Origin of the sequence: Pseudanabaena sp. PCC 6802 (genome assembly GCF_000332175.1) — a bacterium.
Lineage (GTDB): Bacteria > Cyanobacteriota > Cyanobacteriia > Pseudanabaenales > Pseudanabaenaceae > PCC-6802.
On the sequence record NZ_KB235914.1, the window covers coordinates 356,829 to 412,647 of the forward strand.

At 47.1% G+C, this 55,819-nt stretch carries 59 protein-coding genes, 1 other RNA gene and 1 pseudogene (2 of these 61 only partly in view); 29 read left to right on the forward strand and 32 right to left on the reverse strand.

The window, feature by feature from the left end; translation table 11 throughout:
* Positions 1 to 466 carry the 5' portion of a Crp/Fnr family transcriptional regulator gene (locus PSE6802_RS0106980; RefSeq protein WP_019499336.1) on the reverse strand. It extends 230 nt beyond the left edge of the window, so 466 of the gene's 696 nt are visible here — the first part of the coding sequence; its start codon is at positions 464 to 466; the stop codon falls past the left edge of the window.
* 1 nt (position 467) lies between these two features.
* Complete coding sequence (locus PSE6802_RS0106985) at positions 468 to 950, reverse strand: tellurite resistance TerB family protein (RefSeq protein WP_036945853.1); 483 nt, start codon at positions 948 to 950, stop codon at positions 468 to 470.
* Between the two features lie 301 nt (positions 951 to 1,251).
* On the opposite strand from PSE6802_RS0106985, the gene tatA reads away from it, so the two are divergent.
* Positions 1,252 to 1,434 carry a twin-arginine translocase TatA/TatE family subunit gene (tatA, locus tag PSE6802_RS0106990; protein ID WP_019499338.1) on the forward strand — a complete coding sequence of 61 codons (183 nt, stop codon included), beginning with the start codon at positions 1,252 to 1,254 and terminating at the stop codon, positions 1,432 to 1,434.
* A gap of 270 nt (positions 1,435 to 1,704) precedes the next feature.
* On the opposite strand, the gene PSE6802_RS0106995 is transcribed toward tatA, so the two are convergent.
* The 4 genes from PSE6802_RS0106995 to PSE6802_RS0107010 all read right to left on the reverse strand — a co-directional run bounded on the left by PSE6802_RS0106995 (position 1,705) and on the right by PSE6802_RS0107010 (position 4,529).
* A complete protein-coding gene (locus PSE6802_RS0106995; protein WP_026103125.1) occupies positions 1,705 to 2,418 on the reverse strand; it encodes a pyridoxine 5'-phosphate synthase in 714 nt (237 codons plus the stop codon).
* Positions 2,419 to 2,491: 73 nt separating this feature from the next.
* Complete coding sequence (locus tag PSE6802_RS0107000; protein ID WP_019499340.1) at positions 2,492 to 3,721, reverse strand: cytochrome P450; 1,230 nt, start codon at positions 3,719 to 3,721, stop codon at positions 2,492 to 2,494.
* Between the two features lie 128 nt (positions 3,722 to 3,849).
* A complete protein-coding gene (locus PSE6802_RS0107005) occupies positions 3,850 to 4,269 on the reverse strand; it encodes a type II toxin-antitoxin system VapC family toxin (RefSeq protein ID WP_019499341.1) in 420 nt (139 codons plus the stop codon).
* Positions 4,266 to 4,529: a DUF2281 domain-containing protein gene (locus PSE6802_RS0107010; RefSeq protein WP_019499342.1), complete on the reverse strand. Its 264-nt coding sequence runs from the start codon at positions 4,527 to 4,529 to the stop codon at positions 4,266 to 4,268. Before PSE6802_RS0107010 ends, PSE6802_RS0107005 begins: the two co-directional genes overlap by 4 nt.
* Positions 4,530 to 4,773: 244 nt before the next feature.
* On the opposite strand from PSE6802_RS0107010, the gene galT reads away from it, so the two are divergent.
* The gene (gene galT / locus PSE6802_RS0107015) at positions 4,774 to 5,778 is read left to right on the forward strand and encodes a galactose-1-phosphate uridylyltransferase (RefSeq protein ID WP_019499343.1); all 1,005 of its coding nucleotides are present in this window, start codon (positions 4,774 to 4,776) and stop codon (positions 5,776 to 5,778) included.
* A gap of 20 nt (positions 5,779 to 5,798) precedes the next feature.
* Here the strand turns inward: galT and PSE6802_RS0107020 are convergent, their stop codons facing one another.
* Together PSE6802_RS0107020 and PSE6802_RS34680 are read right to left on the reverse strand one after the other, a co-directional pair.
* Positions 5,799 to 6,980: a pyridoxal phosphate-dependent aminotransferase gene (locus tag PSE6802_RS0107020; protein ID WP_019499344.1), complete on the reverse strand. Its 1,182-nt coding sequence runs from the start codon at positions 6,978 to 6,980 to the stop codon at positions 5,799 to 5,801.
* A gap of 79 nt (positions 6,981 to 7,059) precedes the next feature.
* Complete coding sequence (locus PSE6802_RS34680; RefSeq protein ID WP_156815450.1) at positions 7,060 to 7,203, reverse strand: hypothetical protein; 144 nt, start codon at positions 7,201 to 7,203, stop codon at positions 7,060 to 7,062.
* Positions 7,204 to 7,465: 262 nt separating this feature from the next.
* Here PSE6802_RS34680 and PSE6802_RS0107030 point away from each other — a divergent pair, with 262 nt between their 5' ends.
* Together PSE6802_RS0107030 and PSE6802_RS0107035 are read left to right on the forward strand one after the other, a co-directional pair.
* Entirely contained in the window at positions 7,466 to 8,539 is a 1,074-nt protein-coding gene (locus PSE6802_RS0107030) for a GGDEF domain-containing protein (RefSeq protein WP_202950692.1), read from the forward strand.
* 177 nt (positions 8,540 to 8,716) lie between these two features.
* Entirely contained in the window at positions 8,717 to 9,133 is a 417-nt protein-coding gene (locus PSE6802_RS0107035) for a hypothetical protein (protein ID WP_019499347.1), read from the forward strand.
* A 27-nt stretch (positions 9,134 to 9,160) separates the two neighbouring features.
* On the opposite strand, the gene PSE6802_RS0107040 is transcribed toward PSE6802_RS0107035, so the two are convergent.
* The 5 genes from PSE6802_RS0107040 to PSE6802_RS0107060 form a co-directional block, all read right to left on the reverse strand.
* On the reverse strand, positions 9,161 to 11,689 hold the full coding sequence (locus tag PSE6802_RS0107040) for a lipoxygenase family protein (RefSeq protein WP_019499348.1): 2,529 nt from the start codon (positions 11,687 to 11,689) through the stop codon (positions 9,161 to 9,163).
* A gap of 21 nt (positions 11,690 to 11,710) precedes the next feature.
* Positions 11,711 to 12,625 carry an SRPBCC family protein gene (locus PSE6802_RS0107045; protein ID WP_019499349.1) on the reverse strand — a complete coding sequence of 305 codons (915 nt, stop codon included), beginning with the start codon at positions 12,623 to 12,625 and terminating at the stop codon, positions 11,711 to 11,713.
* A gap of 41 nt (positions 12,626 to 12,666) precedes the next feature.
* Positions 12,667 to 13,584: a hypothetical protein gene (locus PSE6802_RS0107050; RefSeq protein ID WP_019499350.1), complete on the reverse strand. Its 918-nt coding sequence runs from the start codon at positions 13,582 to 13,584 to the stop codon at positions 12,667 to 12,669.
* 811 nt (positions 13,585 to 14,395) lie between these two features.
* Positions 14,396 to 15,373 (reverse strand): protein-methionine-sulfoxide reductase catalytic subunit MsrP, encoded by a 978-nt coding sequence (gene msrP, locus PSE6802_RS0107055; RefSeq protein ID WP_019499351.1) that lies wholly within the window; start codon positions 15,371 to 15,373, stop codon positions 14,396 to 14,398.
* A 171-nt stretch (positions 15,374 to 15,544) separates the two neighbouring features.
* Positions 15,545 to 16,444 carry a hypothetical protein gene (locus PSE6802_RS0107060; RefSeq protein ID WP_019499352.1) on the reverse strand — a complete coding sequence of 300 codons (900 nt, stop codon included), beginning with the start codon at positions 16,442 to 16,444 and terminating at the stop codon, positions 15,545 to 15,547.
* A gap of 55 nt (positions 16,445 to 16,499) precedes the next feature.
* On the opposite strand from PSE6802_RS0107060, the gene PSE6802_RS0107065 reads away from it, so the two are divergent.
* The 5 genes from PSE6802_RS0107065 (at position 16,500) to PSE6802_RS33225 (ending at position 21,959) form a co-directional block, all read left to right on the forward strand.
* Positions 16,500 to 16,982 carry a hypothetical protein gene (locus PSE6802_RS0107065; RefSeq protein ID WP_019499353.1) on the forward strand — a complete coding sequence of 161 codons (483 nt, stop codon included), beginning with the start codon at positions 16,500 to 16,502 and terminating at the stop codon, positions 16,980 to 16,982.
* A 156-nt stretch (positions 16,983 to 17,138) separates the two neighbouring features.
* On the forward strand, positions 17,139 to 17,855 hold the full coding sequence (locus PSE6802_RS0107070) for a Uma2 family endonuclease (RefSeq protein ID WP_019499354.1): 717 nt from the start codon (positions 17,139 to 17,141) through the stop codon (positions 17,853 to 17,855).
* A gap of 33 nt (positions 17,856 to 17,888) precedes the next feature.
* Entirely contained in the window at positions 17,889 to 20,315 is a 2,427-nt protein-coding gene (locus tag PSE6802_RS0107075) for an AAA family ATPase (RefSeq protein WP_019499355.1), read from the forward strand.
* A 66-nt stretch (positions 20,316 to 20,381) separates the two neighbouring features.
* Complete coding sequence (locus PSE6802_RS28100) at positions 20,382 to 21,362, forward strand: IS630 family transposase (RefSeq protein WP_019499356.1); 981 nt, start codon at positions 20,382 to 20,384, stop codon at positions 21,360 to 21,362.
* Between the two features lie 354 nt (positions 21,363 to 21,716).
* On the forward strand, positions 21,717 to 21,959 hold the full coding sequence (locus PSE6802_RS33225) for a hypothetical protein (protein WP_156815451.1): 243 nt from the start codon (positions 21,717 to 21,719) through the stop codon (positions 21,957 to 21,959).
* 258 nt (positions 21,960 to 22,217) lie between these two features.
* Here PSE6802_RS33225 and PSE6802_RS34230 read toward each other — a convergent pair whose 3' ends face one another.
* Entirely contained in the window at positions 22,218 to 22,544 is a 327-nt protein-coding gene (locus PSE6802_RS34230) for an adenosylcobinamide-GDP ribazoletransferase (protein WP_019499358.1), read from the reverse strand.
* Here PSE6802_RS34230 and PSE6802_RS0107095 point away from each other — a divergent pair.
* Complete coding sequence (locus PSE6802_RS0107095) at positions 22,538 to 22,921, forward strand: VanZ family protein (protein WP_019499359.1); 384 nt, start codon at positions 22,538 to 22,540, stop codon at positions 22,919 to 22,921. The genes PSE6802_RS34230 and PSE6802_RS0107095 overlap by 7 nt on opposite strands.
* Position 22,922: 1 nt before the next feature.
* On the opposite strand, the gene PSE6802_RS0107100 is transcribed toward PSE6802_RS0107095, so the two are convergent.
* Positions 22,923 to 23,795, reverse strand: coding sequence for a DUF350 domain-containing protein (locus PSE6802_RS0107100; protein ID WP_019499360.1), 873 nt, complete (start codon positions 23,793 to 23,795; stop codon positions 22,923 to 22,925).
* A gap of 365 nt (positions 23,796 to 24,160) precedes the next feature.
* On the opposite strand from PSE6802_RS0107100, the gene PSE6802_RS28105 reads away from it, so the two are divergent.
* Both PSE6802_RS28105 and lpdA read left to right on the forward strand, forming a co-directional pair.
* Positions 24,161 to 25,420, forward strand: a complete 1,260-nt coding sequence (locus PSE6802_RS28105; RefSeq protein WP_019499361.1) for a sensor domain-containing protein — start codon at positions 24,161 to 24,163, stop codon at positions 25,418 to 25,420.
* Between the two features lie 256 nt (positions 25,421 to 25,676).
* The gene (lpdA, locus tag PSE6802_RS0107110; protein ID WP_019499362.1) at positions 25,677 to 27,062 is read left to right on the forward strand and encodes a dihydrolipoyl dehydrogenase; all 1,386 of its coding nucleotides are present in this window, start codon (positions 25,677 to 25,679) and stop codon (positions 27,060 to 27,062) included.
* Positions 27,063 to 27,160: 98 nt separating this feature from the next.
* Here lpdA and PSE6802_RS28110 read toward each other — a convergent pair whose 3' ends face one another.
* On the reverse strand, positions 27,161 to 27,841 hold the full coding sequence (locus tag PSE6802_RS28110) for a tetratricopeptide repeat protein (RefSeq protein WP_019499363.1): 681 nt from the start codon (positions 27,839 to 27,841) through the stop codon (positions 27,161 to 27,163).
* Positions 27,842 to 27,874: 33 nt separating this feature from the next.
* Positions 27,875 to 29,536, reverse strand: a complete 1,662-nt coding sequence (locus PSE6802_RS0107120) for a DUF6930 domain-containing protein (RefSeq protein WP_019499364.1) — start codon at positions 29,534 to 29,536, stop codon at positions 27,875 to 27,877.
* 218 nt (positions 29,537 to 29,754) lie between these two features.
* On the opposite strand from PSE6802_RS0107120, the gene PSE6802_RS0107125 reads away from it, so the two are divergent.
* Positions 29,755 to 29,964 (forward strand): hypothetical protein, encoded by a 210-nt coding sequence (locus tag PSE6802_RS0107125; protein WP_019499365.1) that lies wholly within the window; start codon positions 29,755 to 29,757, stop codon positions 29,962 to 29,964.
* A gap of 25 nt (positions 29,965 to 29,989) precedes the next feature.
* Positions 29,990 to 30,377, forward strand: a transfer-messenger RNA (tmRNA) gene (gene ssrA / locus PSE6802_RS31750).
* An 82-nt stretch (positions 30,378 to 30,459) separates the two neighbouring features.
* Here the strand turns inward: ssrA and PSE6802_RS34685 are convergent.
* Positions 30,460 to 31,314, reverse strand: coding sequence for a fasciclin domain-containing protein (locus PSE6802_RS34685; protein ID WP_026103126.1), 855 nt, complete (start codon positions 31,312 to 31,314; stop codon positions 30,460 to 30,462).
* 604 nt (positions 31,315 to 31,918) lie between these two features.
* Here PSE6802_RS34685 and PSE6802_RS0107140 point away from each other — a divergent pair.
* Positions 31,919 to 32,518 (forward strand): GIY-YIG nuclease family protein, encoded by a 600-nt coding sequence (locus PSE6802_RS0107140; RefSeq protein ID WP_019499368.1) that lies wholly within the window; start codon positions 31,919 to 31,921, stop codon positions 32,516 to 32,518.
* A gap of 3 nt (positions 32,519 to 32,521) precedes the next feature.
* On the opposite strand, the gene PSE6802_RS0107145 is transcribed toward PSE6802_RS0107140, so the two are convergent.
* Entirely contained in the window at positions 32,522 to 32,929 is a 408-nt protein-coding gene (locus PSE6802_RS0107145; protein ID WP_019499369.1) for a type II toxin-antitoxin system death-on-curing family toxin, read from the reverse strand.
* A complete protein-coding gene (locus PSE6802_RS0107150) occupies positions 32,926 to 33,147 on the reverse strand; it encodes an AbrB/MazE/SpoVT family DNA-binding domain-containing protein (protein ID WP_019499370.1) in 222 nt (73 codons plus the stop codon). Before PSE6802_RS0107150 ends, PSE6802_RS0107145 begins: the two co-directional genes overlap by 4 nt.
* Positions 33,148 to 33,538: 391 nt before the next feature.
* On the opposite strand from PSE6802_RS0107150, the gene PSE6802_RS0107155 reads away from it, so the two are divergent.
* From PSE6802_RS0107155 to PSE6802_RS35770, 4 genes and pseudogenes are all read left to right on the forward strand, one after another.
* Positions 33,539 to 35,050: a glycoside hydrolase family 13 protein gene (locus PSE6802_RS0107155; protein WP_019499371.1), complete on the forward strand. Its 1,512-nt coding sequence runs from the start codon at positions 33,539 to 33,541 to the stop codon at positions 35,048 to 35,050.
* 168 nt (positions 35,051 to 35,218) lie between these two features.
* Positions 35,219 to 36,490 (forward strand): threonine synthase, encoded by a 1,272-nt coding sequence (gene thrC, locus PSE6802_RS28115; protein WP_225902657.1) that lies wholly within the window; start codon positions 35,219 to 35,221, stop codon positions 36,488 to 36,490.
* 137 nt (positions 36,491 to 36,627) lie between these two features.
* A pseudogene (locus PSE6802_RS35765) lies at positions 36,628 to 37,707 on the forward strand (glycosyltransferase); the annotation flags it as partial.
* 93 nt (positions 37,708 to 37,800) lie between these two features.
* Complete coding sequence (locus tag PSE6802_RS35770; RefSeq protein WP_026103127.1) at positions 37,801 to 38,790, forward strand: sugar transferase; 990 nt, start codon at positions 37,801 to 37,803, stop codon at positions 38,788 to 38,790.
* On the opposite strand, the gene PSE6802_RS0107170 is transcribed toward PSE6802_RS35770, so the two are convergent.
* Together PSE6802_RS0107170 and PSE6802_RS0107175 are read right to left on the reverse strand one after the other, a co-directional pair.
* Entirely contained in the window at positions 38,787 to 39,659 is an 873-nt protein-coding gene (locus PSE6802_RS0107170) for a tRNA (5-methylaminomethyl-2-thiouridine)(34)-methyltransferase MnmD (RefSeq protein WP_019499374.1), read from the reverse strand. The two genes, PSE6802_RS35770 and PSE6802_RS0107170, sit on opposite strands and share 4 nt — an antisense overlap.
* A 27-nt stretch (positions 39,660 to 39,686) precedes the next feature.
* On the reverse strand, positions 39,687 to 40,349 hold the full coding sequence (locus PSE6802_RS0107175) for a phosphoribosyltransferase (RefSeq protein WP_019499375.1): 663 nt from the start codon (positions 40,347 to 40,349) through the stop codon (positions 39,687 to 39,689).
* 147 nt (positions 40,350 to 40,496) lie between these two features.
* Between PSE6802_RS0107175 and PSE6802_RS28120 the strand changes: the two genes are divergently transcribed.
* On the forward strand, positions 40,497 to 40,826 hold the full coding sequence (locus PSE6802_RS28120) for an addiction module antidote protein (protein ID WP_019499376.1): 330 nt from the start codon (positions 40,497 to 40,499) through the stop codon (positions 40,824 to 40,826).
* A gap of 132 nt (positions 40,827 to 40,958) precedes the next feature.
* On the opposite strand, the gene PSE6802_RS0107185 is transcribed toward PSE6802_RS28120, so the two are convergent.
* Both PSE6802_RS0107185 and PSE6802_RS0107190 read right to left on the reverse strand, forming a co-directional pair.
* A complete protein-coding gene (locus tag PSE6802_RS0107185) occupies positions 40,959 to 41,354 on the reverse strand; it encodes a retropepsin-like aspartic protease family protein (protein WP_019499377.1) in 396 nt (131 codons plus the stop codon).
* Complete coding sequence (locus tag PSE6802_RS0107190; RefSeq protein WP_019499378.1) at positions 41,351 to 41,578, reverse strand: hypothetical protein; 228 nt, start codon at positions 41,576 to 41,578, stop codon at positions 41,351 to 41,353. Before PSE6802_RS0107190 ends, PSE6802_RS0107185 begins: the two co-directional genes overlap by 4 nt.
* Positions 41,579 to 42,227: 649 nt before the next feature.
* On the opposite strand from PSE6802_RS0107190, the gene PSE6802_RS0107200 reads away from it, so the two are divergent.
* Entirely contained in the window at positions 42,228 to 43,475 is a 1,248-nt protein-coding gene (locus PSE6802_RS0107200; protein ID WP_036945862.1) for an HhoA/HhoB/HtrA family serine endopeptidase, read from the forward strand.
* A 114-nt stretch (positions 43,476 to 43,589) separates the two neighbouring features.
* Positions 43,590 to 44,285 carry a response regulator transcription factor gene (locus PSE6802_RS0107205; protein WP_019499381.1) on the forward strand — a complete coding sequence of 232 codons (696 nt, stop codon included), beginning with the start codon at positions 43,590 to 43,592 and terminating at the stop codon, positions 44,283 to 44,285.
* Positions 44,286 to 44,297: 12 nt separating this feature from the next.
* On the opposite strand, the gene PSE6802_RS0107210 is transcribed toward PSE6802_RS0107205, so the two are convergent.
* Together PSE6802_RS0107210 and moeB are read right to left on the reverse strand one after the other, a co-directional pair.
* Entirely contained in the window at positions 44,298 to 44,852 is a 555-nt protein-coding gene (locus tag PSE6802_RS0107210) for a pentapeptide repeat-containing protein (protein WP_225902658.1), read from the reverse strand.
* Positions 44,853 to 45,043: 191 nt separating this feature from the next.
* Positions 45,044 to 46,216 carry a molybdopterin-synthase adenylyltransferase MoeB gene (gene moeB / locus PSE6802_RS0107215; protein ID WP_019499383.1) on the reverse strand — a complete coding sequence of 391 codons (1,173 nt, stop codon included), beginning with the start codon at positions 46,214 to 46,216 and terminating at the stop codon, positions 45,044 to 45,046.
* Between the two features lie 158 nt (positions 46,217 to 46,374).
* On the opposite strand from moeB, the gene PSE6802_RS0107220 reads away from it, so the two are divergent.
* Complete coding sequence (locus PSE6802_RS0107220) at positions 46,375 to 46,629, forward strand: hypothetical protein (protein WP_019499384.1); 255 nt, start codon at positions 46,375 to 46,377, stop codon at positions 46,627 to 46,629.
* Between the two features lie 13 nt (positions 46,630 to 46,642).
* Here PSE6802_RS0107220 and PSE6802_RS0107225 read toward each other — a convergent pair whose 3' ends face one another.
* The 4 genes from PSE6802_RS0107225 to queG all read right to left on the reverse strand — a co-directional run bounded on the left by PSE6802_RS0107225 (position 46,643) and on the right by queG (position 50,805).
* Positions 46,643 to 47,386 (reverse strand): isoprenyl transferase, encoded by a 744-nt coding sequence (locus tag PSE6802_RS0107225; RefSeq protein ID WP_019499385.1) that lies wholly within the window; start codon positions 47,384 to 47,386, stop codon positions 46,643 to 46,645.
* Positions 47,383 to 48,267 carry a diadenylate cyclase CdaA gene (gene cdaA / locus PSE6802_RS0107230; RefSeq protein WP_019499386.1) on the reverse strand — a complete coding sequence of 295 codons (885 nt, stop codon included), beginning with the start codon at positions 48,265 to 48,267 and terminating at the stop codon, positions 47,383 to 47,385. The genes PSE6802_RS0107225 and cdaA overlap by 4 nt, the downstream gene beginning before the upstream one ends.
* Positions 48,268 to 48,296: 29 nt before the next feature.
* On the reverse strand, positions 48,297 to 49,667 hold the full coding sequence (lysA, locus tag PSE6802_RS0107235) for a diaminopimelate decarboxylase (RefSeq protein WP_019499387.1): 1,371 nt from the start codon (positions 49,665 to 49,667) through the stop codon (positions 48,297 to 48,299).
* Between the two features lie 190 nt (positions 49,668 to 49,857).
* Positions 49,858 to 50,805: a tRNA epoxyqueuosine(34) reductase QueG gene (gene queG / locus PSE6802_RS0107240; protein ID WP_019499388.1), complete on the reverse strand. Its 948-nt coding sequence runs from the start codon at positions 50,803 to 50,805 to the stop codon at positions 49,858 to 49,860.
* A gap of 147 nt (positions 50,806 to 50,952) precedes the next feature.
* Here queG and PSE6802_RS35775 point away from each other — a divergent pair, with 147 nt between their 5' ends.
* The 5 genes from PSE6802_RS35775 to PSE6802_RS0107270 all read left to right on the forward strand — a co-directional run bounded on the left by PSE6802_RS35775 (position 50,953) and on the right by PSE6802_RS0107270 (position 54,018).
* A complete protein-coding gene (locus PSE6802_RS35775; RefSeq protein WP_412973432.1) occupies positions 50,953 to 51,111 on the forward strand; it encodes a DUF6888 family protein in 159 nt (52 codons plus the stop codon).
* An 87-nt stretch (positions 51,112 to 51,198) separates the two neighbouring features.
* Positions 51,199 to 51,999, forward strand: coding sequence for an IS5 family transposase (locus tag PSE6802_RS0107245; RefSeq protein WP_019499024.1), 801 nt, complete (start codon positions 51,199 to 51,201; stop codon positions 51,997 to 51,999).
* A gap of 550 nt (positions 52,000 to 52,549) precedes the next feature.
* A complete protein-coding gene (locus PSE6802_RS0107260; protein WP_156815452.1) occupies positions 52,550 to 53,149 on the forward strand; it encodes a hypothetical protein in 600 nt (199 codons plus the stop codon).
* Positions 53,150 to 53,347: 198 nt separating this feature from the next.
* The gene (locus tag PSE6802_RS0107265; RefSeq protein ID WP_019499392.1) at positions 53,348 to 53,590 is read left to right on the forward strand and encodes a hypothetical protein; all 243 of its coding nucleotides are present in this window, start codon (positions 53,348 to 53,350) and stop codon (positions 53,588 to 53,590) included.
* Entirely contained in the window at positions 53,590 to 54,018 is a 429-nt protein-coding gene (locus PSE6802_RS0107270) for a PIN domain-containing protein (RefSeq protein ID WP_019499393.1), read from the forward strand. Before PSE6802_RS0107265 ends, PSE6802_RS0107270 begins: the two co-directional genes overlap by 1 nt.
* A gap of 158 nt (positions 54,019 to 54,176) precedes the next feature.
* Here the strand turns inward: PSE6802_RS0107270 and PSE6802_RS31770 are convergent, their stop codons facing one another.
* Entirely contained in the window at positions 54,177 to 54,467 is a 291-nt protein-coding gene (locus tag PSE6802_RS31770) for a type II toxin-antitoxin system HicA family toxin (RefSeq protein ID WP_263970321.1), read from the reverse strand.
* 63 nt (positions 54,468 to 54,530) lie between these two features.
* On the opposite strand from PSE6802_RS31770, the gene PSE6802_RS0107275 reads away from it, so the two are divergent.
* Complete coding sequence (locus PSE6802_RS0107275) at positions 54,531 to 55,337, forward strand: sirohydrochlorin chelatase (protein ID WP_162139213.1); 807 nt, start codon at positions 54,531 to 54,533, stop codon at positions 55,335 to 55,337.
* 38 nt (positions 55,338 to 55,375) lie between these two features.
* Here the strand turns inward: PSE6802_RS0107275 and PSE6802_RS0107280 are convergent, their stop codons facing one another.
* Positions 55,376 to 55,819, reverse strand: the final stretch of a protein-coding gene (locus tag PSE6802_RS0107280; protein WP_019499395.1) for a metal ABC transporter solute-binding protein, Zn/Mn family. It continues 603 nt past the right edge of the window; 444 of the gene's 1,047 nt are visible here — the last part of the coding sequence; its start codon lies beyond the right edge, outside the window — the gene reads right to left on this strand; it ends in the stop codon at positions 55,376 to 55,378.

Below are 55,819 nucleotides of genomic sequence, written 5' to 3' on the forward strand. Positions count from 1 at the left end.
CTACGCGAGACGTGCTGTCAGACTCGCGCAAGCGCAGGCGACGGTTGACCTGACGCAAGCGCTTTGCCATCAGGCGAGCTAAGTGAATGCCTGCTTTTGGCTCAGTTTCAACCAGGTGGACAAAATCTGCGGCAGGCAAACTGGCAATAGTAGTGGGTGTCAGCGTAATTACATCGGTCGATCGCGGCACCTGATCGAGGGGAGCCATCTCTCCAAACATTTCCCCTTGGCCGAGGATATTGAGCGTTACTTCCCTGCCGTCAAGGTTATAGGTGCGAATTTTCACCCAACCCTTCAGCACGAAGTAGACCGAACTACCCCAATCGTTTTCCAGCAAGATCACCTGGTGTACGGGATGTTCTCTGGTCACTACCTTAGCGATCGCTTGTTCGATCGCCTCTTTTGGTAAGCCAGCAAAAAATGGAGATGCTGAGATTATTTGCCGATAGTCAGATCGATCTTGCATGTTAGCCCTTAATAAGTTTATGAAGACTGGCAGCTATACTTTGAATGACTCCACCATGTCGATCGTCGTATGGTATAACCTCTGCTTCAATATCCATTACGTCATCTTCGGGTAAGTCCAGTAACCGCAATAGGCGCTGATAGGCCGCTGCTTCATCGAGATTGACTTTAGGCTCGCCCGGTTTGCGCCGACTGACTGTAATTACTTGAAATGCTAGCTTGAGCACCATCTTGCGATCTTCGTAGGTTTTAAAATTAGGAACTATTTCTTCGAGAGGAAGGTTTTGGCCTAGATATTCGCGCAAACTCTGCTTGAGCGAACGTTGCTCTGCCTCCGTTTTAGCAAACATGGTGGCAAATTTGTCCAAAATCAGGCGAACTTCATCTGGTTCTAACTGACCGTCAGACCATGCCATCGCAGTGGCGACACGCAATATATCCATCTGACGCGGATTGATCGGAGGTGGTACTTGTTGTGCTGGCATAACTGCGATCGTCTCCATAAAACTAGCCAATTATGAACAAATGATACGCCAACCACAGGGCGATCGTTTAGGAAAAGACAATTAGCTTAACTTTTTCGTCATAATCTCTGTCGATGGCAGTGCTACATTTTATGCAGTGCTACATTTTATAGCTATAGCCAATAAATTAGGCTTAGGACGGGGTGCAGGGGTGGAACCCCGGCGTGGGGCGCAGCCCCCACACTCCCTGTAATAACCTATCTGTCTATGGCTATAGGTAATTGGAGCGCTAAAGTTTAAACGCGGATTAGGAATTAAGTTTATGTTTGGTCTTGGATTACCCGAGGTAGTAGTAATCTCAGTTGTAGTAGTTGCACTGTTCGGGGCGAAAAAAATCCCGGAGCTAGGCAGCAGTCTCGGCAAAACCATTAAGGGATTTCGCGAAGAAATGAAGTCTGCCCCTGACAAGCCCGATTCCACTGACACGCCAAAACCAGGAGAATAACAACCGAATCTAAAGCCAAGAGCTAAAAGCTAATTGCCACACAACCAGATACAAAAATAGGGAACAACTCCTCTAGCTGCTCCCTAGTAACCCAATAAATTACAGATCCTTTAAAGTGTCTTAAACATGAGTACCCGTATATTAGCTCTACAGGACTGGCGCGCACAGTGTGAAAAAGTGTGAAAAAGTGAGGAGTTTATTCAGGTATTTTGGGGCAAGGCTGGTAATAACCTCGAAGTTCCTTTGCCGAGCCGCCCCGCGCAATTGGCACTACCCAAGTAATGCTTTCATTTCCCTGACGGCGCGATCGAGCCCCACGAGTGCCGCACGACTAATGATGCTGTGCCCGATGTTTAGTTCTTCCATGCCTGGGATTTGCGCTACAGCGCTAGTGTTCCAGTAGGTTAAACCGTGCCCCGCATTTAGGCGCAATCCAAGTGCGATCGCGACTTTACCCCCCTTAGTCAGAATTTCCAGTTCTTGATGCTGTTGCGCTTCATCGATCGCGTTGGCATAGTTACCCGTGTGCAACTCCACAAACTTAGCGCCAGATTTAGCCGATGCTTTTAGTTGATTGGCATCGGCATCAATAAATAGACTGACGGGAATGGCAGCACTTTGGAGCTGATGCACGATCTCTACAAGGCGATCGCCCATGCCAACTACATCCAGGCCACCCTCAGTGGTAATTTCCTCGCGTTTTTCGGGTACGAGCGTAACGTAGTCGGGCTTAATATCCAGAGCAATTTTTACCATATCAGGCGTGGCAGCCATCTCTAGATTCAGGTGCGTGCGCACCGTTTGACGCAGGATGCGGACATCGCGTTCTTGAATATGCCGCCGATCTTCGCGCAGGTGTACGGTAATGCCATCCGCCCCCGCTAGCTCGGCGATCGCCGCCGCCGCGACGGGATCTGGCTCCACACCGCGTCGAGCCTGGCGAATGGTGGCAATGTGGTCTATGTTTACACCAAGAGTAGGCAAGGTAACATCTATATACTCTACAAGCGCACCCACTATATCACAAACTCTGTCCGCGATTAGGGATACGCTTGCATCAGAATTTGACGGCTAATGTCTCAAATCCCTTAAATACCAGGCTTGTATGTTTTATTACTGCAGAAAGATCGCGATCGAAGTGGAGGTTGGGCATACGTCTGAACAGGGTAGAAAAACAAATCGATAGTTCCATACGAGCCAGGACTGCGCCCAAGCAGAAGTGAACCCCTTGACCAAAACCGATATGTTCGTTGGGCGATCGCGTAATATCAAAAATTTCGGGTGACTGGAATTTTGCGGGGTCGTGATTAGCCGCTCCCAGCCCAAGGGCTACGACGCTGCCAGCCGGAATTTTTTTCCCACCTACAGTCAGGGTTTCCTTGGCAATCCGAAATAAGAATGGCGCAGGCGTATCAAAGCGAATCATTTCTTCGATCGCAGAGTTAAGTAGTGCCGGATTGTCTTTCAGTTTTTGCAACTGTTCGGGATGGCTCAACAAGGCATTAACACCATTGGGAATCAGATCGGTGGTGGTTAAATGTCCGGCATTTAAAATCAAAATGCATAGAGAAGGGATTTGTTCGAGATTCATGCCATTTTCGGTATAGGCAGAAATCAGGAGACTGATCATATCGGTGCCGAGATTGTGCTGGCGTTCGGCAATAATCTCTTGCATCAATTCTGTAAATAAAACAGCGCTGCGATCTGCTTTGCGTGCCACTGCTCCAATATTGTCGGTGGCTGGCGCTCCCCAAAAAGTACCGATATCCACAGCCCATTCGATCAGATTCCCTCTATCTTTTTCCGGTACGCCAAAGATATCGGCAATAATCAAGGCTGGCAGAGGTACGGACAAGTCTGCTACGATATCCATTTGGTGTCGATCTTGAACTCGATCCAAAAGGCGATCGGTTGTATCCTGGATAATCGAACGCCAACTTTCTAAGGCGCGCGCCGTAAACCCCTGATTGGCAATTTTGCGCATCCGCGTATGTTCGGGTGGGTCTTTCTCGATCATGAAATTCCCAGTTAATTTCAGGAAATTCTGAATTATGCCCAGATCCAGCCCCCCCAACTGGCTGGCAAACAAAGAACTGCGATCGGCACTCAGGCGATCGTCCCGCAGCGCATCCTCAACATCACTGTACCGCGTCAGTACCCAGAAGCCATTAGCCTCGGAGTAATATACCGGATCGGTCTCGCGCATCTGCTTGTACAGGGGATAGGGATTTGCCAGGGATGCGGGAGCCAAAAGGTCGAAAGCAGTGGTTTGGTGTTCTGCCAACATAGTTGCGTTTCCTCGGTGTACTTTTACGTATTCACCCTATTTACGCCAACTAATTCAAATTGGATCTGCGATCGTCATTTAATTTAATCGGGACTGATGTCAAACGCCCTGAGATATGCTGCTTGCCATCAACCAGTCGGCAAAATAACTACAATCTCCTGGTTTCGATTCTTACGATAAATTCTAAAATCACTATCTAAAGTAAATAGATTGCTATTCGGATATAACTCTGTCATCCTTACCAAACAGGCATCAGCTAAAGCCATTGGTACAGAATGATATTGTTTCATTAGTTCCCTAACAGCTACAACCTCATCTTCCAGTCGAAAAGGAACTTGAATAATCCCATCACTAATCATAGAAGTAACTGTTTCCTGCCCAGCATAAGTATCTCTCAAAAGGAAACAAGTCTCTACAATCACCGCTTCACATGTTAACAATGGCAATTTCAGTTTTTTCCACTCTGCTACTGCCCAGTCATGAAAACTATCTTGTCGTTTCAGAAAAGCTACCAAAGGCCCCGTATCAATTAAAGTACATCGGCTCATTTCTTCCCTAGTTCTTCTAAGTATTTCTTGTTAGAAGAAAGATCGCTAGGACCACCATCTAAACACCCAGCATACTTTTCAATCAATGCTTGAGACATTGACAAGGAACTTTCCATTTGAGTAGTTACCTGATTTTGTTGTCGCTTAGCTTGCAAAAACTCCACAAAATCAAGAACCTCCTGCTGAGTTTCAACAGACAGGGTTCTAACCTGCTTCATAATTAACTGTTCAACATTAACAGCTTCTGGTAAGTTGCTCATAGCTCAATCCCCTCGTTCCTTGATACGATTTAGCAATTCATGTAGGTATATTACGAATTGTAATTGTTGCCATAGTATTTCTTTCCCTGAGGATAACCATTTTATACTCATGCTAGCAGATTGCGGTAACCTTGCTTGTTAGGATGCTTATGGTTTACGCTATGAGTCATTTCTGCTCAATCCACATCGATCGTGTTTAAATTTAAGTATGCTGAGTATGTAATCGCTTTGCCGAGAGTGCGATATGCCTGAACTCAGACAAAATGTTATTACAAAAGATTGGGCGATCTTCGCGACGGAAAGAGCGAAACGACCGCATGAGTTTATCCGACCCGATCGCCAGAACGATCGCCTGCCCGCCCATAAACCCGACTGTCCTTTTTGTCCCGGCAATGAGGATTTTCTGGGGGCGGAGCCATTCTGCATTCGCGATGGAGATCGCTGGCGCGTGCGCGTTGTGCCAAATAAATATCCGGCTCTGTCCGCCACGGGAGAACGCATTCGCAAGGTAGAGGGCATCCACAGAATTATCTCAGGGGTTGGTATTCATGAAGTGATTGTCGAGCATCCCCGCCACGATCTCACACCTGCTTTAATGTCAATTGAGGACGTGCGCAATATTCTGATTGCCTATCGGCAGCGTTATATCGATATCCGTAAAGATCCGCGCATTGAAGCGATCGTCATCTTTAAAAATCACGGGGAATCGGCTGGTACATCTATCGAACATCCCCACTCGCAGATTGCCGCAATTCCAGTTGTCCCCCATCAGTTCCGCGTACGCATTGATGAAGCAATTCGCTACTTTGACGATACGGGTGAATGCATATTCTGTCGCAATTTGCGCGATGAATTGGAATCTCAAGAGCGCATCGTGCTAGAGAGCGAGCATTTCGTCGCTTTTATTCCCTACGCGGCACTCTCCCCGTTTCACCTCTGGATTTATCCTCGCCGCCACGTTTCCTCTTTTGACCAGAGCACCGATGCCGAGCTAGCCGATCTCGCCTATACGCTCAAAACCGTATTAGCAAAACTCTATTATGGCTTAAACAATCCCGACTTCAACTATACAATTCGCTCCATTCCTACCGATGAAACCTATACTGATTATTTTCACTGGTACCTGGCGATCGTGCCGCGCGTATCCAAATCCGCCGGTTTTGAAATTGGCAGCGGCATGTATATCAATACCTCTATGCCGGAGGACAGCGCTCAATTCCTGCGCGATGTCGATATTCCCGTTCTGTAGGGGCGAACGGCCATTCGCCCCTACAGTCGGAATTTTTGCATTTGGGCGATCGCTGCTGCCAACGTACTATCCTTTTTCGCAAAGCAGAAGCGCAGCCCATTTACGTGCTGTCGCTTGGGATTGCTAAAGCAATTTCCCGGTACTGCTGCCACCTTTGCCTCCTGCGCGAGGCGAAATGCTGCTCGATCGGCATCTTCTGCAAGGGCCGAGCTATCAGTCCAGATGTAGTAAGCACCCCTCGGCAAAACAGGTGAGAGTCCCATTGCCTCCAGGGCTGAATAAAGCAAATCTCGCTTGCGCTTGTAGTCCGCTGCCATTTGAATGTAATAATCGCGACCAAAACTCAAGGCAACTAGAGCAGCTTGCTGTAGAGGGGCAGGCGCGCAAATCGTGAGAAAATCATGGATGCGCCGCATGGCTGCGGTCAGAGCCTCGGAGGCAACTGTATAACCCAGTCTCCACCCCGTGACGCAGAAAGTTTTAGAGAATCCATTCACGACGATCGTTCGTTCTGCCATCCCCGGCAAGCTAAACATACTGACGTGTTCGCCTTCGTACAGGATGTATTCGTAGATTTCATCCGTAATGACGTAAACTCCATAGCGATCGCAAAACGTTGCCAGCAATTCCAGTTCCGCGCGCGTCCATACTTTCCCAGTAGGATTTGCTGGTGTATTGACAATGACTGCCTTCAGCCCCTTTTGAAAGTACGGCTCTAACATCTCTGCCGTAATTTCCCACTGCGGCGGCTGTAACACCAACATCTCTGGGATGCCGCCCACTGTCGCCAAATTCGGGATGTAGTTCTCATAGAACGGCTCGAAAATCAGCACCCGATCGCCCGGATCGATAATACTCATCAAGGCAATATTCAAACCCTCAGTCGCACCGCAACAGACCGTCACCTGCGTGTCAGGATCGACCGCGATGCCATTATCCCGTTGTAGTTTGGCCGCGATCGCTACGCGCAGCGCCTCTAAACCCCAGGTGTCGGCATATTGATTGATGTCAGCGGCGATCGCGTCCTGGGCTGCTTGTTTCAGAGCTTCTGGTGCCGCAAAGTCTGGTAAACCCTGCGCCAGATTGATCGCGCCAAACTGAGCGCAGTAGCGAGATGCCTCCCGAATTTGCGATTCTTTGGTTTGAGTTGCTCTCTGCGAGAGGGATAAAGTTGTTGAAGAATTTATAGCGGTTGCGGACATAATCTTGCAGCGATCGTACCCGATCAACTTATCATTTTTTTTGACAACTCCTCTGTCTGAAGGCGAGGGGATTTTTGGCTCATCGGGACTGCTCAGGTAGCTTGCCCTTCCCAAAATTTACGGCGACGCGCTCCACCACTGTACGGCCATGTTGCGGGACGGCTTGTGCCACCGCTACATAGCAATTGGTTTCACAGCCGCATTCAGGGCATTCTATGGACATGTTCAAATAATAGTTTTTTGCATTTTTGTGTACTGCAAGTAGGTACACAAAAATGCTATACACGCAAATTATGAATATAGCTGTACGAAAGAAGAACTATGTCCCGGATGTACGCCCCTATCTAGGGCAAGCCCTAGATTTGATTGCCAATAAGTGGCTCGTTGCCGATCTTTACGTTCTTTTAGTCTAACTGAAAATTTATTGAAATTAAATAAGTTTTCCCTCAGTTTGGTAGTCTGAATACAGCCTTCTGCCTAATAGTATGACCTTAACACCTGACCCGATGGAAACCCTCAAACGAAATGCCATGAACCTCATACTATGGGTTATGGCTTTAGGTGGAGCGATCGCTACGCTGCTTCATCTACTTGAGGGCAAAGCTCATATTATTTCATTAATACTTCCCCCCATGACAGTTGTCGTTTGCCTGAGTCTCTTGCTATATCTCAATAGATATCCTCAGGCTATCTATCTGACTATAAAGATCGCTTTGGGGTGGGTTGGTTTTATTATCTTATTCCCAGAATATTTTTTTGTAATTGAAGCCTTAGTAAATCCTGAGAAGAAGTTAGTTGATATTTTGCCACCGATTACTTCAGGAATTTTTCTCCTCACGACAGGCATGGTTGTTTTCTTGCGATCGCGCAGTTTAGCTAGACAAGCGTTTTGGCTTTGGATAGTTACTGCAGCCCCTGTTGTGAGCTACCTAATATTTCACCCCCAAGAATTACAAACACCTAGAGGCATGGATCTAATGCTCGCGCTCGCACCTGCGATGGCAATTAATCTATCCTTAATTCTATTTTACGTGCGGCTACAGGATGCTATTGATAAACTGCACATTGAGCGATTGCATCTTACAGAAGTTTCAGAGAAAGATGCGCTCACTAAAGCTTTTAATCGAGGAGCTGGAGAGCGCATATTGCAAACCCTTATAGATAAACCAGCCCAGAAGATTGGTATTATTCTATGCGATATCGATCGCTTTAAACGAATTAACGATACATACGGTCATTTATTGGGCGATCGCGTGCTTCAGCTATTTGCTCAATCTTGTCAAGCTAACTTGCGCAAGCAGGATACTCTGATTCGGTGGGGTGGGGAGGAATTCCTGATCGTGGTGTCGGGAGATGATGAGCTAGAGCTAGAACAATTGGCAGAACGTTTGCGGCAGGTCATCGCCGAGTTGCAAATACCCGAAGTGGGGAAAATCACCGCTTCATTTGGGATTGCCTCCCTAAGATCGCAGGAAAATATTATCGATCTATTCGCGCGGGCAGATCGGGCACTCTATCAAGCTAAAGGGCTAGGCAGAGATCGAGTAGTTCGATCGTAAACATAGCCGTAGACAGATCTGTTAGGACAGGGGGTGTGGGGGCTGCGCCCCCACGCAGGGGTTCCACCCCTGCACCCCGTCCTAAGCCTATTGGCTATAGCTATACTAAATTTATGTTAAAAGTGGGCAATATTTAGTTAGGAATCCTACCACATAATTTTGCAGGGAGAATAACGTATGTTGAATATGAGCGATCCTGGTCTTCAGACCGAGATGCAAACTGGGCTTCAGGAATTGATCGAATTGCAAGGGGCGCTAGTCGTAGCACTGGGGAATTGGCGAACTGGACAATGCTTTGCGCAGAAAGGGATAGACAGTCCCTTATTCCCAAACTCCAAAATCGGATTGGCTGTGGAAGGCAATGCTAAAGTCATTCAGGCAAAGATGCAGGTGTCCCAGGCATTAAAATTTCAAGATAAAATCGATCAAATCTTAATTGCTCTTTCTACTCAGTGGCACCTTATGAAGGTTCTGTCCGCAGATGGCTATTTTATCTATATAGCTCTAGAACGTGCATCCTCTAATATGGCAGTTGCTGGGTTCAAGTTAATGCAGCTTGACAAGAAGATATCGCCACTGCTCAACTCAAACTAGGATAGCAAACCTGCCATCTTCCTTCTACTATGTATCAATGCTGATGGCAATTTGCTTGGGAGATAGATATGGATACGGAATTTTTCCTTCCTGCTCTAACTTCTTGTTTCTTTCATCAATTTCTGCTGCGATCGCATTGAGTTTTGCAATAAACGCAGCATGAATCTCGGGAAAGAAATTCTCCTCTAACGGTAAGTTAGATAAAGGATGCAGAGAAGGAGTTGAGAGGAAATTGGAGAAAAAGACTTGGAAGTGAGCAGTTGCAAAGCTTTGCAAGGAACTCAAAATGTATTCCATAGTAATATCACCCTCAGTGTCGGGCATGCCCTTAAACATAACATTGGGACGACCGGGGACGTATCCCAGGTATTGATACTGGGAGAAATTGATCGCCGAATGTTGGGCGCTGGCAAGGAAGATAATGTTGGTGAGCGCGTTCGCAAGCAAGGCGCGGGTTGTAATAGTAGCAGGGAAGCCAGGTACTGCTGCCTTTTTGGGATCTGCGGTTTCGGCAGCCCAAGCCTGGATATCCTTATCTGCTGCTACAGCAGCGTCGTTTGCATATACAGTTTCTACGACATTACCAACATACTCAGATAAGGCATTCCAAATCTTGAACCCATCGTCGCGGAAGAAGAAATCTTCTACCCCATCCGAGCCGCGTTCGTCGAATCCTCGTTCTAAAAGCTGTTGGGGGAAACTCATCCCGAAAAAGTCCCATCGTCTCCATGCCTTCAGCACTAGCTGTAACCCTCCTGCGGTACCTGTGGCAAAGGTGCGATCGGTAAATGGAACGACTTTGGAGATCAGAGTTTGACGAGCTAGATAGTTAATCCCGATTGTCTCTTGTAAGTGAGGTTTCAGAAGCTTGGCTATAGGGTGCTCCGTGGGCAGGGCATTGTGATGGCTGATGGCAAAGGGTTCTACCGCCAGATGCGTCAAGCCTAAATGAACGACAAACTGGTGAAATTGATCGTCAGCGCAGGCTGTATGAATCTTAGCGAACAGATATCTATGCGGATGCGGAGAGCTAGGGGTGTAAACTTCATTTTGGCGGTCTTTATAACGGGTTAGCTGTATGCCGACCATATTCAGGCGAGACTTCCCACCTTCTAGTAGTTCTCGGAATACCAACACAAAGGGAGCGTAAAACACCTTACCTTGCAGTTGGGGAACGTCCTCTATATCGGCGTAATCCAGCATGAACAAGCGCTTTTCCGCGATCAACTCGGGAATTGTTTTCCCTTGAGCGGTCAGACTGAGCATATCCTTCGGGATCGCCGCTGCGTCTTTGCAAAGGGTAATGTACATCGGGTTTACCCCTTGAATCATTTGGCGACAGAATTCGACATCATCTTGCCAAATTTTGGGGATTTGGATGGGAGAGGTAATCCATTTATCATAATATGCTGTCCAGGGATCTCCGCCTGCTTGAACGGTTTGCTGCAACCTTTGAAAAAATCCGATCTCGGAATAAACATACTCGGCAATCCGCTTGGCAAATAATCCCAACTTTTCGGGAGGAAGTTCCTGTGTAGGCGGTAAACCCTTAACCAGGGGAGGGAATTCTTCTAGGGGTAGATCGGGTGCATCCGTACGACGGGGATATTTCAGATATTCATACTTTTGTGCTTCTCCCAATGCCTGCTGCTGCATTATTAGTAGAGCCTGGTTTTTGATATCTTCCAGTACTTGCTGCAAGAAAGCGATCGCTTCTTCCTGCTCCATTTCTTTTGTGGGTGGAAGTTTCTTTCCCGAGTCAAGCGTTAGCAGTAAAGAGATGGTGACCTCTCCTCGATCTACACCCTGGAGCTTGAGAGTTTTTCTCGCTGACTGCCCGGACACCAGATCGTGGATATCAACTTCGGCATGACCCATAAAATCATCCCTACCGAGTTTTGCATCCCAAACGCTCAACTGGAGCTTACCTTCAGTAGTTTTGACATCAAAAGAGAACTTCTCTTGCCATAGTGGATCGAAGGTGTTAAGGCAGACCTTTGATTTTTGTGGTTTCCCTTCATCAAAAACAATTACGACGTAAGGATCGGTAAAGAACAAACTAGTTTTGATCAGATCGATCCCGTTAATCAGATCGACTTCTAGTTTTCCTATATTTGGATGGAAATAGCTATCTAGAAAAGCGATCGCTTCGGTGTAGGCTTGTTCCTGAGCGCTGGCGATCGTGCCAGCAAAAGCTTGACTGACATCAACTACAGCCGACCAATGGACGACAGTTTCCGTGTCACTTTTGGCAGACATTTCTACCGTGGTCAGGATGCTCTTCAGTGTGGGTATAGAAGGTTTTGCTTCCACCAGGGAATACTGCAATACGTGTTTCTGGTCGTCGCGAACTTCGAGACGCTCTTTGTATTCTCGTCCCGTGAGAGTTTTAAAAGAGCGCACAGCTCCTACTTCGTCTTTGCCAGGCGGTTCGAGTTGCATCCATTCATAAATGTGCCACCACTTCATGTTTTCTGCACCAAATGGTTTGAATAGCTCCCATACCTTATCAATTGGTGCTCGGACGATACCCGTGACATTTGCGCCACTGCTCATGATATTTCTCCGTAATTTGTGCTAATTTTGGTTGTCAAATTTCGATTTAAACCATGCAAGCCGTGCATTGAAAATCTGCTCGATTTCTGTTTTGACTTGCTGGGGATCCTTGCCTTCAACTGGGATGAAGACATTGTCATAGTTTACCCGTGTAGTAGTTGCATTTATCTCAGTCAGCTTAACCGTACCCCTGTAAAGGCTCACGGGCATCCCACTCTGAGTCACCTGGTAGACTAACGTACGCTCGGCATCGTCAGCGTATACGAGTTGCTCTTCCACAACATTATTATTTGGGAAGATAACCTGCCTCCCACCCACAGGAATCATTTTGACATCTGTGGCGTACTGAACCCATGAAACATCTTCCCAATTGCCAATCACACTCCATAGCTTAGCGGCTGGGCAGTTAACCTCAAGCTCAAAAGCACATCTCAAACCATCCCTCTGAAGCACGAAATTATTAATTTCATCAATCCGCTGCGGTTGTGCCGAGTTAGCCATAACCTGGAGGATCTGAGTTCGCTCTTCCGGAGTCTTACCCTGTAGGGCAAAGTCAATAGTCAGCGTTACTTCTGCACCCTTTTCTGCCTCATAAACCCTGGCAGTAGCCTCATAGAACGAAAAGACTGAATTGGGTTCCGGTATATTGATTTTCCAAATATATTTTTCGGTATCGTAAACGATGAGGGTTTCCCTTGTTACAGAACCTTTATACTCAAATCGAATAGTAGCTCCTACACCATTAGTTGGCTTGCCATTGTCAGTTTCCAGGGTTGTGTCTGGATGTCCGCTGAGAGCTTGCTGTAAGGTGAGATAGTCTTCAAAAGCAGACCAAAATTGCTTTGCTGATAGTGAGGTTGGGTTAATACTCGTGCGAGAGAGGCGCTTCCCAGAAGCTAGGTACTCAACTTCAACAGGGCTGAAGAATAAAGGCATGATAATTTCTCCTTATATTATAACTTTAACAATGTTGTTCCCTATGCTGAAGTCGAGCTAATGATAACCTCAGCTATTTTCTTCGCTACTGCTTGACTGTGCCAGTAGCTGTCGTGTGCCGTGCCGCCTTGCACTAAAGCTAGTGGATTCTGACTAATTAATCTAAACAAGAGGCTGGTATTACGAGTGATGATATCTTCCACTTCAATAAACTCACCGCTGCTATCGACCAGATCGGGTAGTAAGGGCGCGATGGGGAAGGCGATCGGATCGCCTGGATTCACAAAATTACACCAGCGTAATTTCTTGCCGCCGCGTTCTTCTTTGAGCCTGGATAATAGTTCCTCTAAGTGAGGAGTGATGTCATGGGTCGATCCATCTACATTCATCAGATAGAACAAAACAATTGGCGAACCCATTGTATAAACGCTGGCTAAGCGTATACCTTCATGCCGATTAGATCCCATGCCAAAAATTGCATTCCTGACTGTTTCAATGAAGGCATGACCGGGTGCATCCTCTTCATCCCAACGATCGGAAAATAACGCATCGAATAGAATAATCGTACCCCAACTGTGGGTGACCAGGTGCAATCGGTCTTCTTTTGCGTTGCATTTTGTGAGGGCTTGTATTGCCTGCTCGCTAATGGCCTTTATTACGGCAGACCCCATGTGACGGCTGATATAGAGAGCAGCGTCACCGACAAAGCGCAGCATCGGCCCCTCGCGAAATTTTCTAAACCATACCCTGTCCCAGACCGGAGACTTTTGTATTTGCTTCAACAGGCGATCGTCAGCTTTTTCTCCTATGTCACCCCAGTAGAGAGGAACGAATCTAACTGTGCGATTGGGTTCTAAATGCTGTTTGAGCATTTGAGTCATTTCATCGGCGTAGTTGGGTTGAACTCCCTCATCACGGGTATTCAAGCCGTGGATGAATATAATATAGTCGGTTGCCATATTAGCGTCTCGTGTTTATTTCAGAAGGAATCTATTGATTGTCTACCTGAAAATTCAAACTCAGCAAAACAGTCTGAAAGATGCAATTTCAACTCTCATTTAAGACTGATGTCTTTCTCTCCTGAGCGTTAGGAATGCGATTTCAGAGACAAGAGTGAAATATCGCAATCAAATCTCTGGCTTTATAGCGCTTTTCAATTGAGAAAGGGATTTAGTTTATGGGGTGAAGTGGTTCCACCCTTTCTTGGGGGCAACGCCCCCACCCCCCCTTCTATTTTTCATCTAAAAACCGCTATAGTAAAAAAGCCTGCTTAGGCATCATCAACCTGCTTGAAAGATATCTAGAGCGTGTAGGGACTAGATGTTGTCACTGTATAGATTTACAAAATAACATTAAGTATTTTGCATTGTAATTTTTTACAAATATTTCTTACAAAGATCTTACACACCTATTCTAATTTCTTACACAGCCCCCTATCATACTAAGCATAAATCTCCCAGATAAATATTATTCTGACAAAATCTTAACTATGTCTTTAGATATCTCTTTTACCTTTATAACTTTTATAAATTTACAATTTGATTCTTCAACTACGATTTTGAAGCACAACTTAAACGTAGCTCGTGTTACCAAATTGTGTCAATGGTAAAAAGTGTGAAAATGTGTGATCCTTGTGCGATCCTTGTGTGACCTAATGTTGACCTGGTTATATCCCCACTGTCGCATTGAATCTTGCCACGTAGACACTGGTGTGTTTCCCATATCTATACTTGATGGTGGTTTACTACGATCGAGTGCTTCGATCTAACTCTATCCCGATGCGTTTTTATACAATGATGCCACGTATTGTTCGTAGCCGTTGTAGATTAGCGTACGCCGTCTTTCACCCGTACCTAGCATGTGCTCTGTGGATTGAGACCAACGGGGATGCGGCACGTTGGGATTGACATTAGCCTGAAAGTCATACTCGTTACTGACCAGCGTGTTCCAGAAAGTAGCTGGTTGCGTATCCGTGAACTCAATGCGATCGATTGACTTGATACTCTTAAATCCATACTTCCACGGCACGACCAGGCGGATTGGCGCGCCATGCTGCTTGGGTAGTTCGTGCCCGTAGATACCCACAACCAGTAAGGTAAGCTCGTTCATGGCTTCCGCCATCGTCAAGCCCTCCGTGTACGGCCAGGGATAGCTTTGCAAATCCTGGCGCGGTACCTCCTTGGGGCGAAAGAATGTCGTCATTTTCACAAACTTTGCCTGCGGCTTTGGTTCGACTAGATCGATTAATGCTTTCATCGGAAACCCAATCCAGGGAACCGCCATTGCCCAAGTTTCTACACAACGATGTCGGTAGAGGCGCTCTTCGATAGGCATTTTGCGAATCAGATCCTCGATCGCAATTTTCTGTGGTTTTGCCACCAAACCGGATATTTCAACCGTCCAGGGCGAAGTTTGCCATCCGTCAACGTACCGCCAAACCTCCTTGCCGCCGCTGAATTCGTAAAAGTTGTTGTATGTAGCAGCAACATACTCCTCCGTCAGGGGGCGATCGAGGCTAAAGCGAGGGTTACGGGTGGCGCTAATTGGCTGGAGATTTGCTTGCTTCAAGTTTTGCTGTACTGCCTCTTTTCTCTCAGTGCCTGAGGTACAGCCAGAGATGAGGGTCACAGCACCAATGCTTGCTAGACCCAGCTTTTGCACGAATCTACGACGATTCATAAACACCGACTCTGGCGTAGCTTCATTTTCTGGGATAAACCAGTCGGGCAGAATTTTGAACAAAACCATAGGTAAAAACCGGCGATCGCTAATTCTAGTATGCCTGCAAAGCAGCCAATTATCGCGTTTTTCAATTGAGAACAGGTTTTATTGATGGGGTGAAGGGGTAGAACCCCTTCTTGGGGGCAACGCCCCCAACCCCCCTACTCTTTCCGATCTGAAAACCGCTATATCGCCGTATTATTTTAATGGAAAAGTCTGCGTTGGCGATGTGTAGGAAATGTCACTGCGATCGACCCAGCCAACTTTGCCATTCCAAGAGACTTTTTGCCAAGATACCCCACGAGCCTGCAAGCGCGTAACAAGCACGTTAGAACTTGAGAAAGTTGTATTGAGATCGAGCCGAACGCGCAGCGGTGAAGATGTATTGGATGGCAATCGATCGCGCATTTGCTCTGGTTCCTCAACTAGATCCACTACCTCACGAGCATACAAAGACTGAATCACTTCTCCCTTCGCCTCAGGAGTTTTACGCATAACTACGCAATCCCCTACAGTCCAGGCAATTCCTTTCCCCACAAAAACTTCTCGTTCGGGATGCCAAACTGAAACGGGCTTCCCATCTTGATACATCACACCTAGATCGTAGATCCGACTCCAGCGATCCAAATCTCTGACTCCGGCATAAACGGCTTTGACTCGATCTGGCTTCATCAACAGCAACACTGTTTCGCTAGAAGTATCATCGCCAGCATAAAACACAAAATCTAAACTACCATCAGGATCTAAGTAACGTGCTTCACTAATATTGTGAACCCAATAGGTTGATAGATTATTACCAATTTTGTATTCAAATATGGTCGATCGCTTTCCCTGTCGTTCCAATTGGAAATTCACAAACACGTTCTTTGTCACCCGTTCGGACTTCGGACTTGTTGGGCATTGCTGTCGCTCGATAACCGGGCGATCGAACTGTGTTTTATAAATTTTCTCAAGTCCAGGTGCGTCCCGATCGAAGTCCATCATCAGAACTAGTTCTGGAGCAGCAGAGTTCGATCTTTGCGCGGTCGTGGATGGAGCGATCGCAAGTGCTGCACAACTAACTGAAACAATGCCTAAAACTGCGATTGTTGATTTCATAAAAAGCTATTGTATAGTTGAGTCATCAATTTAAATATGTGGAAGTGAGGTAAATATGCGCCATCTTTCAGGTTGTTGGCAGTATATCAGTCCGGTTGCGATCGCTAGCATTCTAGTGGCTTCCCCCCCAGCCTTTGCCGATCGAGAGAAATTTACAACTGTAAGCGAGTTGGATCGTTCCCAGACTCAAGCTAATGGTGTAGTTATTATGCCTACTCGTAATAGTTGCGTTCAGGAGTATCCCTCTGCACCCATAAAGGGCGATCGCGCCATGACTCGCAGTGAGGTAGCAGTTGGTTTGAATAATTGTTTGGATGACACCTACAAGCGTTATACCAATGGCGCGGCAAATCTTGCACCTAAAGACGATCTGACCAATCTGCAACAGCGACAGGAGCAACAACAGCAAGAAATGACTGGATTGCAAAAGCGGATCGGCGAACTGGAAAGTCAGTCACAGCAATTGGAGCCACAGCAGTTTACGGTGACGACCAAGCTATCGGGGCAAATTGGGTTTAGCCTCAGCACCACTCGCTAAGAAAAAATCCATTGACTTAGGGGTAGGTTTGGCTACAAGTTGTTGATTTTATCAATAGCGCTCTGGCAAAACCTTCCCCTACATGCAGGGCGCACACTTATCCGAATTCTGAACCATTAGAATGTTATTGTGCCGATTCATAAGGACATTTGAATAATGATTGCGATCGCGCCTCCTTCTTCCCAAAGCGAAATTATCTACCCCTCTAGTGACGGCGAACCCGTGGCGGAAACCTACGACCATCTCTATGCTTTGCTGACGACCTTAGAAGTACTAAAACAACACCTGCAAGCACAAAAGGCAACAGTATTGGCTAACCAATTTCTTTATTATGCCCAGGGCTTCCCCAAACTGCGTGTCGCTCCTGATGTCATGGTTATCTTTGATGTAGAACCAGGCGGACGGGACAATTACAAAATTTGGGAGGAAGGACAAGTACCTAAAGTGATTTTTGAGATGACCTCCAAGGGTACGCAGTCGCAGGACAGCGAATTTAAGAAAGACTTGTACGAGCGCATAGAAGTACAGGAATACTGGTTGTTCGATCCCAGGGGGGACTGGCTGGAGCCACAACTACAGGGGTATAGCTTGCAAGGCGATACCTACGTCCCCATTACCAATGGGCAAAGCGCCATACTGGGACTGCGTCTGGAAGTCGAAGATAAACTCATCGCATTTTACCAACTGGATACGGGCGCAAGGCTATTGTTACCTGGCGAACTAGCAAAAACTCTACAAGCAGAAATAAAACGACGTATGGAAGCAGAAATCCTTGCCGAGCAAGAACGCCAACGCGCCGAGCAAGAACGCCAACGCGCGGATGATTTGGAGGCTCTACTGGCTAAGTACCGATCGCAGTTTGGAGATTTATAGCAATTTGCACTTTTATCCATTCCAAAACTATTTATGCGATTAATCTCTCTCAGGCTGGAAAATTTCCGCCAGCATAAATCGACGGAAGTGCATTTCCCTAGCGGCTTGACGGGTATCCTGGGTGCCAATGGGTCGGGCAAGAGCACGATTCTCGAAGCGATCGCCTGGGTGCTGTATGGCAACCAGGCAGGCGTAACCAGAGGCGAGACAGATACGTTGATCTGGCGATTGGCTCCTGGCAAAAGTAGCGCGATCGCGGAGTTGACCTTTGCATTTAACGGGCAGACCTATACAGTTAAGCGATCGCAATCCAGCAGCAAAAGTACGGCAGAATTACGCCACGACGGCAAAACGATTGCGAATTCGATTAAATCCGTCAATGAGAAGCTAACTCAACTTTTGGGCATGACCCATCAGGAATTTTTTAATAGCTACTTTACAGGGCAGAAGGATCTCAATTTCCTCGGTGCCATCAAAGGAGCCACAGAACGGGAACGCTTCATTGCTAAAATGCTGGGCTACGAGCGACTCAGCGAGGTACAGGGGGCAGCCGGTAAAAGCGGTACGTTACGCGATCGCAAGCGGCAACAGGAACGTCAGGTAGATATGCTAGCTGGCAGTCGCGGCGATTTAGAGGCGATCGCTGCGAAGATTAAGTCACAACAAGCGGGTTTAGCAGACGCACAAACTCAACTCGAACAATCCAATCGGGTTCTGATCGCCGCCGTAGATCGCAAGCAGGGTTTGGAACCGCAACTAATGGAATTAGAGCGCGATCGCGATCGATTTCAGAGTCTCGATCGCCAGCGTCAAGTGCAGCAGGCAAATCTGGAGCAAATTAACCGACAGATTGCACAATTAAGTCAAGAGAGAGAACATCTCGCCGCTGATGCTCGGAGATACAACGAGCTTAGCTTAGAGGTGGCAGGTTACGAGCAGATGCAGGCGCAAGAGAAGCAACTCGCAGAATTAAAGCAGTCGGCTGCCAGGAAGGGAGAATTACAATCGCGGTTAGCAAAGTTGGCAGCAGAAATCTCTGATTTACACGCGCAATTAGAGCAACTAGAAAATATTCCAACATCCTTGCAAGAGCTGCAAGCAGCGATCGCAACTTTCCAAACTCAGCACCAAATCACAGCCAGCGAAATCCAAACCCAGACCCTAGCTTGGCAGGAGGAACAAGCAGATCTGCGAGCAAGAATAAAAGCCGAACGACAAAATCTCAAGCAGGTCGAATCCCAAAAAGGGGCGATCGCTCTGGCAGGTCATGAAGGCATCTGCCCCACTTGCGAACGCCCCCTGCATGAAGAATACGATACGGTTATAGAGCGCTTTCATACTCAGATTAGTCACACGCAGTCGCATATCAGCGCATGGCAATCTCAGTTAGATATTTTGCAATCGCCACCCGATCGCCTATCACAATTACAAGCTGCACAAATTCAGCTCGATCGAGATATATCTCAGGCGCAGGCGCAGGAAAAGCAACTGATGGCAGATTTAGCCAAACAGCAGGTGCTGGAGCAAAATCTCATTGACAAGCAAACAGAGTCATCCCACCTAAACTCAGAGATTCAGAATATTCCCGATAGCTTTGACTCTACTGCTTACGGGCAACTCGTACAGGAGTTGCAACGCCTCAAGCCCAAGTACGAAGACTGGTTGCGTTCCGCTAACGCACCGCAAAGGCTCAGTCAAATTGATATCCAACTAGCGGATCGAGAACAGGAGAAAATTAGGATTTCGGAAGCGATCGCTCAAATCGATTGCGACCTTGCCGCTCTCAACTTTATCGAGTCAGAATATCAACAGGTTAAAGCAGCGATCGCTACAGTCACAGAAGAGTTAGATACAGCCCGCCAAAATTTCGCCCTTGCCCAACAACAAGTCGTCCTGGCAACCCGAGATTTGGAAGTGTCGCAACAACAGGAAGTGGAGTTTCATCAGAAAGATCGCGAATATCAAGCTGCCAAACAGGAACTCATCCTGCTTGACGAACTAGATCGAGCCTTTACCGATCTGCGCCAATATCTCACCGAGCAAATTCGCCCGCAACTGGCTGACAGTGCCAGTATATTCCTCAATCAACTCACCGACGGTCGATATAATGCCATTGAAATCGATTCTAAATACAATGTTGTGGTGTTGGATGACGGCGATCGTAAGCCCGTGATTTCCGGGGGTGAAGAAGATATCGTGAATCTCTGCTTGCGCCTAGCAATTTCGCAAATGATTACCGAACGTAGCGGACAGCCATTCTCTTTATTAGTTTTAGATGAAGTATTTGGTTCGCTGGATGATGGGCGACGAGATAATGTCTTGGGGTTATTACATGCTCTGGAGCAACATTTCGAGCAAGTATTGATTATTACCCACATCGAATCAACTAAAGAAAGCCTCAACCATACAATTCGCCTGGAATTCGATTCTCAGCAGCAATGTTCGCGACTAGTTTCTTGATATATTGCTCCGGCAATGAAAAAGAAAGCATAGGATAATAGAAGTAAAGGCACAAGGAGGTTTGACATGGATAAACCAGATGGCCGACACCTATCGATAGAGACGCAAAATTACCTTCGACAGCAAGCGATCCGGTTGCGAGAACAAGGGAAACGAGTATGTGATATTAGTGAGTACCTGGGGATTCATCGTAACACGATTACGGAGTGGTGGTGGGCGTATCAAGATTACGGAGAAGCAGCCCTGTTTCAGCAACGACGAGGACGAGAGGTAGGGGAAGGGCGCAGTTTAAGTGCCTCAGAGGAAACAACGATTGAAGAAATGCTGCGGGGACACAGCCCGGAGGAATACCAGATCGAGAGCGCCTTGTGGAGTAGACGAGCCGTAAAAGCCTTAATCGAGCAAGAATTAGGTGTGGAGATGCCAATCCGCACAGTGGGGGAATACCTCAAACGATGGGGCTACAGCCCCCAGAAGCCGATCGAACGTGCCTATGAGCAAGACCCCGCTGCCGTGAAACACTGGTTACAGGAAGAATATCCCGCGATTGAGCAACGGGCACAAGCAGAAGGTGCCGAAATCGAGTGGGGAGATGAATCGGGACTCAGTTCTGATGAGTATGGAGGGCGAGGTTATGCACCCAAGGGGCATCCCCCTGAAATTCGTCCTAGTAAACGCGAGCGGACACGGTTGAATTTCATTGCTAGCATCAGTAATCAAGGCACGATTCAATTTATGCTTTACACCTGTACCTTGACAGCCCCAGTATTTATTGAATTTCTGCAACGGTTGATTGACAAGCGTTCAAGCAAACTGTTTTGGATCGTGGATCGCCATCCCGTCCATCGAGAGCGCCCCGTGCAGCAATGGTTAGAACAGCACTCCCAGGAGATCGAGTTGTTTTATTTGCCTTCCTATGCGCCGCAGTTGAATCCAGTAGAGTATTTCAATGGTGATGTGAAACAGGGAGTTCACGCCAAACCTCTGACGCGAAACCTGGGTCAATTAAAACGGGTGCGATCGGAATTTTGTGTATCGAGCCTCTGAAACAGCGTAAATACGTACTTCAGGACTCAATTTACACAAAAATCTGAACACTCTCAATTAAAACATAGATTGCTATCTCAACTGCAGAAATTGCAGAGATTGCCTGCCCACATTAGGAGTTACTTTAAGCATCCATCTATTATTTATGCTGCTCTATAGATTGCATTCTATTTTATTGCCAAGGCAATAGCTATAGCCAGTAGGCTTAGGACGAGGTGCAAGGGTGGAACCCTTGCTTGGGGGCAACGCCCCACCCCCCCTGCCTCTTCCGATCTGAAAACCGCTATAACTGATATGGCTCAGATGACTTTTGGGTAGAATAATTTAATCGTTAAAGTCACCAATAAAAATAGAATGCAGCACGATCCAGCTACTATATTTTCTTGGATTTTAGGCGATACGAATACAATAAATCCTTGCCCTTTAATCAAAGCAGAGAAGCTGGAAACGCAAAACGGCATGAGATATAACCTGAAAGTTTGCCAAGGGTCTCTTTCTCCAATTTTACCAGAAGAAACACTTAGCACCAGACCCGTACCGATTACAGCACTTATCCCAACTGAATTAGTCCATATTTTAGGTGAAGGATCGAAATAGAAGAAAACTACGACAACATACCAAATTAAATAACACCAGAGGATCGCTTTACCTAATTTGATTTTACAAAGATATTGAATTAACCACATCATATAAGTTCAATAACTCTTTGTTCAATGGTTGGTGTTGCTTTCATCGTTTTGCCTTTTTACCTATCCTCTGACTTAATCCTAACCTGGCTGCAAAATCCTGCGATCGCCTTCCCATTTTAAGGGATTTGCAGCGATGTATTGCCTGATGTTATGCAAAATCGATCCCTTATCCGGGAATGCTATGCCCCCATTCCTTGAGATAAGGATAGACCGCGATCGCCCGCAGTTGTCCCCAGCGACTCCAGGTACAGGTGGCGATTAAAATCCAGATGCGGCGATCGTTAATTGCGGCTAGGGATGCCGTCTTGAGAAATATAGCGGTTTTCACTGCGATCGTCGAAACGAAATAAGCGTATATCCTGGTAGTAGAGGTAGGCGAGTTTGTCACCAGTGAAGAAGCAATGACCCAAATGAAACCTTGGCGCGAACCTGCCCCAAAATAGAGATTTATGTTGAAGATATTGAGATAGATATCAATAGGAATTAATGACAAAGTCTCGATTAACTCGCGATCGCTGGTTTTGGATAATTGCAGCAGTTGGCTTTGCCTGTATCTTTTTAGGGATCTTGTTCTTTGCCTATAATGGCAAGCTACCGTCGATTTTGACCCAAAACGATAAGCCCGCTCATTTAATTTTATATGGCATGGCTACTTTTTTAGGGCATAAGGCCCTGAATTGCCGACATATCAAGATTTACGATCGTTCTCTGCCCCTGTTTCCCAGTCTGTTTACGCTACTTGCGATCGCGGAAGAACTGGCACAAGCTTTTTCCCCCAACCGTAGTTTGGATGCGATCGATTTAGTCGCCGATTTTATTGGCATCGCGATCGGTTATTGGTTGGCAGAACGGGGTAGGCCAAGAACCTGAATTAAAAACTCCAGGCAATCAGGAACGACCCCGCAATATAGGCAAATGCCTCGATTAACCCTGCCCCTAGATTAGGGATATCCTGATGCACGATCTCGTTAGAAATTTTTACCCCAGGCACCAGAATAATATCTGCTAATAAACGAATGCCTGCCAGCAAAATTAACCCTAATGGAATTGCTAACCCGTACAAAGCAAAGCTAATCGTCCAATTCTCAAATTCTGGGTAGTAGGCAGCGCGTACTACATTACCCACCGCGACGATGATGCCAGCGATCGCCACTCCCGCTGCCGGATTATTCCGCTTTTGAATTTCTGCAAATACGTCATAGGTGGCAATCCATGAATACACGGCACTGACCGATACGATTGCTGCAAGTCCTAAGCCCCAACAGGTTAAGCCCACCAACCACGTGCCGCTACTACCGCCCAGGGCAGTACTCAAAATCAGACCATTACCCACATGGCAGCTAGCCTCTAACATTGCCGCACCAACATTTTGCTCCTCGCGGATTTCTCTGGCACAATCGCAGCGTTTCAGGATGAGAAAATCGCAAACCCATGCCCCAGCCAGCATGAGCAAGATCGCGATCGCGCCATAGCTGACAAGAGTTTGTAAAGTTGGCAAAATATCCTGCCAAACTCCTGTAGATTTAGTCAGCACGCCACCCAGGGCAATCGTGATGCCGAGATAATAGCCTACCAGGGCGATCGCCACCGCCGGATTATCCCGTACAAACAGTTCGCGGTTTAGCTCCATGCGCCGAAATAGCTTTTGATAGGCAAACTGCCCGACCCAAAAAAGCATAAACCCCACCACGATTTCTAGTAAAACCAAGGGGGTACGACCTAGTTCTTGTATTACTCGTTCCATAGGGCGATGAAATAATAGCCCGAATGTTTAATCGTGTGGGCGAAGTGGGTAAGCTAAAAGAAATCATAAATTCAATAGCACTGCCTAACAAGCCCCTAAGTAAATCTAAGGGATTATTGAAAAATTTGCGCAGGGTTTCTTCATATAGCAACCTATAGCAATCCGAAATGATTTGTGAAAATTAGCGATCGGCGGTCAGCGGTCAGCGCAAGCGGTCAGCGCAGAAATTTTACACCTCAGGTAGGAGTGCTATACGCAATTGTAAGATTTCCTTGCAAAAGCTAGCTGCTGCTAGCTAGATAGCATAAATAAATTGCGATTGCAGATAGATTGGTCTTGTTAATTTTGCCACTTGGGGAGTAGGGATGTTAAGCAATAGCCATAGCAAGCTTACCGATAGTCTAGCGACTAACATTTGCGAAAGAGAGACATTTGCCAAGGCCTTTTGGTTTTCGTCCGCGATCGTTGCTATTAGTACGCTACCGGACGGAGAGTTAGTTGAAGTTAATGATAGCTTTTGTCGGGATTTGGGCTATACCAGGGAAGAAATACTCAGGCAAAATAGTCTAGCTCTAAGGCTCTGGGTGGATCCAGACGAACACGACTACATTTTTAGTATGGTTTGTGCTGAGGGGGGGATATTTAACCATCAAGTAAAGTTTTATACGAGATCGGGTTTAATTAGAAACGTAGAACTATCGGCGGAATTAATCACCTGTAGCGGCCAACCCCACATTTTATTTGTCGGTAGTGATATTACCGAGCGCAAACAGGCAGAGATACGGAACAGTTACGCCCATACCCCTCAAGGCAGTCCCCAAATTAGCGAACAATTAATCTTAGAAAACCGTTTATATTACGCCCTAGAGCAAAAAGAGCTAACCGTCTACTATCAACCCAAAGTCAACATTAATACTGGTGAAGTTATTGGCACTGAGGCTTTATTGCGCTGGGCATCTCCAGAATTGGGGTGGATTGTCCCAAATAGATTTATTCCGATCGCCGAGCAAACCGGACTGATTATTCCCATTGGTGAGTGGGTGCTGCGTACGGCCTGCCTGCAAAATAGAGCGTGGATAGAGGCGGGATTGTCGAAATTTCGCGTAGCGGTCAATCTGTCATTGCGCCAGGTGCAGCAACCAGATTTTATTTCAAGCGTGGAAAAAGTATTAAAGGAAACCCGCTTATCTCCTCGTTTTCTGGAGTTGGAAATTACCGAGACTGCCATGATGCAGGATATCGACCATACTCGCTGGGTTTTAGGGCAACTTAGAGAGATGGGTATAACAATTACCATCGATGATTTTGGTATGGGCTACACTTCGCTCAGCTATCTCAAAGAGCTACCATGCCAATCGCTCAAAGTCGATCGCTATTTTGTCAAGGATCTAGCCGTTAACCCCTATGACAGAGCGATCGCCACAGCTTTGCTATCACTAGGCAGGAGCCTGAATCTATCAGTAGTAGCTGAGGGCATTGAAACCTTAGAACAAATGCAATGCCTGCAATCTTTGGGATGTATAGAAGGGCAAGGATTTTTCTTCAGCACTCCCCGATCGGCCAGCGAAGTGACCGAGTTACTCAAAAAAGCCCAAGCCCAACCACCTGCTCGCGAGACAACTTAGCAGAGACGATTTCACTTTAGCCTGGTTCTAACTAGCGGCTAAAGGGTGACAAAATATATAGTGCAGTTACTATAGCTGTAGCCACTAGGCTTATGACCGGGTGCAGGGGTAGAACACGGCAGTGGCTCTAGGGGGAAACCCCCAAGACCGCCCTGCCTCCCCTGCGTGGGGGCGCAGCCCCCACACCCCCTGTCCTAACAGATCTATCTACGGCTATATTACGAATGCGTAGGTTTTTATTTGGAGAAGTTCGCTAGTGTCTGAACAGTTTGATTACGATTTGGCGATCGTGGGCGCAGGTGTAGGCGGTCACGGTGCAGCCATACATGCCGTTGCCTGCGGTCTCAAAACAGCGATCGTCGAAGCCGCAGATATGGGTGGTACTTGCGTCAATCGCGGTTGTATCCCCTCAAAAGCACTCCTGGCCGCTTCGGGGCGCGTGCGCGAACTGCGTGCCAAGGAACATCTCAGGGTTTTAGGTATTGATGTTGGGGAGGTAAGCTTTGATCGCACCGCGATCGCGGGTCATGCCAGCAAAACTGTGGACAAACTCAGGGGCGACCTCACCAATAGCCTCAAAAGACTTGGTGTCGATACTATTCATGGCAGAGCAAAGGTCGCAGGCCAACAGAAACTTCAGGTAGGCGATCGCATCATTACCGCTAAAGACATTATTCTGGCTACGGGTTCGGTGCCGTTTGTCCCGCCCGGTATTGAATTAGACGGCAAGACCGTATTCACCAGCGACGAAGCGATTCGACTAGATTGGGTGCCAGATTGGGTGGCAATTATTGGTAGCGGCTATATTGGACTGGAGTTTTCCGATGTCTACACGGCACTCGGCGCGGAAGTGACTATGATCGAGGCTTTAGACACGCTGATGCCCGGATTCGATCCTGACATTGCCAAACTCGCAGAAAGGGTTTTGATTACCCCCCGCGATATCGAAACTAAAGTAGGTATCCTGGCAAAGAAGGTAACCCCCGGTTCGCCAGTCATCATCGAACTCTCCAACGGTGAAGTGCTGGAGGTAGATGCGTGCTTGGTTGCCACCGGACGCATTCCACTCACTAAAGACATTGGGTTGGAAACAGTGGGGCTGTCTCCAGATCGGCGCGGCTTCATTGAAGTTGACGACACCATGGCAACGGGCGTGCCCCACCTCTGGGCGATCGGCGATGCCACGGGCAAAATGATGTTAGCCCATACCGCCTCTGCCCAAGGGGTTGTTGCCGTCGAAAATATCTGCGGTCGTCATGCCACAGTTGACTACCTCAGCATTCCCGCTGCTGCCTTTACGCATCCTGAAATTAGTTTTGTGGGCTTGACCGAACCACAAGCTAAAGCCAAAGGTGACGAAGAAGGATTTCAAATTGCCACGGTACGTTCTTACTACAAGGGCAATTCCAAAGCGATCGCCGAAGTAGAAACCGATGGTCTTGCCAAAATTATCTACCGTCAGGATAACGGCGAGCTTTTAGGCGTACATATTATGGGCATTCACGCCTCGGATCTAATTCACGAAGCTTCCGCCGCGATCGCCCAGCGTGCCAGCGTCTACAAACTAGCCCGTAACGTTCACGCCCACCCCACGCTCAGCGAAGTTCTGGATGAAGCCTACAAACGCGCAGCCCACGTTTAGGCAATCTCCACCTCAAAAAACAAAATTGTAGGGGCAGTGCCTTCTGCCCCAGACCCAGTGCCTGCCCTAAACCTCGGGACAAACCAGAAAGGTTGCCCCTAAGACTGGGCTTGGGAAATTAATTCCTGCGTTTTTTGGTAGTTTGCCACCTTGCCCTGTTTTTTATATATGCTGGCGGCTTTTTGAAAATCTTCGATCGCACCAGGGCGATCGCCAAACTCAAATCGCGCTAGACCGCGATTAACGTAGATCTGGGCATCCTGCGGTTTTAGCTTCAATGCCTGACTGTAATCCTCAATCGCTCCCTGCTTATCGCCTGTCATGGCTCGCGCTACTCCTCGATTGCCGTAGGCTTCGGCGAATTTAGGGTTAATTTTGACTGCTCGATCGTAGTCGGCGATCGCTTCTTGGTAATTACCCAGTCTAAATCGAGTAATGCCGCGACTATAGTAAATTTTGGCATCCTTGGGGCTGAGCTTGATGGCGCGATCGAAATCTTGCATTGCTCCCAGCCTATTACCTAATTCTGCCCTGGCAATTCCCCTATTCATATAGGCGCTGACAATTTTGGGGTTGAGCCGCAATGCCTGAGTAAAATACCCGATCGCTCCCTTTTTATCGCCGCGTTTGTACCTGGTTACGCCACGCCTCACTAGATCCTCAGCCCTAACTCGTGCGACTAAGACTGACGAAGCAGCATAACTATCAGATGGCAAAGCTAGCGTGCCACTAATAGCAAATATGCCCAAAACAATAATGTTGGTATAAAAAGGAGACATGGCTCTCGCCAATCTAACTGGCTAGCTTAAATGTCAAAAATCAAAATCAAAATCAAACATTGGTTCGGCACGTAAAGTACCTAAGCCTAGCTCTTTTGCCGGAATCAACTTTACTTCATAGTAACCCAGAATATGATGCAGGTCGGGGTTGCCTCGCGATAGTCCAGTAGCGCCCATAGCAATAATCACGGCACAGTTGCCCTTAGCTGTCTTGCAGCGCTGCTTCCATTTTTTACGCACCAGCTCTGAGTCTGCCTCATCGTCATGAAACTCACCGAACAGGTGCAGATCGCCATTACCCATCACGACTAAGCCTAGCTCGCAGGTTTCACCCAAAAACGACTCGGCTGGATTAAAGCAAATCCCCTTAATTCCGCCCAGCTTTTCGATCTCGCGGATCAGATCTAATGCTTTAGGCCGAGATGTCTGGATTAATAAACCCGAAAGAGCATCTCCTTTCTCCGGGAAAGCTAGATCGGCATTGTAATGGTGAGGGGCAGACGAGCGTAAAGTCTTAATGCTGCTCCACGGCATAGCTAACAGTTGAAATAATGACTTATCCGGCCATAGATCTTCATGAATGAGAGGAGCTTTATCTTCATATGCTTCCACCAAGCCATGAATTTCTTCAGATAGCTCTGGCATAGTCTTTACAGTTACGCTCAGGTTAGTAGTTTCTCGATCGCCAGTAGTAACCTGAATCGGATATTGGCCTTGTAAAGCTGGCAGGTCGCCAGATTTGAGTTTATTGCCGTGCTGTGCTAAAAACTGGTTGAAACTGTCAATAGCAACAGTAAGAGCGATCGCCTCCTCGTCGTACAAGAATGGCCTACCACCCTCTAGTGGATGCAGCATCCCAAAAATTGGGTAGACGCTATCCTGCGTTATCGGCCAACCGTAGGAGCGCAGTGAAGTTAACTCCGGCTCAGTCAGCGACTCGGTCGATTCAAATAGCACGAACAGACAGTCCTGGTGCAGGAAAGTTTCCTCTAGATCGTCTTCGGACTCATTTTCTGCTATGCGCTGGCGAAACTGCATCAGCGACTCTTTGGAACGATAAAAGATCGCACCCTGCTCTAAGCCCAACCGCCCCATTACTACAGCATAAAGCGTACCCAAGTCCCAACCATTAACTTCTACCGCAATTACCTCATGATCCCAGAGATATTCCCAAGGCGCTTGGCAGCACAGTAGATCGGCTTGATGATACAGAGCCGGAGCTTGTTCTACAGGTACGGTAGGAGGAGAAGCACTGGTGTGTTGGATAATGTTTGCAAAAATTTCATCAATTAAAGGTAACTGCTCGACATACTCAACCGTAATATTTAAATCCTGCAACACGCCGCGTAAATAGAATTGCATCGAGCGATCGCGCACCAGAATCTTTTGTGGCATCCCCATTTGAGCAGGGCTTTGAGGACGCTCCATTGCTTGTAGCAAAGCACGGACGAAGGCTTCCTGCCCGACCTCTGGTTCCACGATGTCCATAGAGCGTACCATGCCCATGCTGCCGTCCACCCAAATAATGCATTGAGGACGATCTTCTTCGATCGCATTTTGGTGAATATGGATCAAATTAGTCCCCTCATGTTGACCGCGCGATCGCGGCAATGGACGGCAATCACCCTCCCATACAGTCGGGGCTTGCTTTAGTTTTTTTAAGCGGCGCAGAGTGGAACTATTGAGCGTGGTCATTCAAACCTCCATACGTACCTCTAGCTTCAACACTAGAGAAATTGAAACAGCTTGCGCCCGGTGTCTGGGGGGCAAGCTTTTCCTCAGATTTATCAAAAAATGGGTTTAAACCCCGTCTTTCTAGGACAGCTTTTTCAAGCATAAAGTATAATTTGAACAGCAGAAAAGGAATCAACCACTTTCAAAGCCTAATGCTAACCTAATCGTTATTGACAGTAATGGACGAACTAAAACCCATATTACAAGAATTATTCGTACAGCCAGTGGCTTTTATGGGCGGGCTAGTCTCAGGATTCCTGCGCCTAGATCTTAAAGAAGACCCCTTAAAAACATGGCTAGAAAAGCAGGGTGCATCTCCTGCTAGCAATGCTACCAATAGCAACGGTCAGAACAAAAATAGCGGGCCTCAAACTATCTCAATTGATTGAGCTATAAGCTATAATAGTTGTGTATGGGACCGCAACGGTTTCGACGTTTTAGTGGAAACTATCCTATGATGCAGGTCGAGATTGAGTCATCTCTCGCTAATCAAGGCTCAAAACAAGTACATGCGAACAACATCGTACCTTTTGCTCGTAAATCAGCTCTCGTAGCTGCCTAAGAACCCCTATTTCGGTTTCGAGCTCTAATGTGTCACTCCGTTAAGCATATTAGATAACCCCAACGGATGCAGCTAGCAGTTTTCTCTGGTAATCTGTTAGCCCAAGCAAGTTACTAGAGCATCCCGCTACCTGGGACAATAGGTAGTTCCCTCCACAAGGATAAGCGTGGATAAACCTGTGAATGAGTGGGGCGTTATGAGCTATTACGGACGGCAGTTCGACTCTGCCCGGTTCCATTAAAAATCCCGCAGCTTTTGCTGCGGGATTTTTAGCTTAGCGATCTAGTAGTAAACCTTTAGGTTTAATGAAATGATACCGATATTATTTAGCAGCGTCAGGGGGCAAGATTACCTTGTCAATAACGTGGATGATGCCATTGCTGGCTCTAACGTCTGCTTTAAGTACCTTGGCATCATTAATCATCACTTCTTTCCCAGATACTTTAACATCAATAGCACTTCCTTCCACAGAAGTTACTTTCCCCGGTTTGAGGCTAGAAGTAGTAGCCTCACTAGGCACTACATGATACGTCAAAACCTTAACTAGCTTATCTTTGTTTTCAGGTTTCATTAAGGCTTCTACCGTACCTTTGGGAAGAGCAGCAAAAGCTCCATCTGTAGGGGCAAATAGAGTGTATGGCCCTTTACCAGCTAGGGTGCTATCGAGATCGGCGGCTTTAATGGCAGCAGCCAAAGTTTTGAAAGAGTTACTAGAGCTTACCATACCAACCACGGTAGTAGCAGAATCTGCGGTGGTGGGCTTCTCTGTTGGTTTCTCGGTTGACTCAGAAGGTTGTGCAGGTGCCGCTGGACTTTCTGTAGTAGCAGGAGAAGCAGGTTTTTCAGTGCTGGTTGGCTTTTCAGAAGGAGTGGTTTCTGCGGTCGCAGGCTTTTCAGTCGTAGGCTTAGCAGGTGCTCCAGTTTCTGAGACAGCAGGTTTTACCTTGTTAGTGATGCTTGCAGGCACGGTCTCCGTAACCGCAGGCTGTACCTTTGTGGGAATTGCTGGAGCAGTTTCCGAAACAGTGGGTTTCTTTACAGCAGGCGTAGCAACAGGCTTTGTTTCAGCACCAACTTTCTTAGAAGTTTCTGCAACAGCAGGAAGGCTAGCAACAGCAATGATGCCTACCAGGCTAGTCAAACTAACAACTTTTGACAAGTAGCTTTGCACTTTCATAATCTCCATTTTCGCTATGTGTGCGGAAACTTAAGTAATTATTAAGTTACGGGTCATTGTTGCGAAGTAGTTGAGGTCTTTCATCTCTCTTAAGGCGTAGATAGCGACTATCAAAAATTGCTTCTCTTGCGGATTCTAAAACAGTTCTATCATGCACTAGAGAAGGACATACAAGGAACTCATCGAACACTTTTCTTTACAAATCGTTACAACGCGGGATCTTTTTCAAGAGAGATACGTCACTAAAGGGTTGTGTTAACCTCAAAATATTGCTTTGACGGGCTTAGATGCAGTTTTAGTCGAAGTTATTTTATGTCCAAGTAAATTCTTTATTAGCACATAAATAAGCTCTCTTGGAATCATAAAAAGAATGAATCATAGTTTGGGAACTTAGATGCACTAAACTCCGTCTTTTAAGGGTTCGCGTTGTTGTTTTTAGATCGAAACTGAATATCTATTTAAACCAATCTCTCTCCAATCTAAATGCTTGGAGTTGGAGCGATCGCCCGATCGAATGAGATATATCTTTGCCGTGCGTCATAGTCTATAGCCGATCGCATAGCTTATAGTGAAGCTGCGAAATTTTACATAGGAGCGCCAGTACATGCCGAAACGAAAAGACGAACAGCAATTCCTATTTTCAGATGCAGAAGTTAATTATCAAGTCAAGCCTTCACCGAGCGCACAACCCATTTGGGAGATGGACAGATCGAGACTGGAAAAATGGAAAGTAAGTATTGCTGAATATCAGCATGGCGTTCGTCAGGGACAATGCACCAAGCAAGGGGAATTATTTGACCTGGTTGCTCCAACCTACCTGTCCTCCATGCCATCGCCGGAAATCGATCCGTTCTGTTTGAGGCTACATAACTTCTTTTTCTTCGATCGCCCTTCTGACATTGGTAGCGACTCGTGTCTGTATTTTGCGATCGATACATTAGCGCAAATAATCCTCTATATTGGGCAAACCTGCAAAGTGGATCGTCGTTGGTCAAATCAGCACGATTGCAAACGGTATGTGGATAACTACAAACAGTTGCACTTTACGCATGGTATGCCTGAGGCGATCGCGATCGCATTCTATTGGGAAGTGCCCCAGGACGATCGCTTAAGGCGACAGTTAGAGTTGAACGAGATTTTGAAGTGGCGATCGCCATTTAACAAAGAAAACTGGGCACTCTGGAGCGCCCCTTTCGCGCAATGAATTTTAGGGAATTGGTTCGCAGTTTACCTGCAACCAATCGGTCAGTTTTTTCGTGCTTTCTGCCTGTGTTTCCGAACTTGCAGCTAAATCCAGGAAAAAACTGGCGGCATCGACTTCAGAAGCTATAAGTTCAATGCCATTAATTGCTAAAAATGTATAAACAACAATAAGCGCCACTCTTTTATTGCCGTCGATAAAGCCGTGATTTTTAGCAAATCCATAACCATAAGCAGCCGCCAGTTCGTATAGGGTGGCATTGCCTTCACTGTAGTAATATAGATTTCTAGGTTTGTTTAGGGTTGATTCGATTGCCCCCTCATGCAAGACTCCAGTGGCACCACCCGATTCTGCTAGAATTTCTCCATGTATGGCGTAAACATCATGTAAATCGAGCCAGTAGGGTTCGCTCACTTAGCTAACTCAATTAATGCGTTTCTGTACTTTCTAATACCACGCCTGGCAACTTCGATTTTCTTGGCAAATTCAGGATCGTAGGCAGAAATCTCGTACCCAAAAGGGGTTTTAGTCGCGAAGAGATGATTGCCATCTTCAACATTCATACTGGATGCCATTTCTTTTGGAATAATTACGCTCAATGAGTTACCTCTTTTCTTGACATTGAGAAGCATCACAACCTCCTTGAGATCCTCAGTTAATCCGCATACGTATAGTGCTTTTCAATCAAGAAAAGTCTTATTTTGGGGGCGAATAGGGTTCTACCCCTGCTTAGAGGTGCGTACGGAACGCAGCCGATAGCCCCTTTCCATACCGATTGGAAACTCGCTATATAGCCATAGACAGATCTGTTAGGACATTGAGGTGTGGGGGTTGCGCCCCCACGCAGGGGAGGCAGGGCGGTCTTGGGGGTTCCCCGCTAGAGCCACTGCCGTGTGGAACCCCTGCACCCCTTCCTAAGCCTGTTGGCTATAGCTATATAATAATGTTACAACAAATGTTGTAACATTGATTGCTCGTAGCCATCTAATCGATCGCTTGTTCTTGGTTTGCATGAGGTGAAATATGCAGATTCGCACGCCTGAATGGGTTAAACACGCGGTTTTCTACCAGATCTTCCCCGATCGCTTTGCCAAAGGAAAAGTACCGTCAGGAACAGTTACATCGAGATCTCTGGAATCGTGGGAGGCGATGCCCACCCTACAGGGATATAAGGGTGGCAACCTGTGGGGCGTAATCGAAAAACTCGATTATTTGCAGAACCTGGGCATTAACGCCATTTACTTTACGCCCATCTTTCAGTCCGCTTGCAACCATCGCTACCATACCCACGATTATTATCAAATTGACCCATTATTGGGTGGAAATGCGGCATTCGAGCAACTATTAACCGCAGCGCATCAACGTCAGATTAAAATCGTACTCGATGGCGTGTTCAACCATGCCAGTCGTGGCTTCTTCTTCTTTAATGACATTCTTGAAAATGGCCCGCATTCCCCTTGGGTGGATTGGTTTAAGATCGAAGACTGGCCGCTATGTCCCTATGATGGCGATCGCCCTGCCAACTACGTCAGTTGGGCGGGGAATCGCGCTCTGCCAGAGTTTAACCACGACAACCCGGACGTGCGGGAATACATCATGCGCGTTGGCGAGTATTGGATCGCACAAGGCATTGATGGGTGGCGGCTAGATGTACCGAATTGCGTTAAAACGCCGGGCTTTTGGCAAGAATTTCGAGATCGCGTCAAAGCGATTAATCCCGAAGCTTACATCGTGGGAGAGATTTGGGATGATGCCAGTGAATGGCTGGATGGCACTCAGTTTGATGGCGTGATGAACTATCGATTTACCGAAGCGAATGTGGCATTTACGGCGGGCGATCGCGTACAGATCGAATACGTGCGCCATCACAGCAGCTTCCAACCCTATCCCGCCCTTGACGCGGCTGGCTATGCCGCTAAAATCGAACATCTTTTAGCACTATACCCTTGGGAAATTCAACTTACACAACTGAACCTGTTGGATAGTCACGATACCGCGAGATTATTGGCGATCGCAGGTGGTGAGAAGGAAGATTCTCTAGAAGAAGCGCGATCTAGTGTGAAATTGGCGACGCTGTTGTTATTCACCTTCCCTGGTGCTCCCAGCGTTTACTATGGCGACGAAGTGGGTTTAGCAGGTGGCATCGACCCAGACTGCCGCCGTGCTTTTCCCCCCGAGGCGGAATGGCACGGAGTCACGCTGGACTATCATTATCAATTAATTAAATTGCGCCATACATACCCTGCTCTCAGGATTGGCAAGTATCGTACTCTGTTTGCCGAAGGGGGAGTCTATGCGTTTGCCCGTCAGTTAGGGAATGAAGTGGCGATCGTCGCAGTTAATGTCAGCACTGAACCGAAGCAAATTAGCTGTGAGGTTAAGTTAGAAGGCAACCCTCAGCTACCGGAGCGAATAGTATATGGGGTTGGTATAACCTTTTCATGGCAGAATAGGGATGGTAGTGAGGAATTTACTGCGATCGCGCCGATACTTAGCTTGTTAGTTCCAGCCCGCTCTGGCTTAGTCCTGGCTTAGTTATTTTGGCGATCGAGTATACTTTCTCAGTGCACTTGGGTAACTTCTTTATATCAGCTAAATCGTACGCAGGCAAAGACAGAAGTTGGACTCATCACCCCTGGAGTAGTTCCACTACGTCTTGGCATGTAAGTTTTAGCTCAGACAATACCTAGTGCAACCAAGCTAATGGCAACGATCTCAATGCTTAAACCCAACAAAATGGATGACCTAGAGGAGTCTAGAAAGATAAGTTTACAGTGTCTTGACTGTGGGTATACCCAAACGGTGGGCGAGAGAATTCAATCTATTTGTCCTAAGTGTGGTAGCAACCTGATTGCTAACTTCTTTAGATCGCGGCGCGATCTCAACAGGCAAATGCGCCTCAAGTGGCAAGACCATTTGCGCAGTCGCGAAAATAGCATATGGCGCTATCGAGAACTGCTACCTGTTGCCAATCCTGAAAATATTGTCAGTATGGGCGAGGGTGTAACGCCGCTCTTACATGCGAAGAAACTTGGGGCAATGCTGGGTTTAGAGCGCCTCTACATTAAAGATGAGCGTCAGGGGCCAACCGGGTCGTTCAAAGATAGACAGGCATCAGTGGCGATCTCAGTGATGAAAGAAAGAGGCATCACAGAATTTGCGCTTGCCTCCACTGGAAATGTGGCGCTTGCCTATGCCGCCTATGCCGCGAGAGCTGGAATTAAAATGTGGGCGTTCGTAGTCGAAAATATACCCGATCCCAAGCTGCGCGAGATCTGTCTCTTTGGCACAGAAGTAATCAAAGTTAGAGGTACTTACGACCAGGTTAAGGTTATCGCAGCCAATTTCGCGGAAGAAAAAGGTATCTTTCTGGATAGGGGGATCAAGAATATGGCCGGTGTCGCCGGTATGAAAACCTTAGCGTTTGAACTCGCCGAACAGTTGCACTGGCGTTCTCCTGATTGGTACATTCAAGGAGTCAGTGGCGGCATGGGGCCAGCCGGAGTGGCAAAGGGTTTTGAAGAGTTAAAAGAACTGGGCTTTGTCGATAAAGTACCCGCCCTGGGCATAATTCAGCCCTCTGGTTGCGCGCCAATGGTAAAAGCATTCAAAGCAGGTGAAGCGACTGCTACCCCAGTACTAAACCCACAAACAAATATTATGCCCTTGGCAACTGGCACACCCGGCCAAGCATACGAATTGCTGAAAGGACTGGTCGATCGCTATGGTGGCACGATGGAAGATGCAAGCGATGAGGATGCCTATGCGACGACACGGGTAGTAGCGACAACGGAGGGCATATCGGTAGAACCTGCGGCGGCTCTAGCCTTTGCTGGAACCATTAAGTTAGCAAAGCAAGGTGCGATTAAACCAAATGACGTAGTGGTAGTAAACTGCTGCGGTCATACCTATCCGGTAGAAGAGCATATTACTGAGGGAAGTGTCGTACGCACAATAATTGTTGATGAATCGTAGTTGTTGTTGTTGATTCGTCCGATTTAGATGTCCAGAACTCGATCGAGATGATTGCCTATCAGTAGATAGTTGCTTAAACTAATTTACTAGGCACTAGCAACACCCCATACAAAATCCTGGGGATAAGCCTCAACACCATGATCTTTGTAACTGTTGGCACCGAGCAATATCAATTTAATGCTCTCCTCGACTGGATTGGTGTACTCCTGGACTATGGCTATATAGACGAAGAGGTCGTTGTCCAGTATGGCTCCTCCACTAGCTTGCCCCAAGGGGTGAGGGGATTTCCATCTTTGCCAGAGCGAGACTTTCGCGCTTTAATCGAGCGATCGCGCCTGGTTATTGCCCACTGCGGTGAAGGGACGGCATTGCTTTTAGAGGATCTGGCTAAGCCGTACATACTGGTACCGCGCATGCGTAAGTATGGCGAGCATGTCGACGATCACCAGGTCGAAATGGCCGATGCTTTGGAAAAACAGGGGGTGACGATCGCGCGATCGCCAGCCGATCTAGTTAAGTTTTTAACAGCCATAAATTTAATCGATTTCCTAACCAAGCATGGGTTAGAAACCTCTATTAAAAACCTGGCCGGGGTACTCTTTACCCCCAACGATTTGAAGAATTACAACCGCAAGGCTGAAGTTCTTAAATTTTTGCAGACAACGGATCTGAGCAAATTTACTTCTCCAAACCTGTTCCTGAACGATGTACCTGGAATTTCCGACCTAATTGCTAAGGAACTAACAGAACCCGACTTTATTGCTGAGTATTTACGCGATCGATATAGTACGGAAGGCAAGCTAATGTTGATTTGCTCTTCGGGTGGACACTACAAGTTCATGCAGGAATTGAAAGCTTTCTGGTCGAGCCACCCGCATACCACTTGGGTAACCTTCCGCACGCCAACTACAATGGCAGATTTGCAAGGTTGCAAGGTCTATTGGGCATATAGTCCTACCAACCGTAACTTGCCCAATCTAATTCGGAATTTCTGGCTGGCATTTCAAGTATTGCGCAAGGAAAAACCAGAAGTTGCGATCTCAACTGGAGCAGGTGTAGCAGTTCCTTTTCTGATTGTCGCTAAGTATCTATGTCATAGTCGCACGGTTTTTATCGAAGCAAAAACCCGAGTTAAGGATTTAAGTCTCTCAGCCAGGTTGCTCAACTTTTTTAAGGCAGTCGATTGCTTAATAGTGCAATCAGAGCAACTGGCTCTGCAAACCCCCCAATTAAAATCCAAAATAAAATATGTCAGCTCCCCTGAGGCCGAAACAACAGAGGAAGAAGAAGAGCCTTCATCGGCTACCACAATCCTGAGCTTCAAAGATACTATACTTGTTAGCACTCCAGAACGCCTGACTGTTATGGAAGCAGCAAAATTTAGTCAAAGTTTGGAGGAAATTTGCCACATCCAGTATCGCAAGATTGTCATAGATATGAGCGCGACGCAGTTTGTTGACAGCTCTGGTGTGGGCGCTCTGGTGAGCGCGTTGAGATTTGCTCAAAACTCCGGCAATGAACTAGTGCTATGGAGCCTGCAACCACAGGTTACGGTCGTACTGGAAATGACCAAGCTACAGCAAGTATTTAAGATTGAGAATCTTACTTTCTCTACACGTACTATCGATGACGCAGATACAGCGGGTGCTATGTCTTTCCACCCTTCCGTACAGAGTCGATTAAAACGCGCGATTGATATTGTGGGCGCGCTGGTGGGATTGGCATTTACAGCGATTTTGTTTGTTCCGATCGCGATCGCCATCAAACTCAACAGCCCAGGTCCAGTTTTATTCAGCCAGATCCGTTGCGGGTTGTTTGGGAAGCGCTTTCGGATTTGGAAGTTTCGCTCCATGGTATCCGATGCCGAAGCGCTGAAAAATACGGTTGCAAATCAAGCAGATGGCAACTTCTTTAAGAACGAAACCGATCCCAGGATTACGAGTGTGGGTAGATTCCTGCGCAAGACCAGTTTGGATGAGTTTCCACAATTTTGGAATGTCTTGCTCGGCGATATGAGTCTGGTGGGCACGCGACCGCCCTTAACCAGTGAGGTAGATAACTACAGATTCGATCTATACCAGCTCGACCAGAATACTTTAATCAATGAGTGGAGTCGTCTTGATGTCAAACCTGGAATTACGGGTGAGTGGCAGGTAAGCGGACGTTCCAGCGTTCGCAAGTTTGAAGACGTGGTGAAGTTAGATTTGCAATATCAAAAAAATTGGAGCATCAAATACGACCTGTGGCTAATTCTCAGAACCATTCTCGTGTTATTCGATAAAAAGAATCAGGCTGTTTAAGCCCTTTGCCGACGCTTCCATGCCGAAGTTGACTCTAACCCGCTCAGGTTTTGTTCTAACTGCCGCCGCTGAATAATTGCAGCCGCAGGATCGCTCAGGTGCGGATCTCGGTATGGTATTGCCGCACGTGTCTGTAAAATTTCTTTTTCTGCTTCTGTTAAGGGTGGTAGGTCATTGTTGGAGAAGGCGGCGACTGTTCCCGGCGCTTTTCTGCCCACTGGAGATGAAGAGCTAATCTCCAGGCCTGCTGCTAACATCGCCGATCGCACTGCTGCCGCGCAGGAATAGGTGACGAGATAACCATCGGGTTTGAGGCAACTCGCCAACAGAGAGATAAACTCCATCGTCCATAGTTGCGGGCAACGGGGTGGGGAAAAAGGATCGAGGAAGATCGCGTCTGCCCAGGTCTTGGGTAGGTCTTGCATCGTTTGACGGGCATCGCCAATTAACAAACTTAGATTGAGGTTGGCTGTTTTCACGCCTTTGGTTTCGGCCAGGACTTTCAGGTGCTGGACTAATGTCTGCGGCCAAATATCCAGTAAACCGCTGGCGATCGCTGCTTTTGGTACTTGCCAATTATTTTCCAGGGCAACGATCTGTAGTTGTGGTTTGCCAGATCCCAGCTCGTCGATACAGGCGATCGCGGCGGCGGAGTTATATCCCAAGCCATAACAAACATCGATAATATTGACGCAACCTTTTCGTTCGGCTTTGGCACGGATACGGGCGGGCAGAACAAACTTAGCTTCGGCTTCTTGCTTGGCACCGTGAATGCTGTGAAAAGCCTCCCCAAAAACATCACTAAAAAAAGTGGTCGAACCATCAGCGGTTGCGAGCAAAGTTAGCCGATCTTGTAAATCTGAATCCATAATCACAGCTAAAACTGATAACTACACTCATATCTCCCCTTCCAGTTCTCTGGTAGACTGCGCCAACAGATACTTTACCTCAGCATCGGTTGTTTGCGAAAAATCATCGTACCAGTTGCTAATCGAATAAAGCGGCTCGGGCTGCATCAGGCATACTACGCGATCGCATACCTCATTCAACTCCTTGCAGGTGGAGGCAGGTGCAACGGGAGTGGCGACGACAATCTGGTGGGGATGACTGGCCTGGATCGCCTGGATCGCTGCCCTTATAGTTGCACCAGTGGCAATGCCGTCATCTATCAGGATTACTGTCTGCCCGTGTAAATCGGGGAAGGGGCGATCGCCCCGATACAGGCGATCGCGCCTTGCTAGTTCCTGCTTTTCCGAGGCCGTTACCCGCTCAATTGTGGCGCGATCGACACCTAGTTTCTTGATGATGCTGTGATTCAATACCTGAATGCCGTGCATGGCGATCGCTCCCATAGCTAACTCTTGATGACCAGGGATGCCCAACTTCCTTACCAGACAAATATCTAATGGTACGTGCAGTGCTTTAGCGACTTCAAAAGCAACGGGAACACCACCACGCGGTAGTGCTAAGACGATCGCATCAGGGCGGTTAGCATACATTGCCAGATGTGGGGCTAAGAGTCGTCCTGCCTCTGTGCGATCGCGAAACCTTGTCGTCATGATGTTTGCCTCCTTGCTGGCAAAACACAGCGATCCCCTAATCTAGAATTATAGCTATAGCAAAAAGGATTAGGACAGGGTGCAGGAGCTAAGAAAGTTATAATTGAGGGGCTGTGCCCTGGAAATTTATGACTGTACAGCTGAATTATGGGAACGCTACACACAAAGCCGTTAGAAGAGATGCTCCATGATGACTTGACCAATCCTGAATTTGTTGCTGGATACTTGCAAACTGCTCTGGAAGAAAACGGGATGGAGGGATTTTTGGTGGCGTTACGGCAGGTCGTGAAGGTGAATAAAGGCGTGCGCGAAGTTGCCCAAGAACTTTCGGTCGGGCGCGAAAGCCTCTACAAGAGTCTGTCTGAAAACGGCAATCCGGGTTTATCAACCATCAATAATGTTCTCAATTCTGTGGGGATTGGAATCGTGTTTACGCCTCTGCCTATGTCGTCTTCAGAGGATGTTTCCGAAACATAGATTCTTACACCTGCGCCATTAATGCGTTGAGTAGTTCTGTGCGTTTGCTAGTGGCAGCATCGATTTGTTGTTCTAGGCGATCGCATTACGGGTGCAGGTTCCTGGATGTCGCTACATCGAATTTTACGTCTCTCACTCCAAAATAATTTTTGATTCTCGTATCTGAATCGTTGCGCCACAGTGTTTCAGAAAATCCATTCCCAAAAGACCATTGACCAACGGATTAAACGGGAGATTGAGAGCAAGCACAGAAAAGTTTTCCACTTGTTGTCCCAAACAGTTAAAAAAAGGTACATTCACCACAGGAGGCTGCATCATTCCGCCTGCTGCCATAATCGCAACCCGACGATTGGGGGCAGACACATCACAACCAATTTCCATCAACACCTTGGGTGGCATTACCGTATAACTTGAGCCTGTGTCAACCAGCAGCCGGACTACTCTTGGATCTCTAGATTCGCCCATCACGACTGCTTTTAGCCAAAAAAGATTACCGTAACGCTGGAGAGCGTAAAAGCGCCTTGTCATACCATGAAAGCCAAGTCGTCTGGGACTCTCCCAACATATTCAAACGCCACCGCTTTCCCTTTTGCTAGGGGTAAAGCCTGATAAATTTCTTCTTGGCTAGAGGAGTGTGCCAATACCTCTCCCCTCACCACATTTAAATCCTCATCCAGTTCTGTGTAGGCAATCAAAAGCCACTCACCGTCGTAGTGCTTTGCCATTTCTTCTAGGGTTAGAATCTCAGCCACTGGGTCACCTTTTACTATCCTAGCCTTGGCTTCAGTTTATCAGATTATACTGGAGCACGACCTGGATCGTAGAGGCATCTCCTTTATACCTGCGCCATTAGTGCGTTGAGTAGCTCGGTGCGTTTGTCTGTGGCGGCATCGATTGCTGAGGGGAAACCTCGCTATAAATGTCGTAATCCAGAGTGCGATCGTTGCACCTCGATCCTGAACTACACCTACTGAGGTCATTTAGCTGAGGTCAAACAACAGATTAGTGACATGGTGTGCTGTTCTAGGTGTGCTGTTCTTGTCATTCTCCAATTTTATCTTCTTAAGGGGAGTAATTAATGCGGATTTGATATTAATTGAAATGCTGGAAGCATCACCGAGATAATGCGATCGCTGCCTCTAAATTCTTTCGCCTCATAGCTAAATAAAGTAGGATTGCTATACATGTCTTTGTATTTTGCTACTAACTCATCCTAAGTTGCGGTTTTCCGTACATTTTTTTTACCATCACGCCAGGAATTTTCGGATAATAATTGTATAGCAACTAAAAATTGGGTATAACGTAGCACTAGGGGCTAACTCCTGCATGGAGGAAAGCCCAGATCGGCTCGAACCAGCTTGGTTGCTGCTATCGATAACAACTAAGGTAAAACTAGAGGCTATGAAAGACCCTAACAAAGCTAATCCTCTCAAGAAAACATTGTTGTATGTGGTGCTAGTATGCCTGGGGGCTGGCATTGGCGCATGGGCGGTAATTGCTAGGATTGTTCCCCCCAATGCTCCGGCTCCCAGTCTTTCTCAAGTAACCTCGGTCACGCCGGTGATAGCGCAGGATAATACGAAAGATAAAGTAACGACAAAAGCCCCCATTACCGATGGCAACTACAACTTTATTGCCGAAGCTGTCAACCGCACCGGCCCTGCTGTAGTTAGGATTAACGCCTCCCGCACGGTAGCAAACGAGCCGTTGCCCGACGTGTTTAACGATCCATTTTTCCGACAATTCTTTGGCGATGAATTTACACAAAGGCGCTTGCCACGAGAAAGAGTAGAACGAGGCACTGGTTCTGGTTTCATTATTAATAAAGAAGGTGACATTATCACCAACGCCCATGTGGTTGACGGTGCCGATCGCGTTACGGTTATCCTCAAAGATGGTAGAAAGCTCGAAGGTAAAGTTTTAGGCCGAGATACGCTTACCGATATTGCCGTGGTGAAGGTAAACGAAACCAACTTACCGGTGGTGAGTCTGGGTAGCTCTCAAAATCTGCAACCCGGTGAATGGGCGATCGCGATCGGCAATCCTCTGGGGCTAGATAGCACCGTCACCGCTGGTATCATTAGCGCCCTTGGTCGCAGCAGCGGTCAAATTGGGGTAGATAAGCGAGTTAACTTCATTCAAACTGATGCCGCGATTAACCCTGGTAATTCGGGAGGCCCGTTGCTCAACCAGAAAGGGGAAGTAATTGGGGTTAATACAGCGATCATTCAAGGTGCCCAGGGTCTGGGATTTGCCATTCCGATCGAAACAGCTCAGCGGATTGCCAAGCAGTTGATCGAGAAAGGCAGCGTCACTAGAGCTTATCTAGGTATTCAAATGCTCACGCTCGATCCCAATGTCAAGAAAGAGATCAACGACGACCAAAATTCTGATATCAAAGTTACGGAGGAAAGCGGCGTTTTAGTAACGCGGGTCGTACCAAATTCGCCTGCTGCCTCAGCCGGTATTCGTCCTGGAGACGTAATTGTCAAAATCGATGGTGAAAATACCACATCAGCCGATAAAATTCAGCAGTTTGTAGAAGGCAAATCTGTGGGCGATCGCCTGCGAGTCGAGCTAAAGCGAAACGGACAGGTCGTGAATGTCAGCCTGGAAGCAGGTAAATTCCCGCAACAAAATGCTGGTTGATCGATGTTTGCAATGCACGCACCATCATAATTAAATTAAGAGTCGCAGGGGCGCAGCCCCCGCTTTGGTTTTGTTTCCCCTCTCCCTCGGGTGAGGGGTGAGGGGTGAGGGTTTATGCGATTGCTTTTAGTTGACGATGAAGTAGAGCTAACACAGCCTTTACAAAGACTGCTAACCAATCAGGGCTATACCGTAGATGTTGCCGATCGCGGAGATATCGGACTGGATCTAGCCCTAGCGGGAAGATACGATTTGCTCATTTTAGACTGGGTAATGCCGGGTTGCTCGGGCGTAGAAATATGTCGGCAACTTCGGCAAAAATCAGATAGCACGCCAGTACTGTTACTAACGGCTAGAGATACCCTCGACGATCGCGTGGTCGGACTCGACAGCGGTGCAGATGATTACCTGATCAAACCATTCGAGTTGCGCGAGCTGTTGGCACGGGTGCGGGCCCTACTGCGGCGATCGCCCTCAATGGGCGCTCGTGTCGTAGCAGAAGCGGAACCGAGACGCTTGCGATGCGCCGATCTCGAACTCGACCTGGATAATCAAATTGCCTTGAGAGATGGACGCACTATCCCTCTTTCGGACAAGGAGTGCCAACTGCTGGCTTATTTTATGCAGCATCCTAACCAATTGCTGACCCACGAACAAATTAACCAGCACCTCTGGACAACAGAAGACATTCCAGCTAGCAATGCTTTAGTAGCGCAGATCAAACTACTACGGCGCAAGATCGATCTAGATCCCAGCGATCGCAAGTCACTGATTAACTCTGTTTATGGCAAGGGCTATCGCTTTGGCTAGCCAATCGAGATACTACGGACAGCCCAAGGATTCCTTAGTTTTGTGTTTAGTGAAAGGATGAGATCCAGAAGCGATCGAGCATAGGTAAGCCTTCACGGCATCACTCATATTTTTAGCGCCTGTGAATTCAGCATCGACAATAGTTTGAACGTTGAGCAGTTTGGCTCCCCTCAGGTTAGTTCCCCGTAAATTAGCCCCTTTGAGGTTGGCTAAACTAAAATCCGCCTCAATTAGATTAGCGCCGCTAAAATTAGTTACGTTCAAATTACAGTAGCTAAAGTTTACATTAGTCAGGTTGGCCCAGGTCAGGTTACCCCAACTAACGTTGGCTCGCACAAAACTAGCGCCTTTTACCATTGCCCCTCTTAAATTAACTTCATAGAGGTTAGCACCGTCAAAAACGGCTTCACTTAGGTAACTACCACTGAAATCGGTTTTAGATAGATTTGCCCCCTGGAATTTGATTCCATTTAGCTTGGCACCCTTAAGGCTCACACCACTTAAATCCTCTCCAGCGAAGTCCCTTACTCCACGGCTATAACTTGCAAGAAGATCCTCAACTCTCAATGACTTTATTCCTTGAACTGACATTAGTTAACTACTAAGGGAAGCACAACATATTGCGTCTTGCCTCCCCTTGTTTTTAATCTATATTTTGATTTTTGGCTAGAGTAGACCGAAACAAAAGTTTTGAGGGGGTAGAAGGGGTGAAACCCCCTTCTGGGAGCGCAACCCCCACGCCCCCAATGTATTTGTATTTAGTATTTCGGCACGCTGGGATCGATCTCCTGACTCCAGGCGTTAATACCACCTTTGACATTGATACCCTCAATCCCGGCTTGTTTGAGAATACTTAAAGCCTTAGCAGATCTACCACCCATCTTACAATGGACGATTAGCTTATGGCCGTTAAGCAAAGATCTGACCGTCTCAACTCCCTTGCCATTCTCAATCTCAGGTAATGGTACGAGGTGCGTACCTGGAATTCTCCCAATTTCCCACTCATTGGGATTGCGCACGTCAACGATCGCATATTCCCCAGTATTAGCATCAATGATTGCCTTCAACTCCCGTACGGTAATTTCAGGGATATCTTGTTGGGCTTGCGATTCGCTTGCCTTTGCCTGCGGGATGCCACAGAACTGCTCGTAGTCGATTAATTTCTCAATTACAGGTCGGACGGGATTCGGTCGGAGCTTTAGCTCGCGGAATGACATATTCAAGGCATCATAAAGTAGAAGTCGACCGCTTAAAGTCGTCCCTTTTCCCAGAACGATTTTAACCGTCTCAGTTGCCTGAATTACACCGATTACACCAGGCAAAATCCCCAATACTCCACCTTCGGCACAGGATGGCACCAGACCAGGAGGCGGTGGCTCTGGATAAAGATCGCGGTAGTTGGGCCCGCCCTCGTAGTTAAAGACAGTTGCCTGCCCCTCAAAGCGGAAAATCGAACCGTAGACGTTGGGCTTATTCAGCAAAACGCAGGCATCATTAACCAGGTAGCGGGTTGGGAAGTTGTCGGTACCATCTACGATGATGTCATAGGGTGCAAAAATCTCTAGGGCATTTGCGGAGCTAAGCCTTGTTTCATAGAGATCTACTTGGCAATGTGGATTGATCTCGTGAATGCGATCCTTAGCGGAGACAATTTTGGGTTTACCTACCCATGATGTGCCGTGAATGACCTGGCGTTGGAGATTAGAAGTATCGACGACATCAAAATCGACGATCCCAATGCGTCCGATGCCAGCCGCAGCTAGATATAACAACAAGGGAGAGCCTAACCCACCCGTACCCACACAAAGTACGCTGGCGGCTTTGAGTCGTTTCTGCCCTTCGAGACTAACTTCAGGCAGGATGAGATGGCGAGAGTAACGTTCGTATTCGTCCTGGTTAAGTTGAATAGAGTTAAGGTCGGGATTTAGCATGATTTAGCACGATCGAGTAATTACTGCTGATGCCTACGGTCTGTAACTTGGCTAACTTTTCTTAGGCTGAGTTTAACATTGTACAACTGCTAATTATAGCCAAGCGATCTATAGTGTAGTTGAGTGTAAAGTTATGAGCTAATTCGCTTCTAAACCCTATGGATACTCCTTACATTTATTACATCCCGATTTACCCGGATGATGATTGTAGTGAAACCTTGATGCATCTCTTTAGTGGAGAACCCGGTCTGGATACCAAAATTCTGGAATTGTTGCGCGATCTGGATCGGCGTGAGGAACGTGGTGAAGGAGTTGACTATATTCAAGAGTTTGAGGGCAAACTAGGTTTAAAACGCGTATCCGTGCGCCAACTACCCCGCGATCGCTCTCGATTTGTTCCCATTACGACCTGAATCTAACTGAAGTCTAAATTTTACCAAAGCGGCGATCGCGTTCCTGGTAAGCCATCAGGGCGCGATGAAATTCCACTCTATTGAACTCCGGCCACAGAATATCGGTGAAGTAAATCTCCGTGTAGGCAATCTGCCACAGTAAAAAATTACTCAGGCGCATTTCCCCGCTAGTACGAATTAGCAGGTCGGGATCGCGCACCCCAGCCGTGTAGAGATGATCGGCAAATAATTTTTCCGTAATTTCTTCTGGGTTTAACTGGTTGTGCCTCACCATATCCGCTAACTGGCGGCTGACTTTCACGATTTCGTGGCGACCGCCGTAGTTAATCGCCACTGTGAACTGAATGGCACGATTATCAGCGGTCTCGACCATAGAGCGGTGCATTTCTGCCTGTAGGGATTTGGGTAAAGGGTCGAGATCTCCCACAAAGCGAATCTTTACGCCCTCCAGGTGCATTTGTTCGAGTTCTTGCCGCAGCATCCGCTCGAACAAAACCATCAGAAAATCGACCTCTTCCGCCGGTCGCCCCCAGTTCTCCGTAGAAAAGGCGTAGGCAGTCAGAGACTCAATCCCCCAATCCTTGCAGCAGCGTAGCAAATCTTTGAGTGCATCGACCCCCTGTCGATGCCCTATGACGCGAGGTAGTCCTTGCCTTTTGGCCCAGCGACCGTTGCCGTCCATAATTACAGCTACATGCCTGGGTAGGCGTTGACGATCTAAATCGGCAGGTAGGGTTTGCAGTAGCTTAGCAGTCATTTCTTTAGTGACGATTTCCGTTTTAATATTTTCCCCAGTCCAACCCATTTCCATAACTTATCAAAACGGGGAACCGTTCCTACTAGAGTAGTCGGTGCCGGAGAGGCAAACTTTTCTTCAAGAATTTCGCGCAACCTGGCGCTTGTAATCGGACGATCTAAATTACCATTTTCGGCGATCGCAATCGAGCCTGTCTCCTCCGACACCACAATACAAAAACACGCTCTAATCCGGTCGGTAATCCCCATGGCAGCACGGTGCCTGGTACCGATCTCCCGCGAAGCAGCACGATCGGAAAGTGGCAAAATTACACCCGCTGCAATCACCCGATCTTCTCGCAGCCATACGGCTCCATCGTGCAGCAGAGTAGAAGTTTGAAAAATCGTTTGCAATAACTCCTTCGATAGCTCCGCATTAATGCGCACTCCAGGTACGGGGAAATCCCGCTCTTCGATTGGCTCGCTGGTTTCAACGATCAGCAGCGCCCCAGTGCGATTTTGGGAAAGTTCGACCACAGCCTCGACTAACTCATCGATGACACTAGGTGCAATTGTATAAGCGCGGCGACTGCGCACGGGACTCAGAAGTGATAAGACATCACCACGCCCTAACTGTTCCAGGAAGCGCCGCAATTCTGACTGAAAAATTACAGCCATTGCCAGTGCCGCCCCTACTAGCAATTTATCCAGGACAAAGCTAAGTAGCTGCAGTCCCAAACGGTTGCTTAAGATATTCACGATCAGCAAGATAATAAAGCCGCGCACCATTAACAGGGTACGGCGATCGCTGCTCAGCGCTAAGATCAAGTAGACCAATAGCAGCACGAATAGCGCGTCTACTATTAGCCATATTACAACTGAGTTGATGCTTAACCACGGCATCCATAGCCCTCTCAATTCATGGCGATTACCTAAAACTTTAACCTTGACGGCAAGCAATCCTGACGAATTAAGTCTTGGTAGGTTTCGCGTTTTAGGATTAAATTAGCTTCTCGATCCTGTACTAAGACAGCGGCAATTTTGGGCAATCGATTGTAATTAGAAGCCATACTGTAGTTGTAAGCGCCAGTAGCCGATACTACCAGTACGTCACCTGGCTCGGTTTGTGGCAGATAGATATCCTTCAACAGGATATCGCCCGATTCACAATGCTTGCCAGCTACAGTGACCAATAGATCGGCATTTGCAGTCATGCGATTTGCTACTACAGCTCGATACTGAGCCTGGTAGGTAATTGGTCTGGGATTGTCGGACATACCACCATCCACGCAGATGTAGGTACGCACGCCCGGCACGGTTTTACTGCTACCAATCGTGTATGCCGTAATGCAAGAGGTGCCAACTAGCGATCGCCCTGGTTCGCATAATAGCTTAGGCAAAGGCAATCCATGACTCTCAAAGGCTGCGGTCACGCCATCACAAACGGCTTGCACCCATGCCTCAATCGTTGGGGGATCGTCGGATTCAGTATAGCGGATTCCGAGACCGCCGCCGATATTTAATTCAGTCAGATGTAGGCCGTATTCGTTACGAGCAGATTTAAACCATTGCACCATTACCTGGCCGATGTCTTTGTGTGGTTGCAACTCAAAGATTTGCGAACCAATGTGCGCGTGCAAACCAATACAGTTGAGTTGAGATTTGGCGACGAACTCCAGGACGGCATCAATATCATTAGGATCGAAGCCAAACTTACTGTCGAGGTGCCCCGTGCGAATGTATTCGTGGGTATGGCATTCAATCCCAGGTGTAATTCGCAGCATTATCTGTGGAGGTATGCCAAAATCGGTAGCCAGGCGGTTGAGGGTGTGCAGTTCCCACCAGTTGTCCGCTACCACCGTGCAGCCAGCATTAAGCGCGTACTCTAGCTCGTCCAGCGATTTATTGTTACCGTGCAGGTAGAGCAATTCCGGCTTAACTCCAGCCTTTATAGCAGTATACAGTTCCCCCCCAGAAACGACATCGATCCCCAAGCCCTCAGAGGCCGCGATCGCGCAGATTGCCAAGCAATTCCAGGCTTTAGAGGCATACAACACCTGCGACGCTCCTTTGTAGTAATGCTTAAAGGCATCGCGGTATTGCTGGCAGGCAGTCCGCAGCGTCACTTCATCGACGATATAAAGAGGTGAACCGTATTGTTTTACTAATTCCACCACATCGCAGCCACCGATTTCCAGGCGATCGGCATCGTTAATTTTGGCTGTGAGGGGTAATAGTTGTTGATTTGGCGATCGCGTTTCTGTCAGAGTTGAAAGTGGTAGATTCGGTAAAACGGTAGTCATTAATAAATAGTTAGTAGGGTGGATAGGGCTATAGCTTTCAGCAGTCAGCTTTCAGCGGTTAGCTTTTTGAAGCTCCTGGTGTTTACTGACAAATTGCTATAAGACGTATTTCAAAAGCATCCTAAATTATTATGATCTATGAAGCTGTCCATTAGCTCAGGTTTACATGAATGCTATTCATGATAGAAGGTCATGAATTCATGTCTGCGATCGCCTTGGCATTACGCCGCCATCGAGCAGGTTTAATTCGCCGCAGTGCCGAACCTGTAAAATTGCGATCCCAGTCGCGATCGCTAAGTTCGGCCAATTCGCTTACTTGAGGCGCGAGGTTGTGGGGATAGGGTTGAAAATCTGCCACATCTGTTTCCTGGGCAAAGCGCTGGTTCCAGGGGCAAACATCCTGACAAATATCGCAGCCTGCTACCCAGTTATGCAAATTATGGCTAATGGTTGCAGGTAAAGTCTCCGCCTTATTTTCAATCGTGTGGTAAGCAATGCAGCGGTTGGCATCGACGACAAACGGCTGCGCGATCGCGCCCGTCGGGCAAGCTTCGATACAGCGCGTGCAGGTACCGCAATGTTGAGCGTGGGGGCGATCTGGCTCTAACTCCAGATTGGTGAGAATTTCACCGAGAAATACCCAGGAGCCATAGTCGCGGGTAATCAGGTTACCGTGTTTGCCAATCCAACCAATGCCAGCGCGTTCTGCCCATGTCTTTTCCGCGATCGGGCCGGTATCTACGTAAAAGCGGGTGCGAACTCCATCAGCCCGATCTTCTAACCACTGACTGAGAGCTTTCAACTTCTTACCCAAAACGCGATGGTAGTCTCGTCCCCAACCATAACGGGAGATTTTAGCCACATCAGGATCGTTGCTATGTTGATGGGGGGTGTAGTAGTTGAGGGCAAGGCAAACGAGCGATCGCACGTCGGGCATCACCTGAGTAATATCCTGCCGTTTGGGATTTTGCATCCAATCCATATCCGCGTGAAAACCGCGATCGAGCCACGCTTGCAGGCGACGATCTGCTTCGGTTAGTGCCGAATCTTGAATAGCCGCAGCGATACCGACACGATTAAAACCTAACTCGCGTGCCTTTTGTTTGATATCGATGGATGAGATGTTTGCGATTTTCAAAAATTATTTATTACCTTATTTTTTGCCAGGCGTAACGCAGAATCCTTATCTCCTTTAACCTGTAAGTACCTTTATACAAAAGCAGAGGCACAGTCCCGACCTGGCATGGTATGTTGTGACTTGCTATCGTCTATTATAGATAAAAGTATGCCTACTGCGAAACAGGCTCTTGCCTGCGTCAGAGTATGCCAGATGCTATCAAATGGGTATCAACTTATCCATGTATTCCGGTGCGATCGAAATACAAGAACAGTGTTTATTCTTGCTGGCATATTGGAGTTTCTCACTAATTCTTGGGGTTTTTAGAACCTGTTTGAAAAGTATTCAGAACGCCTTTGAGCCTCTGTGACAAGGCTATTGTAAGGTAAGAGGGTCTTCTCGTAGACCCTCATAATGACACGACTAGCATACGACACTGACCTCACCGATGCCCAGTGGGAAATTCTCAAACCCCTGATTCCTGAAGCTAAACCCGGCGGACGGCCTCGTACACTCGACATGCGAGAAGTCCTCAATGCCATTTTTTACCTGCTGGCCAATGGGATTAAATGGCGAGCGATGCCCCACGACTTACCCAACTGGCAAAGCGTTTACAGCTATTTTCGGGCTTGGGAAGCCGACAGCACCTGGGAGAGACTCAACAGCGTTTTACGCATCCAGCTCCGAGTGGCAGCGGGACGCAACGCTCAGCCGAGTGCAGGCAGTGTAGACAGTCAATCGGTCAAAACAGCCAGTGGGGGTGAGGAAATCGGATTTGATGGCGGCAAGAAGGTCAAAGGACGCAAACGCACTATCTTGGTCGATACGATGGGACTGCTGCTGGGGGTCTGTGTGCATAGTGCGGGACGTTCTGACCATGCCGGGATGATTTTAATCGCCACGTTTTGGGCTTGGTTGTGGCAATGCCTGCAAGTGATTTGGATAGACAGCACCTTTGCTGGCAAGGAATTTATGGCGAAGATTGCACAACAGTTTGGTTGGAAGTTAGAACATCTTAAGCGAACCGATGAGGAGTCTGGTTTTCAGGTCATTCCTAAGCGTTGGGTGGTGGAGCGGACTTACTCTTGGTTTGGACATTATCGGCGCTTAAGTAAAGACTATGAATTTTTGCCCACCACTAGCGAAATGATGCTGTTTGCAGCTATGGTACATTTGATGGTGCGCCGATTAGAGCCTAAAACTCATACTGATTAGGCTATCCTAAAACTTTTCAAACAGGTTCTTACAAGCGCTATTTACGCTTACGGAAAGATCGGAATTAATATTATTGATGTATGCGCTACTTTGCTGTTGAGTTTAGTATTTTCAGCATTTATATTAGCTGGCTCGGCAGGATATGTCGCAGGATATAATGCAATAGTGGGAGTTCAGAAAGAAATTTGCGTTCGCGGTAATGTTGTAAGTAAGTTTACTTCCGGCAATAGAGCAACATCGTATATTATTGAGATTAACGATGTAAGTGAGAATAGACTAATCAGAATTGGCATAGATCGAGATCGTTACGAGAGTTTACCAATTAATAGTTATTTTAAAGCTGAAATGTTCAAAGGCTCTTTAGGTCTCCTGTACTATAGAAAACCTGGAGGGCGCACTCCAATGGCTTGCTGACATTGTCTATCTAAATTGCGATCTTTCGAGTTGCAATTCTCTACATAAAACTTAGCAATTTTGCTTGGGATTATTATGCAAGTGCCATCCCAATATCTGCTTGGTGCACTCAATTTCATCAAAATTTTACTAGCTCATGTCAAAAAAAGGCTTACGAATTACGGGGGGATGCTTAATCGGATGTGCTCTATTAACGTATTGGATGTGGCATAACTCATTTAATCAAATTGCTCCTGTGGAGCAAGACTTTATTTTACAAAGGGGACAAACTGTATCACTGGCATTTACACCAGTTTTAGAAGAGGCTCCCTATACGGTTAGTTTAACTTTTGATAAAGCCCAAAAAACATCTCTTGATTGTTATACTGTTCAGTCATCCAATGTTGAATGGAAGATTCTTGTAATTAATACAGATTTTATACAGAGCGGCAATTTACATGGCCCAAAAGCATCATGTAATGACGATAGTGAAGTAGTAAGGATTAAATTTGAGATTCCAAATTTTATACTGAATTATCAACACTTGCTTATCCTATCTGTAGCTGATAGAGGACAACGCAAGATTAAACTGCAATCTCACGTTTCTATATCTCCTGGTGGTATTGGCGTGCATTATGTTTTTAATGACTTAGCTGCTAAGGAGATTGCCATGTGCGTGCTCTTAGCTTTTGGATTAGGGTGTTTCTTTCCAGATATGTGGAATTTTGCATTTAGCAGGCAAACTCAAAAGTTCTAGCGTATAAAGTTAAGTGCTGTGATGGGTATAGCGATCGCCTCCGCCAAGCAAGCTCGCGCAAAACAAAAGTAGTTCAAAGCGATCGCAGTCATGTCATACCGCGATCGCCCGTATATGTAGTGATTGGGTAAGAGTTAGCTGCGATCGCTCAGGTTAAAATGTAAAAGTAACGGATGATAATGAGGGCGATCGGACTCTATGTTGCTGCAAGAACTTAAAGAACAGGCTTTTAAGCTATCACCCAGCGATCGCCTTGCGCTAATGGGTGCGATTATTGAGTCTCTACAAGGTACATTAATTACCCAGCCTGATTTTAGACAAAGCGATCGCTCTAAAGCAATTCGACGAATGCGAGGGTTGCTAAAAACTGACCGACCCGCACCGACAGATCGAGAAGTGAATGCAATGTTAGAAGAACGACGTAGGGAAAAGTATTTTTAGTGAGAGTTTTAATTGATACTAATATCATCTTGGATTTCCTGTTGCAGCGAGAGCAATTCCTAAAAGATGCAGAATCCCTGTTTCAAGCAATTGACTCTGGTCAAGTTGTTGGATATGCTACAGCTACAACGCTCACTGATATTTTTTACATTGCTCGAAGACACACTAGCAGCATTGAGCAAGCGCGACAAGCAGTTTCAGAGACACTGACAGTTATGGAAATTTGCCCAGTGAGTAGAGCAGTTTTGGAATCAGCTTTCATCTCTAATATAGCTGATTTTGAAGATGCTATTCAAATTGCTTGTGCTGTAGCACAGGGACTAGATGCGATTTTGACCCGCGATGCTCAAGGCTTTGCAAACTCATCCGTTCCTGTGCTATCAATTCAAGAGCTTTTAAAGCGATTGGGAACGCAGGATAGCAAATAGCCACCTGAGAGTCAAAATAGCGATCGCCTCCGCCAAGCAAGCTCGCGCAAAACAAAAGTAGTTCAAAGCGATCGCAGTCATGTCATACGGCGATCGCCCGTGCGATCGGTTATTGGGTGAGAGTTAACAGCGATCGCCTCCGCTTGTCCAAATGCTTTCTACAAAAGATTAAGAAATTTGTCTATATCCACACGGGCTTGTTTTAAAATATGAGCTAGAGTCGAACGTTTAACAGATCGGTGAGATGGAATAGTTAACTTAATAGTCTGTTCAGGTAGTTCTTTCTCTAATCGAATGTGACTGCCTCGCTGGCGAACTGCTACCCACCCATCTCGTTCTAGAGCAGCTATAATTTGCGTATAGGAGGTTGTTTGAGAATGTAAGAAAGCTCTCGTAATTATAATCTGAGTAATACAAAACCGTAGAATTACGAGAGTTATAACGACCAAATAGTCAAAATAGTCAATCTACGATTAATATGCAGGATGCAATCCATTTTTACACAAGATTTTATGAGCGTAGTCCTAGAGCAGCAAGATCTTCAACTCAATCGATCCTATGATGCCTATTTCCTGGTCGTGCATGGCAGTCAGGATCTGCATTCCTGGTTGGTTCTGCAAGAACTGATCGAGTGTGCCAATGCCATAGGCGATGTTGTAGTTGGGGGTGGATGCCTGGAAGGACAACCAAGTTCACTATCCCAGCAAATTCAGGATTTTTGTGCAGAAATATGCGAAGAAATATACGAGCAAGGCGATACAGAAGATATTAATGTAGCAGTTGTGCCATTGTTCCTCTTGTCTGGCGTGCATGTCATGGCAGATCTTCCATCTGAGGTGGCGATCGCTCGGCAAAAATTGATTGGCTCCTTCGCTCATTTAGATAGACAAATTACCCTGGAGATCGTGCCCCATTTAGGTACTCATCCAGACATCCCCGCTTTGCTCAAATCTATATTTGAGATGGAAACTTCATCTCTCAAAGAACAGTTCGAGCATACAAACATTGGATTAATTCTGCTATCTCATGGTAGCCGCCGACCTGAAGCCGTTCAAAGTATTGAAAATTTAGCGAGTCAATTGGGCGCGATCGCTGCTCATTGGACTGGCACACCCACCTTAGACGCGCAAATCGAGCAATCGATCGCGCAAGGGAGAGATAGCATTGTTGTCATGCCTTATTTCCTGTTTGCAGGAGAAATTATGAACGCGATCGCCAAACAAATATCTCTCTATGCCGATCGCATTCCCATTTATATCGCTCCTATCCCATTCTCCCCTGCTCAGATTGCCGACATGGCGATCGATTTAGTCAATTAGCCTATTGAGTTTGGTGTTTTAGGTGCAAAAATTGAGTTTTATGGCGCTTTAGGCGTGAAAGGGGTATACTTCCCACCTAGACCTTCTACAATAGTGCGTGTATTGGCAATTAGCATACCTGCATAGGTTTCTGCCTCGCTGCCCTTTTCACCCAAGCCATCAGCATATAGCTCTCGCTCTGACACCTTAACTTTCGCTTCTTTCGCAACCGTCTCGATCAGTTTGGGATTGATCGTTACTTCGGCAAAAATGGTGGGAACTTTGGCATCTGTAATTACTTTTACCAACTCTTTAACTCTTGTTGGAGTGGGTTGTTCTTCTGTACTGATGCCTCCTAATGCTCCTTCTACTGGGATATTATAGGCTTTGGAGTAGTAGCCTAGGGCATCGTGCGTTGTAACTAGCTTGCGGGATGTGGGAGGGATAGTCTCAACTTGAGATTTAATCCACGCATCAATTTGTTGGAGTTCATTTGTAATTCT

What these genes read in the sequence shown, in the direction of transcription:
- thrC (WP_225902657.1), top strand. Translation starts at nt 35,219, where the DNA reads ATGGCAACGATCTCAATGCTTAAACCCAACAAAATGGATGACCTAGAG.
- PSE6802_RS33225 (WP_156815451.1), top strand. Translation starts at nt 21,717, where the DNA reads ATGCAGCACGATCCAGCTACTATATTTTCTTGGATTTTAGGCGATACG.
- PSE6802_RS0107150 (WP_019499370.1), bottom strand. Translation starts at nt 33,147, where the DNA reads ATGCTTCTCAATGTCAAGAAAAGAGGTAACTCATTGAGCGTAATTATT.
- PSE6802_RS0107010 (WP_019499342.1), bottom strand. Translation starts at nt 4,529, where the DNA reads ATGAGCAACTTACCAGAAGCTGTTAATGTTGAACAGTTAATTATGAAG.
- PSE6802_RS0107120 (WP_019499364.1), bottom strand. Translation starts at nt 29,536, where the DNA reads ATGACCACGCTCAATAGTTCCACTCTGCGCCGCTTAAAAAAACTAAAG.
- galT (WP_019499343.1), top strand. Translation starts at nt 4,774, where the DNA reads ATGCCTGAACTCAGACAAAATGTTATTACAAAAGATTGGGCGATCTTC.
- PSE6802_RS0107125 (WP_019499365.1), top strand. Translation starts at nt 29,755, where the DNA reads ATGGACGAACTAAAACCCATATTACAAGAATTATTCGTACAGCCAGTG.
- PSE6802_RS0107260 (WP_156815452.1), top strand. Translation starts at nt 52,550, where the DNA reads ATGTCAAAAAAAGGCTTACGAATTACGGGGGGATGCTTAATCGGATGT.
- PSE6802_RS28120 (WP_019499376.1), top strand. Translation starts at nt 40,497, where the DNA reads ATGGGAACGCTACACACAAAGCCGTTAGAAGAGATGCTCCATGATGAC.
- PSE6802_RS0107095 (WP_019499359.1), top strand. Translation starts at nt 22,538, where the DNA reads ATGACAAAGTCTCGATTAACTCGCGATCGCTGGTTTTGGATAATTGCA.
- PSE6802_RS0107065 (WP_019499353.1), top strand. Translation starts at nt 16,500, where the DNA reads ATGCGCCATCTTTCAGGTTGTTGGCAGTATATCAGTCCGGTTGCGATC.
- PSE6802_RS0107035 (WP_019499347.1), top strand. Translation starts at nt 8,717, where the DNA reads ATGTTGAATATGAGCGATCCTGGTCTTCAGACCGAGATGCAAACTGGG.
- PSE6802_RS0107075 (WP_019499355.1), top strand. Translation starts at nt 17,889, where the DNA reads ATGCGATTAATCTCTCTCAGGCTGGAAAATTTCCGCCAGCATAAATCG.
- PSE6802_RS0107030 (WP_202950692.1), top strand. Translation starts at nt 7,466, where the DNA reads ATGACCTTAACACCTGACCCGATGGAAACCCTCAAACGAAATGCCATG.
- PSE6802_RS0107265 (WP_019499392.1), top strand. Translation starts at nt 53,348, where the DNA reads ATGTTGCTGCAAGAACTTAAAGAACAGGCTTTTAAGCTATCACCCAGC.
- PSE6802_RS0107170 (WP_019499374.1), bottom strand. Translation starts at nt 39,659, where the DNA reads ATGGATTCAGATTTACAAGATCGGCTAACTTTGCTCGCAACCGCTGAT.
- PSE6802_RS0107040 (WP_019499348.1), bottom strand. Translation starts at nt 11,689, where the DNA reads ATGAGCAGTGGCGCAAATGTCACGGGTATCGTCCGAGCACCAATTGAT.
- PSE6802_RS0107070 (WP_019499354.1), top strand. Translation starts at nt 17,139, where the DNA reads ATGATTGCGATCGCGCCTCCTTCTTCCCAAAGCGAAATTATCTACCCC.
- PSE6802_RS0107005 (WP_019499341.1), bottom strand. Translation starts at nt 4,269, where the DNA reads ATGAGCCGATGTACTTTAATTGATACGGGGCCTTTGGTAGCTTTTCTG.
- PSE6802_RS0107225 (WP_019499385.1), bottom strand. Translation starts at nt 47,386, where the DNA reads ATGACTGCTAAGCTACTGCAAACCCTACCTGCCGATTTAGATCGTCAA.
- PSE6802_RS0107205 (WP_019499381.1), top strand. Translation starts at nt 43,590, where the DNA reads ATGCGATTGCTTTTAGTTGACGATGAAGTAGAGCTAACACAGCCTTTA.
- PSE6802_RS34680 (WP_156815450.1), bottom strand. Translation starts at nt 7,203, where the DNA reads ATGTCCATAGAATGCCCTGAATGCGGCTGTGAAACCAATTGCTATGTA.
- PSE6802_RS0107045 (WP_019499349.1), bottom strand. Translation starts at nt 12,625, where the DNA reads ATGCCTTTATTCTTCAGCCCTGTTGAAGTTGAGTACCTAGCTTCTGGG.
- PSE6802_RS0107000 (WP_019499340.1), bottom strand. Translation starts at nt 3,721, where the DNA reads ATGTTGGCAGAACACCAAACCACTGCTTTCGACCTTTTGGCTCCCGCA.
- PSE6802_RS28100 (WP_019499356.1), top strand. Translation starts at nt 20,382, where the DNA reads ATGGATAAACCAGATGGCCGACACCTATCGATAGAGACGCAAAATTAC.
- PSE6802_RS0107175 (WP_019499375.1), bottom strand. Translation starts at nt 40,349, where the DNA reads ATGACGACAAGGTTTCGCGATCGCACAGAGGCAGGACGACTCTTAGCC.
- PSE6802_RS0107140 (WP_019499368.1), top strand. Translation starts at nt 31,919, where the DNA reads ATGCCGAAACGAAAAGACGAACAGCAATTCCTATTTTCAGATGCAGAA.
- PSE6802_RS0107245 (WP_019499024.1), top strand. Translation starts at nt 51,199, where the DNA reads ATGACACGACTAGCATACGACACTGACCTCACCGATGCCCAGTGGGAA.
- cdaA (WP_019499386.1), bottom strand. Translation starts at nt 48,267, where the DNA reads ATGCCGTGGTTAAGCATCAACTCAGTTGTAATATGGCTAATAGTAGAC.
- PSE6802_RS0107020 (WP_019499344.1), bottom strand. Translation starts at nt 6,980, where the DNA reads ATGTCCGCAACCGCTATAAATTCTTCAACAACTTTATCCCTCTCGCAG.
- PSE6802_RS0107220 (WP_019499384.1), top strand. Translation starts at nt 46,375, where the DNA reads ATGGATACTCCTTACATTTATTACATCCCGATTTACCCGGATGATGAT.
- tatA (WP_019499338.1), top strand. Translation starts at nt 1,252, where the DNA reads ATGTTTGGTCTTGGATTACCCGAGGTAGTAGTAATCTCAGTTGTAGTA.
- PSE6802_RS0107275 (WP_162139213.1), top strand. Translation starts at nt 54,531, where the DNA reads ATGAGCGTAGTCCTAGAGCAGCAAGATCTTCAACTCAATCGATCCTAT.
- PSE6802_RS35775 (WP_412973432.1), top strand. Translation starts at nt 50,953, where the DNA reads ATGCCTACTGCGAAACAGGCTCTTGCCTGCGTCAGAGTATGCCAGATG.
- msrP (WP_019499351.1), bottom strand. Translation starts at nt 15,373, where the DNA reads ATGGTTTTGTTCAAAATTCTGCCCGACTGGTTTATCCCAGAAAATGAA.
- PSE6802_RS0107200 (WP_036945862.1), top strand. Translation starts at nt 42,228, where the DNA reads ATGAAAGACCCTAACAAAGCTAATCCTCTCAAGAAAACATTGTTGTAT.
- PSE6802_RS0107050 (WP_019499350.1), bottom strand. Translation starts at nt 13,584, where the DNA reads ATGGCAACCGACTATATTATATTCATCCACGGCTTGAATACCCGTGAT.
- lysA (WP_019499387.1), bottom strand. Translation starts at nt 49,667, where the DNA reads ATGACTACCGTTTTACCGAATCTACCACTTTCAACTCTGACAGAAACG.
- PSE6802_RS34685 (WP_026103126.1), bottom strand. Translation starts at nt 31,314, where the DNA reads ATGAAAGTGCAAAGCTACTTGTCAAAAGTTGTTAGTTTGACTAGCCTG.
- moeB (WP_019499383.1), bottom strand. Translation starts at nt 46,216, where the DNA reads ATGCTAAATCCCGACCTTAACTCTATTCAACTTAACCAGGACGAATAC.
- PSE6802_RS0106985 (WP_036945853.1), bottom strand. Translation starts at nt 950, where the DNA reads ATGCCAGCACAACAAGTACCACCTCCGATCAATCCGCGTCAGATGGAT.
- PSE6802_RS28110 (WP_019499363.1), bottom strand. Translation starts at nt 27,841, where the DNA reads ATGTCTCCTTTTTATACCAACATTATTGTTTTGGGCATATTTGCTATT.
- PSE6802_RS0107155 (WP_019499371.1), top strand. Translation starts at nt 33,539, where the DNA reads ATGCAGATTCGCACGCCTGAATGGGTTAAACACGCGGTTTTCTACCAG.
- PSE6802_RS0107185 (WP_019499377.1), bottom strand. Translation starts at nt 41,354, where the DNA reads ATGACAAGGCGCTTTTACGCTCTCCAGCGTTACGGTAATCTTTTTTGG.
- PSE6802_RS0107060 (WP_019499352.1), bottom strand. Translation starts at nt 16,444, where the DNA reads ATGAAATCAACAATCGCAGTTTTAGGCATTGTTTCAGTTAGTTGTGCA.
- PSE6802_RS0107100 (WP_019499360.1), bottom strand. Translation starts at nt 23,795, where the DNA reads ATGGAACGAGTAATACAAGAACTAGGTCGTACCCCCTTGGTTTTACTA.
- PSE6802_RS28105 (WP_019499361.1), top strand. Translation starts at nt 24,161, where the DNA reads ATGTTAAGCAATAGCCATAGCAAGCTTACCGATAGTCTAGCGACTAAC.